The sequence below is a fragment of the Chlorogloeopsis sp. ULAP02 genome, from assembly GCF_038404745.2.
In the GTDB taxonomy this organism is placed as follows: Bacteria; Cyanobacteriota; Cyanobacteriia; order Cyanobacteriales; family Nostocaceae; genus Chlorogloeopsis.
Map to the genome: position 1 here is coordinate 1 of NZ_JAYKTT020000001.1, position 57,671 is coordinate 57,671.

Annotated in this window: 48 protein-coding genes and 1 pseudogene (1 of these 49 running past the window's edge); 23 read left to right on the plus strand and 26 right to left on the minus strand. The window is 40.2% G+C overall.

The genetic code is table 11. From position 1 onward, the window contains the following. Positions 1-286: 286 nt before the first annotated feature. Both argJ and gatB read right to left on the minus strand, forming a co-directional pair. Positions 287-1,600: a bifunctional ornithine acetyltransferase/N-acetylglutamate synthase gene (gene argJ, locus U2718_RS00005; protein ID WP_341999076.1), complete on the minus strand. Its 1,314-nt coding sequence runs from the start codon at positions 1,598-1,600 to the stop codon at positions 287-289. A gap of 711 nt (positions 1,601-2,311) precedes the next feature. Next, on the minus strand, positions 2,312-3,787 hold the full coding sequence (gatB, locus tag U2718_RS00010; RefSeq protein ID WP_341999077.1) for an Asp-tRNA(Asn)/Glu-tRNA(Gln) amidotransferase subunit GatB: 1,476 nt from the start codon (positions 3,785-3,787) through the stop codon (positions 2,312-2,314). A 217-nt stretch (positions 3,788-4,004) separates the two neighbouring features. Between gatB and U2718_RS00015 the strand changes: the two genes are divergently transcribed. The 5 genes from U2718_RS00015 (at position 4,005) to hpsO (ending at position 8,993) form a co-directional block, all read left to right on the plus strand. After that, on the plus strand, positions 4,005-4,160 hold the full coding sequence (locus tag U2718_RS00015; RefSeq protein WP_341999079.1) for a hypothetical protein: 156 nt from the start codon (positions 4,005-4,007) through the stop codon (positions 4,158-4,160). Positions 4,161-4,173: 13 nt separating this feature from the next. Further along, positions 4,174-4,491, plus strand: a complete 318-nt coding sequence (locus tag U2718_RS00020) for a hypothetical protein (protein WP_341999081.1) — start codon at positions 4,174-4,176, stop codon at positions 4,489-4,491. A gap of 199 nt (positions 4,492-4,690) precedes the next feature. Beyond that, positions 4,691-6,445: a hormogonium polysaccharide biosynthesis protein HpsL gene (gene hpsL / locus U2718_RS00025; RefSeq protein WP_341999083.1), complete on the plus strand. Its 1,755-nt coding sequence runs from the start codon at positions 4,691-4,693 to the stop codon at positions 6,443-6,445. A 205-nt stretch (positions 6,446-6,650) separates the two neighbouring features. Further along, a complete protein-coding gene (hpsN, locus tag U2718_RS00030; protein WP_341999085.1) occupies positions 6,651-7,661 on the plus strand; it encodes a hormogonium polysaccharide biosynthesis glycosyltransferase HpsN in 1,011 nt (336 codons plus the stop codon). 159 nt (positions 7,662-7,820) lie between these two features. After that, positions 7,821-8,993 carry a hormogonium polysaccharide biosynthesis glycosyltransferase HpsO gene (hpsO, locus tag U2718_RS00035; RefSeq protein ID WP_341999087.1) on the plus strand — a complete coding sequence of 391 codons (1,173 nt, stop codon included), beginning with the start codon at positions 7,821-7,823 and terminating at the stop codon, positions 8,991-8,993. A gap of 300 nt (positions 8,994-9,293) precedes the next feature. Here the strand turns inward: hpsO and U2718_RS00040 are convergent, their stop codons facing one another. Continuing rightward, positions 9,294-9,485: a DUF3368 domain-containing protein gene (locus tag U2718_RS00040; protein ID WP_411813199.1), complete on the minus strand. Its 192-nt coding sequence runs from the start codon at positions 9,483-9,485 to the stop codon at positions 9,294-9,296. After that, complete coding sequence (locus tag U2718_RS00045) at positions 9,415-9,645, minus strand: hypothetical protein (protein ID WP_341999089.1); 231 nt, start codon at positions 9,643-9,645, stop codon at positions 9,415-9,417. The genes U2718_RS00040 and U2718_RS00045 overlap by 71 nt, the downstream gene beginning before the upstream one ends. Before the next feature lie 165 nt (positions 9,646-9,810). Here U2718_RS00045 and U2718_RS00050 point away from each other — a divergent pair, with 165 nt between their 5' ends. Both U2718_RS00050 and U2718_RS00055 read left to right on the plus strand, forming a co-directional pair. Then, positions 9,811-10,050: a UPF0175 family protein gene (locus tag U2718_RS00050; RefSeq protein WP_009768092.1), complete on the plus strand. Its 240-nt coding sequence runs from the start codon at positions 9,811-9,813 to the stop codon at positions 10,048-10,050. Between the two features lie 2 nt (positions 10,051-10,052). Beyond that, positions 10,053-10,544 carry a DUF3368 domain-containing protein gene (locus tag U2718_RS00055; protein WP_411813200.1) on the plus strand — a complete coding sequence of 164 codons (492 nt, stop codon included), beginning with the start codon at positions 10,053-10,055 and terminating at the stop codon, positions 10,542-10,544. 36 nt (positions 10,545-10,580) lie between these two features. Here the strand turns inward: U2718_RS00055 and U2718_RS00060 are convergent, their stop codons facing one another. From U2718_RS00060 to U2718_RS00070, 3 genes are all read right to left on the minus strand, one after another. Next, entirely contained in the window at positions 10,581-11,510 is a 930-nt protein-coding gene (locus tag U2718_RS00060) for a hypothetical protein (RefSeq protein ID WP_341999097.1), read from the minus strand. Between the two features lie 109 nt (positions 11,511-11,619). Beyond that, entirely contained in the window at positions 11,620-13,233 is a 1,614-nt protein-coding gene (locus tag U2718_RS00065) for a hypothetical protein (RefSeq protein WP_341999100.1), read from the minus strand. A gap of 80 nt (positions 13,234-13,313) precedes the next feature. Further along, the gene (locus tag U2718_RS00070; RefSeq protein WP_341999817.1) at positions 13,314-14,474 is read right to left on the minus strand and encodes a group II intron reverse transcriptase; all 1,161 of its coding nucleotides are present in this window, start codon (positions 14,472-14,474) and stop codon (positions 13,314-13,316) included. A 392-nt stretch (positions 14,475-14,866) separates the two neighbouring features. Between U2718_RS00070 and U2718_RS00075 the strand changes: the two genes are divergently transcribed. After that, complete coding sequence (locus U2718_RS00075) at positions 14,867-16,912, plus strand: recombinase family protein (RefSeq protein ID WP_341999102.1); 2,046 nt, start codon at positions 14,867-14,869, stop codon at positions 16,910-16,912. Between the two features lie 17 nt (positions 16,913-16,929). On the opposite strand, the gene U2718_RS00080 is transcribed toward U2718_RS00075, so the two are convergent. Together U2718_RS00080 and U2718_RS00085 are read right to left on the minus strand one after the other, a co-directional pair. Continuing rightward, positions 16,930-17,451: a reverse transcriptase domain-containing protein gene (locus U2718_RS00080; protein ID WP_341999104.1), complete on the minus strand. Its 522-nt coding sequence runs from the start codon at positions 17,449-17,451 to the stop codon at positions 16,930-16,932. A 986-nt stretch (positions 17,452-18,437) separates the two neighbouring features. Beyond that, positions 18,438-19,073 carry a Vat family streptogramin A O-acetyltransferase gene (locus tag U2718_RS00085; protein WP_411813211.1) on the minus strand — a complete coding sequence of 212 codons (636 nt, stop codon included), beginning with the start codon at positions 19,071-19,073 and terminating at the stop codon, positions 18,438-18,440. A 352-nt stretch (positions 19,074-19,425) separates the two neighbouring features. Between U2718_RS00085 and U2718_RS00090 the strand changes: the two are divergent. Then, positions 19,426-20,418, plus strand: a pseudogene (locus tag U2718_RS00090) (integron integrase). Between the two features lie 150 nt (positions 20,419-20,568). Continuing rightward, entirely contained in the window at positions 20,569-21,750 is a 1,182-nt protein-coding gene (gene hpsP, locus U2718_RS00095; RefSeq protein WP_341999108.1) for a hormogonium polysaccharide biosynthesis glycosyltransferase HpsP, read from the plus strand. A 12-nt stretch (positions 21,751-21,762) separates the two neighbouring features. Here hpsP and U2718_RS00100 read toward each other — a convergent pair whose 3' ends face one another. Continuing rightward, a complete protein-coding gene (locus tag U2718_RS00100) occupies positions 21,763-22,101 on the minus strand; it encodes a hypothetical protein (protein WP_341999110.1) in 339 nt (112 codons plus the stop codon). A gap of 10 nt (positions 22,102-22,111) precedes the next feature. Beyond that, positions 22,112-22,354: a hypothetical protein gene (locus tag U2718_RS00105; RefSeq protein WP_341999112.1), complete on the minus strand. Its 243-nt coding sequence runs from the start codon at positions 22,352-22,354 to the stop codon at positions 22,112-22,114. Between the two features lie 41 nt (positions 22,355-22,395). Between U2718_RS00105 and U2718_RS00110 the strand changes: the two genes are divergently transcribed. Together U2718_RS00110 and U2718_RS00115 are read left to right on the plus strand one after the other, a co-directional pair. Then, a complete protein-coding gene (locus U2718_RS00110; RefSeq protein WP_341999114.1) occupies positions 22,396-23,034 on the plus strand; it encodes a peroxiredoxin in 639 nt (212 codons plus the stop codon). Positions 23,035-23,131: 97 nt separating this feature from the next. After that, positions 23,132-23,716: a Uma2 family endonuclease gene (locus U2718_RS00115; RefSeq protein ID WP_341999116.1), complete on the plus strand. Its 585-nt coding sequence runs from the start codon at positions 23,132-23,134 to the stop codon at positions 23,714-23,716. A gap of 122 nt (positions 23,717-23,838) precedes the next feature. On the opposite strand, the gene U2718_RS00120 is transcribed toward U2718_RS00115, so the two are convergent. From U2718_RS00120 to U2718_RS00130, 3 genes are all read right to left on the minus strand, one after another. Continuing rightward, on the minus strand, positions 23,839-26,106 hold the full coding sequence (locus U2718_RS00120) for a dynamin family protein (RefSeq protein ID WP_341999118.1): 2,268 nt from the start codon (positions 26,104-26,106) through the stop codon (positions 23,839-23,841). A 155-nt stretch (positions 26,107-26,261) separates the two neighbouring features. Next, positions 26,262-28,343 carry a dynamin family protein gene (locus U2718_RS00125; protein ID WP_341999120.1) on the minus strand — a complete coding sequence of 694 codons (2,082 nt, stop codon included), beginning with the start codon at positions 28,341-28,343 and terminating at the stop codon, positions 26,262-26,264. Positions 28,344-28,368: 25 nt separating this feature from the next. After that, entirely contained in the window at positions 28,369-28,686 is a 318-nt protein-coding gene (locus tag U2718_RS00130) for a DUF3040 domain-containing protein (RefSeq protein ID WP_341999122.1), read from the minus strand. 890 nt (positions 28,687-29,576) lie between these two features. Here U2718_RS00130 and U2718_RS00135 point away from each other — a divergent pair. From U2718_RS00135 to U2718_RS00145, 3 genes are all read left to right on the plus strand, one after another. Beyond that, positions 29,577-30,551 (plus strand): cysteine synthase A, encoded by a 975-nt coding sequence (locus tag U2718_RS00135; RefSeq protein ID WP_341999124.1) that lies wholly within the window; start codon positions 29,577-29,579, stop codon positions 30,549-30,551. A gap of 118 nt (positions 30,552-30,669) precedes the next feature. After that, a complete protein-coding gene (locus U2718_RS00140) occupies positions 30,670-30,996 on the plus strand; it encodes a (2Fe-2S) ferredoxin domain-containing protein (protein WP_341999126.1) in 327 nt (108 codons plus the stop codon). 56 nt (positions 30,997-31,052) lie between these two features. Then, positions 31,053-31,814 (plus strand): DUF5331 domain-containing protein, encoded by a 762-nt coding sequence (locus U2718_RS00145; RefSeq protein WP_341999128.1) that lies wholly within the window; start codon positions 31,053-31,055, stop codon positions 31,812-31,814. 92 nt (positions 31,815-31,906) lie between these two features. Here U2718_RS00145 and U2718_RS00150 read toward each other — a convergent pair whose 3' ends face one another. Then, entirely contained in the window at positions 31,907-32,890 is a 984-nt protein-coding gene (locus U2718_RS00150) for a folate-binding protein (RefSeq protein ID WP_341999130.1), read from the minus strand. Between the two features lie 121 nt (positions 32,891-33,011). Next, positions 33,012-35,372 carry a hypothetical protein gene (locus U2718_RS00155; protein ID WP_341999132.1) on the minus strand — a complete coding sequence of 787 codons (2,361 nt, stop codon included), beginning with the start codon at positions 35,370-35,372 and terminating at the stop codon, positions 33,012-33,014. 1,005 nt (positions 35,373-36,377) lie between these two features. Here U2718_RS00155 and U2718_RS00160 point away from each other — a divergent pair. Both U2718_RS00160 and U2718_RS00165 read left to right on the plus strand, forming a co-directional pair. Continuing rightward, positions 36,378-37,556 carry a glycosyltransferase family 4 protein gene (locus tag U2718_RS00160; RefSeq protein ID WP_341999819.1) on the plus strand — a complete coding sequence of 393 codons (1,179 nt, stop codon included), beginning with the start codon at positions 36,378-36,380 and terminating at the stop codon, positions 37,554-37,556. Between the two features lie 555 nt (positions 37,557-38,111). Continuing rightward, the gene (locus tag U2718_RS00165) at positions 38,112-39,260 is read left to right on the plus strand and encodes a glycosyltransferase family 4 protein (RefSeq protein WP_341999134.1); all 1,149 of its coding nucleotides are present in this window, start codon (positions 38,112-38,114) and stop codon (positions 39,258-39,260) included. 67 nt (positions 39,261-39,327) lie between these two features. Here the strand turns inward: U2718_RS00165 and U2718_RS00170 are convergent, their stop codons facing one another. Beyond that, positions 39,328-40,185 (minus strand): cyanophycinase, encoded by an 858-nt coding sequence (locus tag U2718_RS00170; protein ID WP_341999136.1) that lies wholly within the window; start codon positions 40,183-40,185, stop codon positions 39,328-39,330. Between the two features lie 718 nt (positions 40,186-40,903). Beyond that, positions 40,904-41,107, minus strand: coding sequence for a hypothetical protein (locus U2718_RS00175; protein WP_289787665.1), 204 nt, complete (start codon positions 41,105-41,107; stop codon positions 40,904-40,906). 434 nt (positions 41,108-41,541) lie between these two features. On the opposite strand from U2718_RS00175, the gene U2718_RS00180 reads away from it, so the two are divergent. The 4 genes from U2718_RS00180 (at position 41,542) to U2718_RS00195 (ending at position 46,879) form a co-directional block, all read left to right on the plus strand. Next, the gene (locus tag U2718_RS00180; RefSeq protein WP_341999140.1) at positions 41,542-43,452 is read left to right on the plus strand and encodes an acetate--CoA ligase family protein; all 1,911 of its coding nucleotides are present in this window, start codon (positions 41,542-41,544) and stop codon (positions 43,450-43,452) included. 259 nt (positions 43,453-43,711) lie between these two features. Next, positions 43,712-44,881: a homospermidine biosynthesis protein gene (locus tag U2718_RS00185; protein WP_341999142.1), complete on the plus strand. Its 1,170-nt coding sequence runs from the start codon at positions 43,712-43,714 to the stop codon at positions 44,879-44,881. A 586-nt stretch (positions 44,882-45,467) separates the two neighbouring features. Further along, on the plus strand, positions 45,468-46,133 hold the full coding sequence (locus U2718_RS00190) for a phosphoribosyltransferase (protein ID WP_341999144.1): 666 nt from the start codon (positions 45,468-45,470) through the stop codon (positions 46,131-46,133). A 158-nt stretch (positions 46,134-46,291) separates the two neighbouring features. After that, positions 46,292-46,879: a Crp/Fnr family transcriptional regulator gene (locus tag U2718_RS00195; protein WP_341999146.1), complete on the plus strand. Its 588-nt coding sequence runs from the start codon at positions 46,292-46,294 to the stop codon at positions 46,877-46,879. Between the two features lie 392 nt (positions 46,880-47,271). On the opposite strand, the gene U2718_RS00200 is transcribed toward U2718_RS00195, so the two are convergent. The 3 genes from U2718_RS00200 to U2718_RS00210 all read right to left on the minus strand — a co-directional run bounded on the left by U2718_RS00200 (position 47,272) and on the right by U2718_RS00210 (position 49,460). After that, positions 47,272-47,874: an NIL domain-containing protein gene (locus tag U2718_RS00200; protein ID WP_341999148.1), complete on the minus strand. Its 603-nt coding sequence runs from the start codon at positions 47,872-47,874 to the stop codon at positions 47,272-47,274. A gap of 94 nt (positions 47,875-47,968) precedes the next feature. After that, positions 47,969-48,235 (minus strand): NIL domain-containing protein, encoded by a 267-nt coding sequence (locus U2718_RS00205; RefSeq protein WP_341999150.1) that lies wholly within the window; start codon positions 48,233-48,235, stop codon positions 47,969-47,971. A 964-nt stretch (positions 48,236-49,199) separates the two neighbouring features. Beyond that, the gene (locus U2718_RS00210; RefSeq protein WP_341999151.1) at positions 49,200-49,460 is read right to left on the minus strand and encodes a MoaD/ThiS family protein; all 261 of its coding nucleotides are present in this window, start codon (positions 49,458-49,460) and stop codon (positions 49,200-49,202) included. Between the two features lie 546 nt (positions 49,461-50,006). Between U2718_RS00210 and U2718_RS00215 the strand changes: the two genes are divergently transcribed. Beyond that, a complete protein-coding gene (locus tag U2718_RS00215; RefSeq protein ID WP_341999152.1) occupies positions 50,007-50,279 on the plus strand; it encodes a ferredoxin-thioredoxin reductase variable chain in 273 nt (90 codons plus the stop codon). Positions 50,280-50,284: 5 nt separating this feature from the next. Here U2718_RS00215 and U2718_RS00220 read toward each other — a convergent pair whose 3' ends face one another. The 5 genes from U2718_RS00220 to U2718_RS00240 all read right to left on the minus strand — a co-directional run bounded on the left by U2718_RS00220 (position 50,285) and on the right by U2718_RS00240 (position 57,224). After that, complete coding sequence (locus U2718_RS00220) at positions 50,285-50,509, minus strand: hypothetical protein (RefSeq protein ID WP_341999153.1); 225 nt, start codon at positions 50,507-50,509, stop codon at positions 50,285-50,287. A gap of 75 nt (positions 50,510-50,584) precedes the next feature. After that, on the minus strand, positions 50,585-51,379 hold the full coding sequence (locus tag U2718_RS00225) for a YdcF family protein (protein WP_341999154.1): 795 nt from the start codon (positions 51,377-51,379) through the stop codon (positions 50,585-50,587). A gap of 336 nt (positions 51,380-51,715) precedes the next feature. Next, entirely contained in the window at positions 51,716-53,356 is a 1,641-nt protein-coding gene (locus tag U2718_RS00230; RefSeq protein ID WP_341999155.1) for an SWIM zinc finger family protein, read from the minus strand. 50 nt (positions 53,357-53,406) lie between these two features. Next, complete coding sequence (locus U2718_RS00235; RefSeq protein ID WP_341999157.1) at positions 53,407-53,625, minus strand: type II toxin-antitoxin system HicB family antitoxin; 219 nt, start codon at positions 53,623-53,625, stop codon at positions 53,407-53,409. A 410-nt stretch (positions 53,626-54,035) separates the two neighbouring features. Then, on the minus strand, positions 54,036-57,224 hold the full coding sequence (locus U2718_RS00240; RefSeq protein WP_341999159.1) for a WGR domain-containing protein: 3,189 nt from the start codon (positions 57,222-57,224) through the stop codon (positions 54,036-54,038). A gap of 396 nt (positions 57,225-57,620) precedes the next feature. Between U2718_RS00240 and U2718_RS00245 the strand changes: the two genes are divergently transcribed. Next, positions 57,621-57,671 carry the start of a ParA family protein gene (locus U2718_RS00245; RefSeq protein WP_341999161.1) on the plus strand. 540 nt of this gene lie beyond the right edge of the window, so 51 of the gene's 591 nt are visible here — the first part of the coding sequence; it begins with the start codon at positions 57,621-57,623; the stop codon falls past the right edge of the window.

Genomic DNA, 57,671 nt, shown 5'->3' on the forward strand with positions numbered 1-57,671 from the left:
AAATAATTTACATTAGATTCTTACTTGTAGATTAAGACAAGGAAAATCAAAAAATAGTATGTTCTCAATAGAATAACATTAACATCCTGATAGAGTCTCTAGACTGCAAATTGGCTAGAGACTTTTCTAAATTTAGACTCTCACGGGCAAATAGCCCACAACGCTCTTGATGAAAATTTGGTTCTTCCTACACCCTTACACCCATTTTCAAGACAGAGGAATCCAAGTCTCATAAGTAGATTGGCATGACGCAAATTTATTTCACACATGAAATCAGCAATGCCAATCAAGTAGTGTACTCAGCGTTAATCTTCACGTAGTCATAACTCAAGTCACAACCCCAAGCTTTGCCTGAACCATGACCATTACCAATATTAACGGAGATGATGACTGGATTGTCTACGCGTTGAGTTCTAACTGTGCTGCGATCCACCGATAAATCATTGCTCATATTTGTTGCGATCGCGTCTTTTGGCAAAGAAGAATCTGCTGCTGCTTGTTTTAAATATTCATTTGCTGCCTTGCGATCAAAAGACAAGGGTTGCCCATTCTCCATCATCAAGATATTGCCTAATTGAATTCTCAAATTTTCTTGCTCAAATGGCACACCTGCACGTCCAGCAGCAGCAGCGATACGTCCCCAGTTAGGATCGCGTCCAAAGATTGCAGATTTCACTAAGGAAGAACCTGCAATGGTTTTGGCAATTTGACGTGCTGCTTGTTCATCGTGAGCACCTGTAACTTGCACTTCAATCAGGCAGGTTGCACCTTCGCCATCACGAGCGATCGCTTTTGCTAAATGCTGGCAAACTGCTGTCAACATCGCTTCCAATTTTTCGGCTTCGTGTCCCATTTCTATAATTGCAGGAGTGCGAGATTGTCCGTTAGCAAGGGCAATTAAGCTATCGTTGGTACTTGTATCGCCATCAACGGTAATCGAGTTGAAGCTTCGATCGGCAGCCCGACTTAACATTTCTTGCCAAAGGTGGGGTGAAACCGCAGCATCACAGGTGACAAAAGCCAGCATCGTTGCCATATTCGGATGAATCATCCCCGAACCCTTGGCGATACCTCCCATCCGCACTGGGCGATCGCCTATTGTTGTCTCTAAGGCAATAGATTTTGTGACTAAATCTGTAGTGATAATTGCGCTTGCGGCGGCATCGGAACCAGTTTCTGAGAGTGATGCTACTAGTTGGGGAATTCCTGCTTTGAGCTTATCCATTGGCATTCGCTGCCCAATTACTCCTGTCGAAGCAAGTAGCACAGATTCACTAGGAATGTTTAATGCTTGGGCTACTGCCATAGCTGATTCTAAGGCATCTAACCAGCCTTGGCTGCCTGTTGCCGCGTTTGCTTGTCCGGCATTGCAAAGGATGGCACGAGCACCATGTTTAGCTTGCAAGCGTTGGCGACAATAATCTACACACGCTGCTCTCACGTGACTGGTGGTGAATACTCCGGCTGCGATCGCTTCTACATCGGATAGTATGAGTGCTAAATCTGGTAGCCCTGAAGGCTTCAATCCAGCTTTAATTCCACTTGCCCGATAACCTCTAGGCGCTGTTACACCACCAGTAATTTCCTGCCAATCTGCCATTACTCTAACCCCACAGCTATTGCTCGGCTGACTGGCGATTATATCAAGTATTAGTGCTGACTCTAAAATTGCTGAATTAAAAATCTATACTTTCGCTTACTTGCCCATATATAAAGGTAATGAATTACGTGCTAAAGAAGACAAAAAGACACGGGGATAAGGAGAGCAATAGACAACCAACCCCTAACTACTAACCACTAACTACTAACTACCTTAAATAGTTCACTTTAATTTGCACCGATCTACTTATGTTATGACTCTATTACTAAAAAGAAAAAAGAGAGCCACTTGGGCAGCTCTCCAGATCATCAGGGTGCATCTACGTAGCACATTATATCATTTTAGGGATGTGGGGCAATACCCCTTGCTTGGTTTTTTCTAAAAGTATTATTAAAGAATATCCGTAAAATCACGATGAGGAGTAATCGCAATTTGATTGTAACTTTAATTTCTAAAATATACCTAATTAATAATACTAGTAGCAATTAATTACGGAAAAAACAGAGTTTTGAAAAAGACTCTCAATTATTAAGGTGTGGTCAATTACCAAATTATACTCATTTATGAGTAATGGGCAAGACTCTCTATGAATTAAGTATTCACAACATCACAATCAAAACGCAGAATAGTTTATTCTGCGTTCTGTCTTCTTCTAGCTTTTCACTTGGGTTTAGATAGATTTTTCTCAAGCGCTTCTGCACATTAGCAGTACTAGCTATTGAGCTTTTGATCTACGAGTTCATTCGTCAGCTTCGGATCGGCACGTCCACCTGTCTTTTTCAAAACCTGTCCGACAAAAAAGCCTTTGACATTGGTTTTGCCACTGCGATACTTTTCTACTTCTTTGGGATTTGCGGCTATAACTTCATCAACAATAGGTTCAAGTACGCTCGGATCGGAAATTGGTTCTTCGCCTTTAAATAATTCGTCAGGAGAAGTTCCTGCCAATAAATCCGCCAACTTCTGTTTCGCTTTAGCGTTAGTAATTTTACCCTTTTCAATTCGCACTATTACATCAGCGAGATTAGCAGGAATCAAAGCAAGCTCGGTGATGTTGAGTTTATTTTTGTTGAGGTAGGCAGCAATATCCTGAGTAATCCAGTTAGCAGCGGCTTTGGGGTTAGCGCCCTTGGCAATTGTAGCTTCAAAATATTCGGCAGTAGCTCGTTCCTCTGTCAACACTCGCGCATCATAGGCAGAAAGCCCTAGTTCGCTTTCATAGCGATGGCGCTTGGAGGCTGGCAGTTCTGGTAATTGAGCGCGCCACTCTTCTAGCTGTACATCTGACACCTCAATTGGTGCTAAATCTGGCTCTGGGAAGTAGCGGTAATCGCTAGAACCTTCCTTGCTGCGCATACTAATTGTGCGTTGTGAACCTTCTTCCCACAGACGAGTCTCTTGAACAATGCGTTCACCAGCTTCTACGGCTGCAATTTGACGCTCTATTTCGTATTCAATCGCCTTTTGAATGGCGTTGAAAGAGTTCATATTTTTAATTTCTACCTTCGTGCCGAACTCCTTTTGTCCAACAGGGCGCACAGAAATATTGACATCACAACGCAGGGAACCCTCTTGCATATTCCCATCACTGACACCGAGATAACGCATGATCCGGCGTAATTCTTGAACGTATTCAGCTGCTTCTTGCCCAGAGCGTAAATCTGGTTCCGAAACAATTTCCACTAACGGCACACCAGCTCGATTGTAGTCTACCAAAGAATAGGCAGAACCTGAGAGGCGATCGCTACCTGCGTGTACCAGCTTGCCTGCATCTTCCTCCATGTGCAGACGAGTGATGCCAATTTTTTTGCGAATCGGATTACCATCTTTATCGACTAACTCAATTTCCAAGAAGCCATGTTCGGCTATGGGCAAATCGTACTGAGAAATTTGGTAATTTTTAGGAAGATCGGGATAAAAATACTGCTTGCGATCAAACTTGCTATATTTGGCGATTTGACAATTCAGGGCTAAACCTGCTTTCACGGCATATTCTAAAACCTTTTCGTTCAGTACAGGCAACACCCCAGGCAAACCCATACACACTGGATCGATGTTAGTATTGGGTTCAGCCCCGAACTCTGTAGAGCTAGTAGAGAAAATTTTAGTTTTAGTACTCAGCTGACAATGGGTTTCTAAACCAATAATCGCTTCGTACTCAGTTTTTACGGTCGTAGCAGAAGTCATAAAATCACAAGTTTTAACTAATCCTCGATTAGGCTACTATTGTAGACTGCGATGGACTTTGGCTGAATACGGTTATTTGGGTGCTTATATAAAAGGTAGTAGAAGAGCTAGTGCTAGTGCATCCTTAAGACAATATCATCCCTGAGGAAGTTGCGTACAAAAGCAGTATCTAATATTATTCGTGATAATTATTTGCTGAGTCTTTGCCTATAAGAATTTGATACCGTCCACTCTAGGAACAGTAACTGTTTCCCTGCTCTCAACTTCTTTGATGTTGCCAATTTCAGTTCAAGCCCAAATGAACGAACAAGAGTTTTTAGCAGGGCGTGCTAGAGAAGCTTGTCAAAATCAAGCGAAAAAGCAAGGATTATGAGGTAATCAAACTATTGTCTACTCAACCAACAGGAGCAGGCTTTCAGGTGACAATGGCAGTTCGTCGAAAAGACAAATTTTACAATGTCAATTGCGCCTATAATAGCTCTTCACAAATTGCTCAAATTTATAATGCTCCAAGTAATAATGAAGGTATAAAGAAGGCTTGCCACAAAAAAGGAAACGAACAAGGACTTAGTGTTTATGGAATCAATGAACCGAGACAAACCGCAGACGGTTATAGTTTACGCATGACCGTCGGACGACAAGGAAAGACTTACGCTGTAAGTTGCTTGTATAATAATTCTGGATTGGTTACGATTCGCCGTTAAACTAAAATTTTTCCGACATTAGTGTTAGCCCTCACTTCACACATTTAACCTCTCATGTCTCTTCACTTTAATTTGTTATGATACATATTTTTACTTAATTTTTAAATATTTTTGTTACACAATCAAGCTATATATTGCAACGAAATTTACAGGCATGAAGTATAATTAGCTACTCAAATAGCTGATTAGCAGCATTGTCATGCCGAAAACCAAATCAAAATCGAAATCTCAAAAAAGTAAAAAAACAAAAAAGCAGCAGAGTCAGGAAACTCCTACCCTTAGCCTGAAAGAACGTTTAGCCCAGAAACGTAAATCTGCACAGGCACGTAAAGAATTTACCAGTCTCCTCACTACTGCCGTTGGTGGCAGTTTATTTCTTGGCTTTCTGATTTTTTTAGTAGCTGGAATTAAGGCAGCAATGCCAGTAGTGATGGGAATTATCGTGATGTCTTTTTCTTACAAATATCCCCGGCAAGCTCTGTTTGCTTTCATCATTTATGTACCGATAGGGGGAACAATCACTTACTACATCGGCAATAGTCCAATATTACAATTAGCTAAAGACTCCTTCTACATTCCCGCGCTAGTAAGTATTTGGCAGAGTTGCCGCAAAAAGGGACAGCCATTATTGATTCCCCAAAATATTCAAACTCCCCTATATATTTTATTAGGCTTATGTATGCTTACACTGCTGTTTGTAAATGGATCGCAGCAGTTCAATCCGCCTCCTCCTGGGCTATTTAAAAATGCGCCTAAAGAGTTTCCGATTGGGATGGGAATTCTGGGTTTAAAAGTATTTTTAGGTTATTTACCTTTAATTAGTTGTACTTACTATTTAATTCGTAATAAGCATGATTTTTTATTAATTTCACGCTTGCAGATAGTGCTGATACTTGTTTGCTGTATTCTAGGATTTATTCAATATCTGCTATTGCTAACTGGGATTTGTCAAGGTACTAGAGATGCTGTTGGAGCAGATTTATTTAGAGCCTCAATCGAAGCGCGGTGTTTTTTTGGTGGTTCACTCGTTTATAGCCCCAGCCAGGGAATGATTCGGTTACCAGGAACTTTTGTCGCTCCTTGGCAATGGGCGTGGTTCCTCATTTCTAGCACCTTTTTTACTTTTGCTACAGCCTTTAGTGATCCATCTATAATTTGGCGGATTGTTAGTTTAGGTTCAACAGTATTAGTATTTGTTAATGCGGTTATTTCCGGACAGAGAATAGCATTAGCTTTAGTACCTACTTGCTTTGTGCTATTGCTATTATTGACAGGGCAAATTCGGAATTTCAAACGATTTATTCCAATATTTGTAGGACTTGCCCTAATTTTGGGCATTGCGATTATCACTAATCCCACTGTTGTTCAAGAAAGAACTGATAGTTTTATTGCCCGCTGGAATGCTTCACCTCCTTACGACTTTATCCTCCAGCAATTTGAGGAAAATTGGAAAAATGTAGATGGAATTTTAGGAAGTGGTTTAGGACGTGCGACAAATTCTGCTCGTTCTATGGGTCAAACTAAATTAGTGGAAACTTACTATCCCAAGGTTCTTTATGAAGTCGGAATATTTGGCTTACTGGGATTTCTAGGTTTGGTAACTACCTTAACAGCCATTTGCTACCGCACATATCGTCCCATAAAAAACCGTAATTTCCGCAGTTACGGCTCTGCTATGTGGGTGTTTATACTTTTTATTAGTTACAACACTTACTACTACCCTCTCGATGTCGATCCGGTGGCTGTCTATTATTGGTTTGCTGCTGGAGTGCTTTTAAAGTTACCAGCCATAGACAAAATGGAAAGATTGCAAGAGAAGGAGGAGGCGGAGAAGGAGACACCCAGACACAAAGACACGGAGACGCGCAGAGTGGGGGAGGGGGAGACAAGGGGAGGACACTTCCGTGCGGGGGTTCTCCCCGTTGAGGAAAGTGTCCGTCGACAAGGGGAGTAATAAATCACTAACTACTGTACGGGCGGATTTTAATAGTAATCTCTCAAACAAAGATATATCTGCAAATAAAGCCGCCCGGAGGGCGTCTACGCCAGTCACCTGCACTCGTGTTACCCTCCCCGAAGTTCAGATCGGCAGAAGCCGCCGCTCCGACTTCTCTCCGCAGTGCTGGCTCACCACTAACTACTAACCACTAACTATTAATATGAATTTTCCTTTATTGTCGGTAATTATTCCGACTTATGGTCGTGAAGAAGCATTGCGAGATAGTCTTATAGATGTGTTGAAACAAGACTACCCAAATTTTGAAGTTTTAGTAGTAGATCAAACTCCAAAACATCAGCTAGAAATTGAAGTTTTTCTGCAAGAACAAACAACAGCAGGCAAAATAAAATGGTTCCGCCTCAATTGGGCAAGCTTGCCAGGAGCGCGTAATTATGCAGTGCGACGGGCAAAGGGTGAGATAATTTTATTTATTGACGATGATATTAAGTTAAATCAGGGATTTTTAGCAGCTCATGCCAAGAATTATTTAGACAAACCAGAGATAGGAGCGATCGCCGGACGAGTTTTTGACAGAATGAAGATGGCTGATGCTGCTCAGGGTAAAACGCAGTCAGATGTAATCTCTAATACTATAGAATATTTGCCTCCCCAGGCTATGGATCCTGGAATTGCTTGGTACTACATTGATTTTGTACATACTGTAAAACCCCAAGAAGTATTGACAGCAAGGGGTTGCAATATGTCGTTTCGCTGTGAAGTTTTTACTAAGTACGGGCTACGGTTTGATGAAAGATTTCGTGGCAGTGCAGTACGAGAAGAATCTGATTTTTGTTTGCGGCTGCGGCAAACCGGATATAAGATTTGGTACGAGCCACAGGCTTATTTGGTGCATTTAGGAGAAGAAACGGGGGGTTGCCATGATATTGATATGCGATCGCTCCAATATCAACTTACCTTCTACCACAATCATTTTTTAATGGGGTTGAAAAACCTTACTACTACCCAAGCCTTACGCCTCTATGCTCGTTTATTTGACTGTCATGTTCTCGGACGCCCCCCTTGCCACAAAAGCGGTTCTCCAATCAAAATCTTTATGCGCGCTATTTTCTACATTTTGGGCTTTCTCAAAGCTTTAAGTACTGTCATCCAGTCACCCTGGAATGATGGACAAATATATACTCGCATTGATAAACAAATTGAATCAGTTTAAACCAAACAGAAACAGATAAGATTCATATTTGATTTTTGAAAAACTCTTTACATCTCAAAGAGCCTTCTTTTCTGTCTTTGTGTACTTTGAGTCCTACCCTGCGGGAAGCCGCTTGCGCGTCTATGTGGTTCGTTTCAAAAAAAATTACAATCAATACTGATGAAAATATTAGTAGCAAGTCATACCTATATTGTAGATTTAAACTGTGAAAAATTACGCGCTTTATCTCAATTAGAACCTGACATTGAAATAACGGTTGTAGTCCCAAAACGCTGGCAACCAGGAGGCGTACAAAATAAAACTATTGAAACACAGTATAGAGATGAAGGAAAATTTCGGATTGTACCCATTTCTAATTTCAGCCAAAATCATCAGGGATTATTATCGTTCGGTTTTGAATTGATATCTTTAATGCGCCAGTTTCGCCCCCAAATTATTCAAGTCGAACAAGGTTCTAGAAGCCTTTCTTATGCTCAAATGATTACTCTGAACAAATTACTAGGGCTAAAAGCTAAAAATATATTTTTTACTTGGTGGAATCTTCCATACAAACTAAATTTTCCTATTGATTTACTAGAAAAATATAATCTACAAAATAGCCACGGTATTATTTCGGGTAACCAAGATGGCGCGGAAATATTAAGGCAAAGAGGTTTTCAAGGTTCAATCAAGATAATGCCACAATTGGGCGTTGATGAAAGTGTATTTAAACCTCAATTCCAACCAGAGTTAGCGAAAGACTTAGACATTCAAGTAGATGATTTTGTTGTAGGTTTTGTCGGACGATTTGTACAAGAAAAGGGATTATTAACACTTTTAGATGCTTTAGCACTTTTACCAGATAAACCTTGGAAATTACTACTGTTGGGGCGTGGCGCGTTGAAATCAGAATTAATCAACAAGGCTACGGAAAAAAAGATTAAAGACAAAATAGTTTTTAGAGAAAGTGTTCCCCACGATCAAGTTGCTCAATATCTCAATGTTATGAACACCTTGATATTACCATCAGAAACAACATACCAGTTTAAGACTATAAGTTCCGTTGGTTGGAAAGAACAATTTGGCCATGTTCTAATTGAGGCAATGGCTTGTCAAGTGCCTGTAATTGGATCTAATTCTGGTGAAATTCCCCATGTAATTGAGAATGCTGGTTTGGTATTTCCAGAAGGAGATGCTAAAGCGCTTGCAGATTGTATTGTTCAATTAATAGAAAAGCCTGATTTAGCCCAAAATTTAGGTGAAATGGGTTATCAAAAAGTCATGGCAGAATACACAAATAAAGCGTTGGCGAAACAGCAATTAGAGTTTTATCAAGAATTGGTTAATGGTTAGTAATTAAAAGGCAGCTATGCTGTAGACGCCTGTAAAGAGCTAATTTGTAATCCTAAATTTCGCGTCTCTATACCTAAATATTTTGAAAATTAGGGCTGAGGCGATCGCTGCTGTAGTTATAGGTTCCATAAATCACCTGAGTAAATAGCCAAACTTCATTTCGCCCTCGCGCAAGCGACCTAGCAACGAAGCCTGTGCTAATATGCTGAAAAAGGGTGTTGCTGAACGACCAAGGTAGCTGGCTTTTCCTCGCCGATCACCCCAGTTTACCTTCAAGTCCTATTGTTCGAGGAATGTAGTTTATTTGCTAATTGGGTGTTTTTTTCGCAACTCCTGAATTATCCGACGGGAAACCCGGAAGTTCGTTTGTTGCAATTGTGCGATGGTTTCAGCAAGGTTGATCAAACCTTGACTTGCGGCATCATCCAAAATTCCAAGAGTGCCGATTATAGCAATACCACGCTCTTGTGCAATTCGTCGTCCAAAGTTCATCGATAATCAGCAGATCCGCTGGTAGGGTTTGAGCCAGGGTAATAGCTGCCTGTTCTCCAGGATCAAGAGTGTTGAGGGTTGTGCGATCGCGCTCCAAATCAATCTCATCGTAGTTCGATTGCCGAGTCACCTCATAATGCGGCCCAACGTTGCCCATCACCCGCCGCAGACAGCCTTAAACTCAAACAGATAACCTCTCGACGGTCGGGTGCATGGGCGTTGTTATGCAGCGCCGCTACAAGAGCTAGATCTGTCAAAAGCCTAACTTATTCTTACTTTGGCTGCTACGATCTAGGCAGAAGATTTAAGAGTTGGAGGGAGAAGCATGAGTTTGGTGATTTCAGACGACTTAGTAAGAGCTAGTGGCTTTTCAGAGAACGAGCTATTTCTAGAAATTGTGCTTATGCTGTTTCGCCAAGACAAAATTAGCTTGGGGAAAGCTAGTGAATTGATGGGGATGCATCGGATGCAGTTTCAGAAACTGCTGGCTGATCGAGGTATTTGCGTTCACTATGATGTTGCTGAGTTTCAGGAAGATCTCAAGACTCTACAGGAAACGGACTAGCAGTGATCATCGTAAGTAACACCTCACCAATTTCAAATTTGGCAAAGGTTGGGCAACTAAGCCTAATGCAACAAATCTATGGAAGGGTTTTGATTCCATGTGCAGTACATGAGGAATTATTGGACGAAAGGGCTGGTGAAACTGTGATTACAGTAGTTCAATCAGCAACTTGGATGGAAATTCAGTCAGTACAGAATCGAAAATTGGTTGATGAGTTAAGAACTCGCGTTAATATTGGAGAGGCTGAGGCGATCGCACTTGCTGTCGAAGTAGAAGCAAACCGATTGCTAATTGATGAGCGGCTAGGAAGACAAGCCGCGACAGATTTGGGTTTAAAAATCACTGGAGTACTAGGAATTCTTTTATTAGCAAAACACCACAAACTAATTACAGAAATTAAACCTATAATGAGTAGCTTAGTAACTCAAGCAAATTTCCGAATTAGTAGCCAATTATATGCAGATGTCTTAGGTGCGGCGGGCGAAAAAGTTTGATATGCAAGACTTTTATCTGACAAGTTGAAGAACAAATTATCTTGCAAGAGCAAGTCTTCTACCGATTAAAGCAATTAGTGATGAGGCTGACCCTGAACCTGCCAGTATCGCAAGTTCAACTTCTGGAAATCCAAATATCAAGAATGCAATAACAATGATTGCGACAGTTACTATTCCTAGGGTTTCTAACGGATTTTCTTTAATTGCGTTTTTAATCTTATCTGCAAATTCGTTAATGCTAGAAATAATAGATCTCATTAAGTCAATTATTGCTTTTAAGAGTGCATATACTAACTCTAACGCTAAAATCAATCTCCACTTAGTTTTGATGCACAATTTATATAGTATTAATCCATTATCTAAACGCAAATCAAATGAAACCTCGACTGGGATTTTAGTTCCACCAGCACTTACTTCAGTTCTTCCGATTAATATATTGCTTGGAGGATTAAAAAGCTGTCCTCTTTTGTAAGGCAATGAATAATTGTTGTAATAGGATTCAATATTAGTAAGTTTTGAACGTCCTGCTGAACGACCGCTTGGCGAATCAGGTTTAATTTCATAATACTCTTTTAGGTTACTATTATCGATAACAATATCGGGTCTCTTGAGTGGAGTAGTCAACAGTTTATTGATAATAGCAGGTGATAAGCTGGGGTTCTTAATATGCAGAAAACCCACATAAGTTTTGTCAATGCTTCCCTCAAAAGAGTAGTCTTGATATAGATCGAAGGGTGCAACACCATACCTTTCTAAAAAAGGAGTTAGTTTATATGAAATAAAAGGTTCTGCTATTATTCCAAAACCTTTAGCTATATCTTCTCCAAAAAGTTCGAAAGGTGCAAAACATAACTTTGCTTCTTCTTGTAAATTGGGAGTATTTGAGAGCGAGAAGCTTGAAATAGCTTTATTGCTAAGAACAGCATCACTATTTTTCAATGCGTTAACGTTTAGCACATCACCCATAGCTGTCCTTTTGATTTAAAACTTATAGTTTTACAAGTTTAAGAGGGAACAGGATAAAACACTAAAAATTAGGCTTTTCAGCGTTTTTATCTAATTTCCAGTGTTGAAATTAATCATTTGCTCCATCATTTATAATGACAGGAGGTGGAAAAACCTGACTAAAAATTTCTGCTGCTTCTGCATCCTTTTCCTTAACAATTTTTTGTGCAAGTTTTTCGCGCTCTAGTTGAGCAACAGCCAGCCGATTAGCTATTTGTTTAGCTTCTACAGCTTCTTCTTGTAAACCCTTTGAATAGTTATCAAGTGCTTCAGCTTGCCCAAGCAACGCCTCAACAATTACGCCATCCGTTCGCATCGTATATTTATTGGCAGCAAGAATAATTCCAGGTACTTTAATTTCAATGCCTTCATCATCAGTATCACCTCTGTATGTAGAGACTATCTTTTTCAATCTTAAATATGAGAGTGGAGGCTGACCAGGTGGTGCTATCAATTGCTGCTCTTCAACAAGATTTTGAGGTTTATCTTCGTAATCAAAGACATTTTGTAGCTCACCAATGATGAGTTGGCGTATATTCTGACGCTTCTCATTGTCATCTACCATCACCTCATTAAGCAAAGAGTCTAATTCATATAAAGGAACTTCTCGTTTTGACTCGCCAAATCCATTGGAAAAGCCAATCCTTACATCAACGAGATGGAAGAGTGAAATGAATTCTTGATTCATTTGACGAAAAACGAAATTCAGAGTCCGGCTAACGTTAATATTCTCAATTTGTCGTTCAGTAGAAAGTTCTTCACCTGATACAGACTGAACTTCATAACTCGTGTTGACTTGAACGTCTCTTTTAGCTGACGCTCTTGATGAATTCTTCTGGGTAGCATTTGTCACTTTCTTGGTCAATTGCTCACGAGCGGAGTTTGAACTTCCTTTATAGCCTCCTCTTACTTTGAAATCACCTTTAGCAAGCAACACATTAAATCCGCCACTAGCCTCCGCATCTACATAGTACTCATCGCTTTCTGCTTCATTCCGTTTATCAGATTCTTCATTACGGATATCTTCTTCAAATGATTGGGCACTTTCCTCTGTAAATGAATCGAGAATGCTCGATGCATTTTTGAAGTCAGTAGTTGTTTTGGTGTATGTTTTGATGCTTATCTTTGTTTTTTCACCAGGAAGCAATGAAAAGGTTTTTAGTGTTCTCCCGGCTCCATAATCACCTAAGAACGAGGATAGTCTATAGATTTCAACCAAATACAATCTAGGACGAGCTTGTTCAGGTTCAGGAATGAAATTATAGTTGAAGTCACCATACATATTGCGGTATATGTTTAACCTTTCGCCTGATCTGATGCGTTGTGTAACTACCTCCGGATCAATTTTAGCGAGAATATTCCTTACAGGTGCTGCTAATCCAACCGATGTCAAAGTGGCATTAGATGAAGGTACAGGCGAATCAGAAGTTGCCAAAGCAGTAGCTGCAAAATTTTCAGAAACCCTACTGCTAGAGCTATCAGTCGCTTTAATAGCAAGCAGGTTAGTTCTAGTTATTACGTTAGGGAAAATTTTTGGTTGAAAGAAACCTGTCTCGAAGGCTTTGGATACCGCTGTTCCTAAAGCTTCATCACTAGGTAGTGTTCTTTTTTTCTTCCATTCCTCAATGTTGTAGTAAATGGACTTAAAGTACCCACTGCCATATAGAGTAGGGACGGAGCGCACCTTCAAACCTCACAATTTGCGTGTTTCTCTATCCCTCTCTCCAAACGAAGCGTGACGGTTTCCCGTCACTTCGCTTTCCGTCATTGCAACCTCCGGTGGTCGCCAAACGAAGACGTTTGAGCATGGCAGGTTCTACAGAGAAGTTGTAGGTTATCTTTTACATCAGTACCGCCAATTCGATGTGCTTTCATATGGTGCAAGTCGAGATTTTTAGTACATCCGCAAACACTACATTTGGCTCCTCGTTCTGCTTTTATCTCCTCTTTCAATTCGCGCCATTCATGATTATCTGCATTACCGAGCCAGACTGTATCAGGTATTGCTACTTCAGGATTAATGAATGTTGCCGATTCAAAACCTTCCAAATATGGATTAGGTAGGGAGCGCGACCGATACTTAGTTATCGGTTTATCACTCATACAATAGAGGTATAAGTAATCTTGCTCGTTCTTGATTCCCCAATTCTCCCTTTGTCCGTTTTGATGAATTTGACGCATTTTATACATCTTCATAATCCGGCGAGGTTTTAGGCGGTGTCGTTTCTGCAACCAAAGAAATAGGCGTTCATTGACCCAGAAATCCAGGTCTTTGGCTGTTTTCTTTGCATTACAGTGACAGTAGTAACCAATCCACCCTCTTAATACTGCGTTTAGAGCAGTAAACTTAAGCAGAGGGGAATCTCTAAACCGTTTTCGGTTGGTCATCTCCTTAACTTTCGCTTTCAGGCGCTTCTTGGCTTCTTGGGTAGGTGTAACCAGTACTTTTGGTTTATCATGAGCGCTGACGTAGCGTCGGACGTGGAAGCCTAAGAAATCAAACCCATTATTTACGTGGGTAACTCGTGTTTTCTCAAGGTTTAGTTCTAACTTTAATTCTTCTTTGAGAAAAGTTTGAAATTCTTGGCGTAAACGAAATGCTCTTGTTTTGTCACCGTTTGTTAACAGCAGCCAATCATCGGCATATCGTATCAAAGCACAGTTTCCCAAGCGTTGCGTTCGGCGTTTCTCTTTTTGTTTGCGGTTAAGGCTTCCGTATTTATTCCACCAATATATATCTAATTGATGTAAGTAAATATTCGCCAAAAGTGGAGAGCAAATTGCACCTTGAGGTGTACCAGAATCGGTACGATGAAACAACTCTCCTTGCATCATCCCCGCTTTCAGAAAACTTCCGATTAATTTAAGGAGACGCTTATCTGCAACTCTTTTCGCCACGAGTTTCAATAAAATATCGTGGTGAATGCTGTCAAACGAAACCGTTACTTAATACCCACCTCAAGGACCCATCAGAAGATTTAACTCAAATCGAAGTGACTGATGTGATGCACCCATTATTTGGAAGAAGGTTTGCAGTGATATCTATCTCAAACCCGCCCAGTGGTGATGGTCATGTGGTAGTAGCCTATCAAGGTCATATGCACTTACGCATTCCAATATCTGCAACCCAATTAGCTCTCCCAAAACAGTATTTATGTACTAAGCTCACATTAGAGAGTGTGACCGAGTTGGTCACGTTAGTTAAACAATGTGAGGATTTATGTCAATCCCACCCCGTGAAATCTGGGAACGCCTCACCCCAGCACTCCAAGAAGTAATCACAGACGAGCTGCAAACCGTCTTTCAGGAGGTAATTTATGAGTACCTCAGAACTAGTAACACTCCAACACCTGAACCGCAAAGCGATAATCTACATTCGTCAGTCTACCCCACATCAATTAATCACCAACCAGGAGAGTCTGCGTCTGCAATACGCTCTGCGTCAGCGAGCTATAGAACTGGGCTGGTCGGATAATAACATTGAAGTAATTGACAGTGATTTAGGAATTACCGCCGCAAGTGCGGAGCAGCGACCAGGCTTTAAAGAACTGTTAGCCCAAGTAACCCTGGGATTAGTAGGAATTATCCTCTCTTATGATGTTACTCGCCTGTCACGTAATTGCTCAGACTGGTATCCCCTGCTGGACTTGTGTGGTTACAGAAGTTGTTTGATTGCTGACAGAGATGGGGTTTATGATCCAAGTAGTGCCAATGGTCGATTGTTGCTGGGACTTAAAGGACAAATCTCAGAGGTGGAGTTGCACACGATTCGTTCCCGCTTAAATGCCGGGATTCTGAGCAAAGCCAGACGTGGTGAACTCGCACTTACTTTACCCGTGGGTTTGGTTCGGGATGAACTAGGAGTGGTACACAAACACCCAAATCGTGAAGTAATTGACCGAATTAACCTAGTATTTGAGATTTTTGGGCAACGCAAGTCAGCTTCCAAAGTGTTGGAGATGTTCAACCGTGAAGGGCTGTTACTCCCACGAAGAAATCGATTTGGCGATATTGTCTGGCGTAAGCCGAGCGTGGCAAGTATCATCTCAATCCTGAAAAACCCTGCCTACGCTGGTACGTTTGTCTATGGGCGTACACGTACTCTTAAACATGGTTTGGTGTCAAATCAACCACAACAAAAGCAATTACCGATAGCAGAATGGAAAATCCGAGTCAATGACGTATATCCAGCTTACATCAGTTGGCAAACTTACCAGTATAATCAGGCACAGCTTATGGATAACTATGCTGAGTATGACCGTAATAAAACCCGTGGTATTCCTCGCTCTGGTGCGGCATTATTGCATGGGATAGTTTACTGTGGTGAATGTGGACACAAGATGGTTGTCCAGTACAAAGGCGCAACCCGCTATATTTGTAACTCCTTAAGGCAGCAGTATCGTGTGCCTGTTTGTCAGTATATTCCTGCTGATGCAATTGATGAGTACGTAGTCAATGCCTTTTTAGAAGCAATGTCTGCTGTCGAGCTAGATGCTTATCACAAAGCTATCAAAACCCAACAGCAGTCACAAGAGACAGTGGAACGGGCGCATTCTCAACAAATACAGCGTTTGCAGTATCAAGTAGCACTAGCCTCTAGACAGTTTAATCGAGTTGACCCAGATAACCGATTAGTAGCTGCGGAGCTAGAACAGCGTTGGGAGAACGCTTTACGCGAACTCAAGTTGACCCAAGAAAACTATGCTCAACGCCAGCGACCTCAAATAATAGATCAAATCCCAAAAGAACTCAAAGCGGCTTTCATTACCATTGGGCAAAAGCTCCCTGAACTTTGGCACAGTGGTAGCTTGACACAAGTCCAAAAGAAATCTTTGTTACGCTGCCTCATTGATAAGGTTGTCATTCATCGTGTTGTCCGTGATACAGTCCGGACTCGGATTATTTGGAAAGGTGGTGATTCTACTACTGTTGATCTTCCTATTCCGGTTGGTTCGTTTTTAGAAATGACTAACGCCCAGGAATTAGAAAATCGCATCATCGCTATGAGCCAACAAGGTATTGACGACCAGACTATTGCTCTTACACTGACGGAGCTTGGTTATCGCTCACCACTTTGCAAAACTCTGTTGCCCAGTACGGTTAAAACTTTGCGGCTCAAACATCATATTTTCCACTCACTGAGCCAGTCTCATCCCCGACAAATTTCTGGTTATCTCACAGTTCCTCAAGTTGCACAGCTTTTAGAACTTTCACCGCACTGGATCTATGATCACATTCATAAGGGAACGATCGCTGTCACCAAGGATGAATCAACTGGTCTTTATCTTTTCCCTGATGTGCCTGGTACACTAGAGCAATTTCAAAAATTAAAAGCTGGACTCGTCTATAACTTGTGTTTTTGATAGGAGTATCAAGATGTCTAATCAAAAGCTCCCTTGATATCTCCCTCTATAACCCAGAAATATTTGCTGCGTTTGTTGATGTAGCTGTCCAAAAGGGCTATGCAATCTTGTGTTCTGCGTCCTGATCTAAAACCGTTGGAGCAGTTAAGAAAGTCACTTTCCCATATTGGTTCGAGTACCATCTTCAAAAGCATTTGTACTACTCGGTCTTTGAGAGTTGCAATACCTAATGGACGACGCTTACCGTTGGCTTTGGGAATATAAACACGACGTACTGGTTTTGGTTTAAACTGCGAAGAGCGCAGTTCGGACTGTAACTCGCTTACAAACTCGGCTTTTGCCGTTTCTGAATTGAGTTCCTTTTTAGTTACGCCATCGATTCCCGCAGTTTTTGCCCCTTTATTTGAAAGGGCAGATTTTAGGGCAGCCCCTATCCAATCTTCTCGGCAGATTACCCGATACAAATGGTCGAACTGGTGTTGAGGATTATGCTTCGCCTTCGTGGCTAGGCTACGTTGGGTTTTGATAATATCGGACATACATCTTAGTCCTCTCTATTTCCCTTGACGTTCCTCTTGCAATAACTGCCGTCCTTCGCCATGTGCCGAACTATTTTCCGGCTCGGACTACTATGACGGCTCTGCCACATGATGGTTACATCAGCCGCAGTTAGCCCAGTCTCTGTGAGACCAACCATCATGCTTCCTACGTTCACATAGTGGTATGTATTACATTTGACTTTATACTCCTTCTTTACGCCCATAAGACACAGACCCAGTGTCCCCGATATCAGCCGATAATTTATACCCCTATAATTAGAGCGGTTCAGTCCGAGTAGAAAGACCTTTTCATCAACCGCATAAAAAGTTGATTTACCTGATACCTCGTACCATCCCCGTTGTTTAGCAGTACGTCCAAGGTGTGGGCGCTTCAAACAAAGGTTTCTTGCGTAGCCATAGTCAAATTTAGGCTCGGAGCCTTGTGCTGTAACGGAGTGTCAGCATGTTGCCCCTTGTTCATCGGGCTTCAAACGGGTTCTTACTCATTGTCCCCCGCCTGCCGATTCAGCCTTGGCGCTCTGGGGTGAGCAACCAGCTTTTATTGGTCTAATAAATTACCTCCTTTTACAGTATACCTAAGCAATACCACCATGCGCTTCGCAGCGCACTTATACCCTCTTGAGGTGTCTTAACTTCGTCATCTAATCGAAGCTCAATAAGACCACGTCCTGTATACGAGGTTGGTTCAGGCACATCGTAGCTCAGGATAGATGCCTTTCCACCTGGTTGCAGCTTAACGATTGGTTCATTCTCTGTTGCCATAACCTCACCTTCCTCTTTGGTCATCTGCTTTGTCTCTAATAATGTGTATGACGATTTCTAGCCTTGGCAATAACCCTTAAGGGTACTCTTGCCCCAATCGATAACCCAGCGGCATAACGGGTCTGTTGAGCAGCGACCAACAACACTGCAACGAAGCGCAAAGACTTTGCTCGCTGCTCCAACAGATTTGTTCTACTGCGCTGCTACTCACAATTAATCAACGCCTCAACGTCCGACGCTACAATCTTCTCTAGATTGCGCGTAATTTTCTCAATGTCCCAATTCCACCATGCAAGTTCGAGTAATGCTTGGATCACCTCATCTTCAAATCGTTGACGGATACATTTAGCTGGATTACCTCCGACGATCGTATAAGGCAAAACATTTCCCACGACCACCGCCTTGGCTGCAACGATCGCTCCATCTCCTACCTGCACCCCTGGCATGATGACCGCTTCATAGCCAATCCAGACATCATTGCTAATCACCGTATCACCTTTGTATGGTAGTTCTTCGGTTTGAGGAGTCACCTTCTCCCAGCCATTGCCAAAAATTTCAAATGGATAGGTCGAAAATCCACTTAGCTTGTGATTTGCACCATTCATAATGAACTTGATGCCTCTTGCCAAGGCACAAAACTTCCCGATGATTAAGCGATCGCCGATGAACGGGAAGTGATACAAAACGTTGCGCTCAAAATTTTCTGAATCTTCCGGGTCGTCGTAATAGGTGTAATCTCCAATGATGATATTGGGATTCGACACTGTGTTCTGAATGAAGCAGATTTGCGGAAACCCCTTCATCGGATGCTTATCTTTGGGATCTGCTCCGTACAAAATTGATCGCTCCCAACTTTCAAAAACGCATTACCTGTGCATCTTATCGAAAAATTCAAAGCTACTGCCTCAACCTGTAACCGAAGCAGTAGAACTATTTATTAAACGGAAACTTTCCATGTAATCTTTCTCATGATCGCAATATATTAAGTGTTACAGCTACCTCTTGTCTGAATATATGGAAAACTTCTTTTTTACATCCCTGTTCGGGTATTATACCGAATTTTTCCGTATAACTACCCTTCACGGGAGGATTATATGGAATTTTTCCGTATATCTCTTGGTGTTATCAAGAATTTTTCCGTATAACATCCTTATTTAGAGTATTAAACGAAATTTTTCTGTATAACACCCGATGGAACAACGTCCCAAGAAACTGCTAGAACAAGTACAAGACGTTATCCGTCTTAAGCATTATTCTTACCAAACAGAGAAGACTTATATTTACTGGATTAGACATTATATTCTTTTTCATGATAAGCGCCATCCTAAAGACATGGGAAGTGCAGAAATCGAAGCATTTTTAACACATCTTGCTGTTAATGAAAATGTAGCTGCATCAACGCAAAATCAAGCACTTCATGCTGTTCTATTTTTATATCGAGAAGTATTAAAACAAGATTTAGATTTAAAAGTAGATGCGCTACGTGCAAAGAAATCTAAATATTTACCAACAGTTTTAACAAAAGATGAAGTTTTTTTAATTATCAAGCAGTTATCGGGTGTACATCAACTTTTAATTAAGTTACTTTACGGTACAGGTTTACGCTTAAGTGAAAGTTTAAACTTGCGTGTTAAAGATGTTGATTTTACCCAGCGACAAATTCTCGTCCGCGATACGAAAGGCAATGAAAGTCGGATGACAATGCTACCTGAAAGTATCGCTGAAGAATTAAAAATTCATTTACAAAGTGTCAAAATTCTACATCAACAAGATTTACAAAAAAGCTATGGTTCAGTTTATTTGCCATTTGCATTAGAGAGAAAGTATCCGAGAGCCAAGTATGATTGGATTTGGCAATTTGTTTTCCCTTCTGGTAGTATCTCAAAAGATCCGCGTAGTGGAGAAGTACTCTTCGAGAAGCCGTGCTACGCACGTCTACGTTGCCATAACCTTCATGAGAGCAGTTTACAAAAAGCGTTAAAATAGGCGGTTCGTCAAGCTGGTATTCAAAAAAAGGTGGGTTGTCATACGTTTCGCCACAGTTTTGCTACCCATTTATTACAAAACGGCTACGACATCGGCACCGTGCAGGAATTACTGGGACACAAGGATGTAAAAACGACGATGATTTATACCCATGTTCTTAACCGGGGTGGTAAGGCTGTTCGTAGTCCGCTTGATTAATCAAGGTTTTGTATTTAATGGATGTATGAAGAAGCAAGTTGTTTTTTACACCATTTTTCACGATCATTTTATTTGGTATGTCAAGTTAGCTGTATACCAAATTAGATGAGCTTACCCTGACACCTAACTATCCACTTCATATTAAAAAATATGCGAATTTTACAAATAGTTCCTTCTATTTCTTTAATCTATGGCGGCCCTAGTCAAATGATACTAGGATTAGCTCCTGCTTTAGCACGAGAGGGTGTAGAAGTTACTATTCTTACAACTAATAGTAATGGCGATCGCGGTCAAAAATCCCTGGATGTTCCTTTAAATACTCCTATCAAACAAGATGGCTATGAAATAATATATTTTCGTTCCGCTCCATTTCGTCGTTATAAATTTTCTCTGGATTTACTTAAGTGGTTAAACTTTCATGCTCACAAGTTTGATTTAGCTCATATTCATGCTTTATTTTCCCCTGTCAGTAGTGTTGCTGCCGCGATTTGTCGTCACCGAAAGCTTCCTTACATTTTGCGTCCTTTGGGTACTCTAGATCCGGCAGATTTACGCAAGAAAAGACAATTAAAAAAATTTTATGCCTTGATATTAGAAGGTAAAAATATAGCTGGTGCAGCGGCTATGCACTTTACCAGTATTCAGGAAGCGAAAATATCAGAAAGATTTGGTGTCGCCACACATGATTTGGTAATTCCCTTGGGCGTGATTCCGCCAAATGAAGAGGGAGAGAGGGTAAATATGGTACGTAGCCAGTTTGCTATTCCTGCTAATGTACCATTGGTGTTGTTTATGTCACGGATCGATCCAAAAAAGGGGTTAAATCTACTAATCCCAGCTTTGGAGAAGCTTTTAGCGGCAGGATTAAATTTTCACTTTGTCTTAGCTGGCACGAATCCCCAAGATCCAGATTATGAAGAGAAAATCAAATCACAGATATACAATTCTTGTTTGCGATCGCACACTACCATAACTGGCTTTGTCACGGGAGAATTAAAATCTGCTCTCCTGCAAGCTGCCGATATTTTCGTCTTACCTTCGTACTATGAGAACTTTGGTATTGCTGTAGCTGAAGCAATGGCAGCAGGAACACCTGTGATAATTTCCGATCAAGTGCATATTTGTCAAGAAGTGCATGAAAGTGAGTCGGGGTGGGTGAGTAAACTAGAAGTGTCGGCACTGACTGAGTTACTTCGCATTGCTTTGCAAAATCCTTGCGAACGACAAAGACGGGGTTTACGCGCTAAAGAGTATGCATTACAGCATTACAGTTGGGATGCGATCGCCCGTCAAATGATTGAAGCCTATAAAAATATTCTTGTACAAAGGTGATACTTATGAATTTTAATCGTGAAATTTTTGACGTTCTGTTTTAGTTACAATTCCTTCGCGATCAAAATATATTACAAATCTAAACCAAGCAAAATCTCCGAAAGGAGCTGCACCATCGTTTCCATAAGCCCAAGAATCATCATTCGATAAATATTCAGGTGGCGGCAAAATTTTTAAAACTTCAGCTTGTTTCATTCCCGGTTTAATGCTCTCAAATTTAGCTTGAGTAAATCCCAAAGGTAACTGAGTATCTACTAAAGGGTTAAGAAGAAACTCACTTTCAGTAAAACACTGCAAGTATACAGCAATTGCAACCATACAAACAAAAGCAAGCCATCCACCTGTATTCATGTTTTCGCATCTATGAAGTAATTTGTTTACATAGACGTTGAACTTTACCTACAGTTTCGGTATTCGGAAGTGGTAAAGTGTGTAATGGCTGCACTGCAACACCAAACATAATTCTTCCTGTAAGGACTACAAAAGCTGACAAACCCAATCGCTGTGAATTGGTTTTGGGCTGAATTTGAATTTCAGAACCTAAAATTTTGTTGCAAACTACAATAGTCCTATCGGAGAATCGGTGTTTTGTGTCATCATGCAAATTAGAACACCCATATCTTGACTTATTTACAGGGAAGTAACATGGCTCTCCATCTCGGTGATACAGTACCGAATTTTACTCAAGCCTCCACAGATGGCGATATCAATTTTTACGATTGGGCAGGTGACAGCTGGGTAGTGCTGTTCTCCCACCCCGCAGACTACACCCCAGTTTGCACCACTGAATTAGGCACCGTTGCCAAACTCAAACCAGAATTTGAGAAGCGTAATGTGAAAGTAATTGCCCTCAGCGTTGATGACGTTGAATCCCATACAGGATGGGTTGGCGATATCGAAGAAACCCAGAGTACCAAACTTAACTACCCTATTTTGGCAGATCCGGATCGTAAGGTTTCGGATCTTTACGACATGATTCACCCCAATGCCAACGCTAGTGTCACAGTGCGGACTGTGTTTGTTATCGATCCCAACAAGAAACTGCGTCTTACCTTAACTTATCCTCCCAGCACTGGACGCAACTTTGATGAAATTTTGCGCGTAATCGATTCGCTGCAACTAACTGATAACTACAGCGTTGCAACACCAGCAGACTGGAAAGATGGTGATGATTGCGTAATTGTTCCTTCACTCAAAGATCCAGAAGTTTTGAAGGAGAAGTTCCCCAAAGGTTATCAGGAAGTCAAGCCTTACTTGCGGATGACTCCTCAACCCAACAAATAAAACTTGAAAATATTTCACGCCAAGCAGTAGGGTGGGCATTGCCCACCTTTTCGCATCTGTAGGTAAGAATAGAAAGAAAAGCAGTCGTGTGAATATTATGCTTTCGTCTCCTATTGTTTTGCGAATTCCGCCATCAATGCAAATGACAGACGAAGAATTTTTTGAGTTCTGTCAGATTAACCGCGACTTGCGCATTGAGAGGAATAAATATGGAGAAATATCAATTATGCCACCCACTGGTTCAGAAACAGGCAATCGTAATTTTAACTTAGGTGGGCAGTTATATATTTGGGCAGAACAAGATGGTACAGGTATCTGTTTTGACTCCAGCACGGGATTTACACTATCAACGGGTGCAGAACGTTCTCCTGATGCTTCCTGGATTAAATTAGAACGCTGGAATGCTCTTTCACGAGAACAGCAGGAAAAATTTGCCCCCATCTGTCCAGATTTTGTGATAGAACTGCGATCGCCTACTGACAACCTCAAGCCTTTACAAGAAAAAATGGACGAATACATGAGGGAACCAGGAATCCAGTTAGGATGGTTGATTGATCGGAAAAATTGCCAAGTTTATATTTATCGTCCGGGAATGTCAGAGGAATGTTTAGAGAATCCTGATAGTGTCAGCGGCGATCCAGTTTTGCCTGGTTTTGTTCTTAATATGAGTAAGATTTGGTAGTTTAGTGAATGTTTTTAAATATGCGATCGCAATTTTATAGTAATGTTTATCTTTCGCTTTGTAAGAGCCCCGACCTTTAAGAAAAGTCGGGGATCTATATTTTATATATATTTTTTATCTATTTATATTGATTTATTTAGTATTGTGTAAGCTTCGTTAATTAGTCGCATTTTTTCTTGTGCTTGTTTTAGTAGTTGAGGTTTATCCATAAATAAATCTGGATGCCATTTTTTCACCAAATTTTTATAAGCTTGCTTAATCTCAGCTAATGAAGCACCCGATTGCAATCCTAAGATAGTGTACGCGCGAGCAATTTTGTCTTTTTCTGCCTGGGTTTTAGCTTGATTAGGTGCTTGCTGGCTTTGATTCGTATTTTGCTGCTTACCAGTTTGAAACCCAGGTGAACGCATTTGTGCTTTCATTTGCGCTATTTCTTCATCAAGTTCCCAAGCACGAAATTTTGCCTCTAAATCTTCGGCTTTAGGAGCAGGGGGAGGAGGTGAAGAGGCGGAGACGCGGGGAGGTTGAGACGCGGAGAAATCATTTTTATCTGTTCTTACCCCTGTCTGCTTGTTATCTTTTTCTGTGTCTTGTGTTGCCTTATCTCCATGCCCTTGTGTCCCCGTATCCTCTTTCACCCCTGTCCCTGAAAAACTATATACAGACTGCCTTTCTCTGGATTTTGGTATCTCTGTTTCTACTTCAAATTCATGAGGAATAGAAATTCCTAAAGTTTTTTTTAATTCTCGGTTTAATTGATTGAAGATACTCTGCCACTGTTGTAAATCTTCACGTTTTTTAGTAACTTCTAGTGGTTCATTACTCACTGTAAATCTAATTATTTGTTCAGCTTTTTTCTCATAATCAGCTAAGATTGATAATCCCTGATTACTAAAAATTTTTAAATAATCATCAATAGCATTTACACAAATTTTTGCTACTTGTTGATGATACGAATCTTGAGTAGTTTTTTCATCTTCTTTTTGTAAATTCTTGTTGACTAAATAAGCAATACTTCCGACAACAGCAGCTCCAACCGGGCCACCTAATAACCAGCCAATACCACCACCAACAGCGATAGAACCAGGATCGCTTAAATCGTCAGAATCACTTGGTTTGGGGGGTAAGTTAACTTGTGGCTTTTTGGGAAAGGGAATTAATAAATCTTTTGGTCTTTCTTCTTGGAAAAAAGTATATGCTTGTTCTAACCATTTTAAAATAGCAGATTTTAATTCTAGAAAATCTTTTTTAAAAGTATTTATCTCCCAATTTTTAAAATTATTTGTTGCCAAGGCAACGGCAGCATCAGCTTGATATTTATCTCGTAAATTTGTGATATTCAACCAATCGCGCAACTTGACAACACTATTGTTAAATCCTTGTTTGATTAGCTCTTCAGCACGTTGCTTAATTTCATTTTTGGCATTATTCTTTTCTACAAATGCTTTAATTTCACTTTGCAAAGGAGCAATTTTTGCTTGTAATGATGTTTGAATTTGGGATGCGATCGCTTGCACTCTCGGCAAACGCAAATCTTGACGATTTTGTTGGAGAATTTCGACAATATTTTGCAAGGCTGTTTCAAAAGCCACTAAACCGCTAGTATTCGCTGCTGCCACATCACCTTTGAGTCTAGCTCTTAGAGCAGGTAAGGCATCTACACGATATAAGTTACTAAAACCTGGTGGTAAGCCTGCTCTAAAACTTTCAGCAACAAACCGCAGACGATTTTGAACTTCTTTTTGCTCTTCTGGTTCAAGTAAATTCAAGAAATTAACAACAAAAATAACCGTTTTAATACCACGATCCAAAAGCCAATCTCGTAAATTTTCTCTTTCCGCCAAAGTCATTAATTTACGTGCATCTAGCAACTGTAATACTAAGTCAGCACCTAACAGTTGTTCTCTGACTAAATTATCTTGTTCTTCTCTATCATTAGTTCCAGGTAAATCGAGAAATTCTACACCCCTATCTAAAAAAGGGTGGGGACAGAAAACTTCTACAGAAGCAACATCACTTCGCATTCGCCTGTCGCCGTCTAAAATTGCAAATTGCTTTAAAATTTCTGTGCCACTGCGGTAAATTTCTGTGTTATCTATTAAAGTAATTCGCGTGCGTAAATCAGTACCATACTTAACAGTAATAGCTGCGCCTGTAGTAGGAATTAAATCAATAGGTAAAGCGCGATTTCCCAACATGGCGTTAAGTAGAGTTGACTTGCCATGATTAAAGGGGCCAAATACTGCAATCCGAAAGCAGGGATTAGTGAGATAATTACAGATGGTAATAATGTCTCTGTACAGCGCTGATTTTGAATCTATATTAAGTAATGCAGATGCAGATTTAAGAGTATCTGCAAGCTGCTTGTAATTTTGATTATCCTGCTGCATATTTCTTATTTTTATTTTTTCTCAGATTGAATCTGAGAATTATTTATAGGGCTTTGCGTAAAGTTGTAATTTTATTATTTAAACGCAAAGTGACGCGGAGTAGACGCAAAGGAACGCAGAGTAATGATTATAATTATCTTCTCTCCTTTTTACCTTCATGAGCTGTAGTAAGCTAATAAATTACTATATGCAGATTCGACTTTTTGTAATTTTGTTACAACATCTTCTTCAAGAATTTCCAATCGCTTTAATTCAGTATCGCGATTAATCTCGCGAGTTTCTTTTTGCTGGAGCAAATTATTTAATTCAGATTTACGGGTATTAATATCTTCGTGAATTCTTCTGCTAACTTCTCTTTCGTAAGAGTCAAAGCATTCTTTAACTGCATTATATACAGTATGCCATTGCTCGTTTGCTACTTGAGGTAAATATTGTACTAACTCTTTTTTTGCCCTTTTTACTAACTCTTTTCGTGCTTGATCTGCTTGTAAAAATCCTACACCTAAACCTAGTAGAGCAAATCCAATTGGCCCCAGAAAAATACCTGTAACTGCTGTAATTATCCCACCAATACCAATTACAGTGAAGTAATTTAATAGAATATTCTTCCAATCGAATCCTATCCCAGCCATTGCAAAACCAGCCAAATTTCCTCCTGTGAATGATAACAATCCCATTGCCCATTTTGCCCACCCTGGAGAGTTATCTTCTTCAGTAGTAGCGGGATTGACTTTGATTTTTTCTCCTGTTAGTTTTTCTGTAATGCGGTCTGTTACTTGACTGTAAGAAGCACCATATTGTGCAGCACTTCTTGATAGTTGGAGAAATGCTGCACTAATTTCTTTTTCAGCAGTTAAAGTCCAAGTACCTAATTTATCAGCGATATATTGTTCAAAAGCTTTTTGCAGGGCGGCGTTAAATACTTCTCGTTTACCACTGCTGAGAAAATCAAATAAATTTAATTCTGGTTGATAGCGGAGAAAATCAGTTTCAAAGGTATTGCCCAAGTTTAAAATATAAGTTTTGAATGAGTCAGCGATCGCTTTTGCTTGAGTATCTCTAGTGTTTCTGATTTCTTGCTGGAATTGCTCCTGGATACCTCTAAGTTTGGTAAATTCTGGCTCTACAGAATTAATACGTTCTCGCAATTGGTTAACATCTTGTTCAAGTAATGGCACTCTTCTTTGAATTGCTTCACGAGTACGATCGCACGCTTGTCTTGCTAGTGTTCGCACTTGTCGCAGTTCGGCGATCGCTCTTTCTCTGGTAAGAAAGGTATTGAGTGCTTTCATAAATTCAGGAAAGCCAGTTCCCTCTAAGGAAGCTTGAGTATCTTTCAATCGTCGCCGTAATGCTTGAATAGAAGAGATTTCAAACACGCGCTCATCGTAAATGTCTTGTCCGTCTACAACACAGTATTCAGCCACATTCGCTCGAAAAACTTGCCGTAATCTTTCCTCAGCTTCTTTTAGCTCTTCTTCATCATCCGGATCGATTAAGGCTTCGCGTACCTGATCCCAAGCATTGATTAAGAAGAAAATCGACAACCCCCTACCTCTAATATAATTTTCCAGATAGCGCCGCTCACCCAAAGTGCAAGGTTGAGAGGCTCTCAGCACAAATAGAATTGCGTGACAATTATTGATATAACCCAAGGATAATTCGTTACGCGCCTCTGTATCATTTAACCCCGGACTATCGACAATTTCAATTCCTTTTTCCAGCAATGGTAAAGGATACTCAACTACAGCATGACTGACATCAGGAAATGCCTGCTTATTGTGTTGCTCTAGTTTCTTCGCCTCTGCTGGATCAATTGTATATTTATGTTTAAATTCATCAAAATCTAAATTTTGCGGACTTTTGCCATCATTAAAATGTACTGTAACTTTTTTCTCAGCACCGTAGCGTAAAACTGTTAATACTGCCGTACAAGGATTAACATCACTAGGTAATATTTTTTCACCGATTAAAGCATTGAGAAATGTACTTTTACCCCGTTTCATATCTCCTAAAACTAGTAGACGAAAAACGCCTTGACGGAGATTTTTGCTGACTACCTTAATATCTTCAATATCACGCTCTAAACTTAATTTCCCCGAAGCAGCCTCTCCAACTAATTCTGCTTTATCAATCGTTTCTGCAATTTCTTCTAGTGCGATCGCGACATCTTGTCTAACTTTAACAACTCGTTCTAAGTCATTGATAAAAATATCTGTTTTTGCTTGATAATTCATGTTAGTTGCGTTTTTTCAAAAATTATTATTTTTTCTCAGCAAAAAAGAGTTTATAGGCAACAAAACCAATCGTGCCTACGATGATTACTCCTGCCAAAACTGACGCTATTTTCACCGCTGCTATTGTTACAGCTGCAAATGCAAATAACTTAAGCCCTAGAATTACCTTCCTCTGTCTAAGTTTTCCTGAAGCTTCAGGTTTATCCTTAATAGGTTTATAGATATTTGTATCTTTAGCATGAATTTCTGCTTCTAATTCCTGAAGTCGCTGTTCTGTATCTTTTTGTCGCAGTTGATGCTCTATACGTTCGAGGTGTTTATATTTATCTTCTCCAGATTCCACCTTAGTTCATCCCATCTAAGACAATGAAATAATAGAAGGCAGAGGGCAGTAGGCACAGAGAAGTTGGAGCGCCGTTGCACAGCGCTCCAAACTTCAAAGAGGCAGAAGCTAAAAGATTGTTCCGCCTGCTGTCTAGAAATTGACATTTTTTAATTATGTCCACCTACTTAAACACTGCCTTTATATGTAAATTAAATTACAAATGTCTATCCTGGCATCAGTGCAATCATCGTATCCGCGTAATATAATTTTGAAACAATGTATTTAAGTATATTCACAATAATAATACTATTTTATAAAAAATATGATATGAGTACAAACCGTGTCTAGACGCGATATATCGCGTCTGGGCAAAATTCATTTGTATCGTAATTGACGTAACGTGGTATGAACTAGATTTTGAGAAGCGCTCGACGGGTAGCATACTCAAGATCTTACTGGCTCGCTATTCTCAATTAGTACCCTAGCCCGCCAAGAAATTTATTTCTTGGCTTATAGCCCAAGTCCACTTAAGTGGACTGTAACCACTAATAATACTAAATTTGCACGTGGCGTCTTGTTTCAAAATTCAGCAGTAGCCTATTAATCAATGGTTTTCATCCAAAATCTAAAATCCAAAACTTGTACTGAGCTTATCGAAGTATCCAAAATTGGTATAAGTGGTTAGGCAAAATTAAAGTTACGGGTTGAGGCAAGGAAACAGGGAATAGGGGGATCAGATATATTAAACTTGAAAGGTAGAATGCTTTCTCATTGCAACAGCAGCAAAGATTTGACCTATTTGTCTCGATTTTTTAGTGGAAATGCGATCGCCTAGTGAAAATATCAACCTTCAATCTCAGTGCCACTATAAGTAAGAATTTTTATAGTAAAACATAGGTTAATTCAAAATGGATATTAAGAAAGGCTTTGTAGGCACCGTTGGCAACACACCCCTGGTTCGCTTAAATAGTTTCAGTGAAGAGACTGGCTGCGAAATTCTTGCTAAGGCAGAATTTCTCAATCCAGGAGGTTCTGTTAAAGACCGTGCTGCACTTTATATCATTGAAGATGCGGAAAAAAAAGGCTTAATCAAACCCGGTGGTACAGTAGTAGAAGGAACTGCGGGAAATACTGGTATTGGACTAGCTCATATCTGCAATGCCAAAGGCTATAAATGCTTGATTATTATTCCTAATACCCAGTCGCAAGAAAAGATGGATGCTTTAAGGGCATTAGGTGCAGAAGTCCGTCCAGTTCCTGCTGTGCCTTACAAAGATCCTAATAACTACGTTAAGCTATCTGGCAGAATTGCCGCTGAGATGGAAAACGCTATTTGGGCAAATCAGTTTGATAATTTAGCCAACCGTCACGCTCACTACGAAACTACAGGCCCCGAAATTTGGAAGCAAACTGATGGTACAGTAGACGCTTGGGTTGCATCAACCGGAACTGGTGGCACATATGCGGGTGTGTCTATGTTCTTGAAAGAAAAAAATCCAGAGATTAAATGCGTGGTTGCCGATCCAATGGGTAGCGGTCTTTACAGCTATATCAAAACTGGCGACATCCAAATAGAAGGCAATTCAATTACTGAAGGCATCGGCAATAGCCGTATCACTGCGAACATGGAAGGCGCACCAGCAGATGATGCTATTCAGATTGATGACAAGGAAGCGATACAGGTAGTTTACCAACTGTTGCGGAAAGATGGCTTATTTATGGGTGGTTCTACTGGTATTAATGTTGCTGCGGCTGTTGCCCTTGCCAAGCAAATGGGGCCAGGACATACTATTGTTACTATTTTGTGTGATAGTGGTTCCCGTTACCAGTCACGCATATTTAATCGTGAATGGCTACAATCAAAAGGGTTATTGCCAGAATAGTCATTAGTCATTGATCATTAGTTTTTGGTCAATAGCAAGGAAATCTAGACTTTTGACTTTTGCACAGACGCGATTAATCGCGTCTTTAGTATTGACATCTACTCTTGCTTTTTGACAAATGACTAGTACTCAACCATCAAACTCTCCCGCAACTCCTCCCATTTCTAATCGATGTGTACGTATCTGCCAAAATCGCACCTGCCGCAAACAAGGTGCTGCTAAAGTATTAGCAGCTTTTGAGGCTATGTCCATCCCTGAGGTAACGGTAATGGGTAGCAGCTGTTTAGGACAATGTGGTAATGGGCCTATGGTGCTGGTGTTGCCAGATATGATCTGGTACAGTGGTGTCCGTCCAGATGAAGTGCCTTTGGTAGTTGAACAGCATTTGTTAGGCAATCAAAAAGTGACAAAGATGCTTTATTATCGGTTTCATTCCCAGGGATAAGGTTTATTAATAGCTGATAGAAGTCTGCACTTTTGTTGACTGAATCGAGACATCCCATGAATATTGAACAGTTACGTGAATCTTTAAAAATAAAATGGGTAAAGTACTATTATAAAAATCGTCCCTGGTTGATAAAAATGCGTATCTGGGGAACTTATGATGGTCAGCGTCGTCCTTGTTCTAGTTTTATTTTGGCGACTCTGGCGATTTTGGAACCGCAGTTGGATGAAGTTCTGCCTTTTTTGTTGGAGTTAAATAGGAATCCTGATCGCATTGTTGCAGCTTTAAATCTCAATTTTAATCCGGAAGAGCATTTGCATTTAATTGAGGAAGAAAATGCAGATGAACACCAAGATGCTGATAATGCTCCTGTGGTTAGGATACTTCCCCAAAAGTATAACCATAGAAATTTAGGCGATCGCAAACTATATCCTCTGCCTTCATTAAAAGCGATCGCCAAAGCTGAAAACAACAGCAAGCCTGCACCATTACTGACGTTAATTCGCAGGAGGGAAAATCACACTGAAGCTGTATCATCGATGGTACTTGCCAGCTACTTTGAGGAAAGCAACAGCACAGCCTTGCCATCAGTCACCGTTGCTAACGAGATAGAGAGTGAATCTGAACTCTTACCATCTCCAATCATTGCCAGGGAGGTGGAAAGTAGAGACAAGCTTGTGAAAATGCCACTGAAAGAATTTCAGGATCATGTTAACTCATTTTCTATTAAGAAAATTTTTAATCTTGCTGCTTGGATAGATGACTTTTGTCAGGGTGTGGGATGGGATAGAGAAGAAGCTATTTTTATCCCATTTTAGGAAATTAGGGACACTTGAAGAGGACGGGGGGGAGACAAGGGGAAAATCTTTCTCCGTGTCACCGTGTCCCCTTGTCTTCTTCCCAATCCCCATCATTCTGGATACTCATGAGAAACGAAGGGAATTTCTACTATTTCACCCGTAACTTCTCCAACTTGCACTTGCAAACCTGCACCACCTGCTTTACTGCGAATGTATCCTAAACCACGATAACCTTCCGCAGTTTCCGTAATACTAGTCAGCTTACCTACTTTTTCATCTCCAACTGTAATTAATGTTCCTAGTTCAACACCAGTATTTAAGTGTATACCCCAAAGATGTTGTTTTACACCTTTATAAGTATTTAAACGCGCGATAGTTTCTTGTCCGATGTAGCAACCTTTATTAAACGAAATTGTCTGCCATAAACCCGCTTCCAACGGATTATAATCATCTGTTAGTTCGTGTTCTGGCGCAGGGCGTCCTTGAATTATTCGCAATATTTCCCAAGCGCGATCGCTCATCGGTACTGCACCCAATTCTACAATTTTGTTCCAAACTGTTTCTTTTAAAGCAACTGGCAAAATCAAAGTATACCCAAAAGAAGCCAAGCCACTACCAACAGCTATACGTATCCCATCAAAACTTAAGTGATTTCCATAAGTTTGACCGATAATAGCTCCAGCACCCAGCTTTTCTACAATTTCATCACTTTTCGGCCCCAGTAAGCTAAAAGTAGCGGTTTCATCAGTAACATCGGTTAGCTGTACTTTGTCAGCGAAGAAAATGTAACGATCTAGCCATTGCATCAAAAAATCACGCCGATTAGGCGAAACCAACAGTAGCACAGCATCTTCCATCACATAGGCTGTTACCAAGTCAATTGTGCGGGCGGTAGATGTCACAAAAACTGTATCGCAACCTTGATTTGGTTTTAGTGTTTGAAAATCATTAGTGCTTTGGTTGTGTAAAAAGCGGAGGCGATCGCCATCAGAAACTTGAATACGTCCCCAATTAGAGCGATCGCATACAGCAACTCCTTGTTGTACTGCTTGAATAGCCGCTGCGTCTTTACTGTTAGTGGTAGATGTGGACATGGTGATTAGGATATAGGTTACAGGTTACAGGTTACAGGTTACAGGAATATTTTACTTATCTATCACCTATCCCCTTCCCCTATCCCCTATCCCCTATCCCCTGTTCTCTGTTCCCTGTTCCCTATGCTGGTATCCGATACATTAGTATCTTCGCTTTGGAATTTTCTTCCACAAACACTAAGTACTCACCGTTGGAGCGACGAAAAGCGCGGATGCCATAAGGTATATCAATCCAGCCACTTTCGCCAAAAACTTCGGGGCCGGGTTTTAATTGTATTACTGGCGCTCCTGTCTTCGCATCGTAAACAAAAACTTCTGCGGTTTTACTACTAACAGCAAAAACTCTGTCTCCAGCTATATCAATCGCTTTCATGTGCAATTTTGGATCGCGATTGGGTTCATAAGGCAAAGGTATTCGCCAGCGTACATTTCTGTTTTTGCTCCAGTTGTCATAGCGGACTATTTCTGTACCTGCCAATCCCCAATCTCCATCGATGTTGGGGCGATCGCCTGTATAGCCCGACAAGTACATCACATCTTGTTCGGGAATATACTTGATCCTAGTTGGGGTTTTAAAAGGTGCTGGCATAGTTATTTTTTCTACAGCAGTACGGCTATAAACAGGACATCCATGAGAATTCAATCCTTGCGAACGATAGTGTTTGATGTAGCCAGCTTCTGCTGCTTGCCAAACATCTCCTTTGCTATCAATTTCCCAACCCCAAACAGAACTATCGTCTTCACCCAGGCTTTGATATTCATTAGCCTGCATCGAACCATCACCGTTCATATCCTGCCATAGCCAACTACCTTTAATAGACTGATTAGTTGGCCAATCACTGCTAATTTTAGAAAAAATGCCGCATGGAACAGCTATCTCTCCATCAAAACGATAGACTAACAACCGTTCTGCCATCATATCCGCAGACATATACAGCAGACGTTTTCCTTGAAGGCGGCGAACAAAAGCAGCTGAAGGCGTCATGTGTAGTCGTGGATCGTTAGGATAGCGGAATTTATCTAAGGTGTATCCTTTGTAACGCCAATCTTTACCGCTACCTTGACGGTAGTCCATCGTGAAATGTTCTTCTTTGGTATATACATCTACCGCATCAGTACCAGGATCGGCATCAGCATTATCTACAAATTGCAAACCAAGTAATTGCCACTTTAATTTTCCTGCTGGAGTAAATGCCCGCAAATCTGTACCTGAGCCATTGTAACCAAAAGCAGCATTACTAATGTAGATATTTCCTGCTGCATCTGTACCGACTCCGCTAATACCGTAAAGTTTCAAATCCCCAATTTCACCGCGATTACCTGCATAGATACCACCTTTGATACCAAAAGTGCCAACTTGTTTTGGCTGATTCGTAATGTCATAAAACAGGATTTGCTGACGTGGCCCGTTGTCTGCTATTAGTAGTCTACCTTGATTATCAATCGCGATCGTTGATGGTTCAACGATATCTGCTATTCCAACAGGTAACTGCTTGCCTGTTGGAGAATAGTGCAGAAGTTTGACGGGGGTTTTGTCGTTTTTGTGTTGAAGTTTGTGTTGAAGAATCCACAAATTTCCTTTTTTATCAATCGCTATCTTGCCAGGATTGGGGACTGTAAAGTTGCGTATTTCCTTCATCGTAGCTTTATTGTAAACGCGGACTCGATTGGCTAATTTGTCGCTTGCGTACAACAGTTCATTTGCAATTGCCAACCCAGTTACTTCGCCTTTCTTTGCAGTACTGACGATTAACATACTTTTATCCCAGCCACGCCCACCCGGAAAAGGCGCTGGCTCTCCCAATAAGTTATAGCGTCGAATACAATGCCACTCCGTTCCTTTGGGAGGATAATCTTCTCCTGGTTTACCCTCAGGATACTGGTGCATCGCCACATACATATATTTTGTATCTACAGCGATCGCAACTCCGCCTATTCTTCCCCATCCATGAGTTTGATCGGCTTTGCCTATAACATCTCCATTTTTATAAATTCCAACTTCTCTTCCTGCTTCATCCCACGTCGTATTAGTATAGACAGTACCATCGGGAGTAACATATATATCATGGACGTTAATTTGTACCCACTTTTTACCACCGCTAAAAGAATTACCAATCCAAGAAGTTTTATAAGTGTTAGTGGCAGCTGCAATCTGTGTGGTTAAATTTTCAGCCAAAACTTCCGCAGTTATACTTTCCGGTGTAGCTTCAGTAGTCATGCTTTCCGGTGTAGCTTCGACAGTCACCTTTGCAGGCGTGGTTGTTGCAGTCACATTTTTAGGTGTCACATCCGCAGTTACGTACATTGCGACTACAATTGCAGTTGTGATTCCAAGAATTAGACTAAGTAAAAACTTGAAATATTGATGAGATTGAAAATTCCTAATCCAAAACAAATTCTTGATTTGCCGAAAGATATATTGCATTCTGCTGAGTTGCTTCCGGCTAAGTTTGGTGAGAAAACGTAACAATTTATTGTTCATATCTAGTTCATTACAAATAGATGATTATGTGATAGATCAGACAACGAGGGCATGGAAATTTGGCTTTTTCTACACACACCAGGTGACGCCACTTGACGCCAGTCGCTTCAACGGGGGGAACCCCCGCACGGCGCTTCTCTCCCCAACGCGCTGGCTCCTTTATGCCGGGAAACCCGTCCATTGCACTGGCTCCCTTACACCCCCATACCCATTTTCAAGACAGCATCTGTAAATAAAAAGCCATTACAACTAGAATTCAAGAACTTTTCAATAGTATTTATTGATTTTTATCTAACTATTCTTAGTTGCTAATTATACCCAAGAAATATATACTAAAATTACATTCTTTTTATTACTAACAATATTGATAATCAGATCTTGAATTATATTCTTATACAAAATATCGAATATTCTGGAGTTCAAATGTTAGTTTACACAAACTTTATAAAAAATACACTAATTTTTTATTTCAAATTTATCTTATTTCCAAAAAACAATACTGAAATCTTTGATTTTGTCAGTATATTTATATAAGTATTTTGATGATCACATTCTCTTCATAATTAAGTTTTAAAGTATGGATGACATAATCGTGGCAATTTTCAATTAGACACAATATGTATTCTTAAAGTAAATACAATTTATGGTTGGTTTTTCGAGTTTTTACTTTTATCCAGAGAGAATAGGTTCGCCTGTTGCTATAATTCAGAATAACGAAGAAAATATTCTGAAGACAAAATTCGGGATTTTTATTTACTTCACTATTGATAGCTGTAGTATATAAAAGATATAGATTCCATTAGGATTGTAGTAAAAAACGTCTGTAATTAGATAGAAATTATTCTAAAAATCTATCTATGGTTTTACTGTTTTAATTACTGAGAATATCTACAATCAGAGAATATCAGGAGAATCACCACCTCAGCCTTGCGATTTTTAATAAAGGTGGTAAAAATCAGTAAAAACAAATATAAAGGCAAGCAGTGGATCATTGGAGAACAAGAGGTGAAAAGTAACCAAGAAAAAGATGCTTCAGTCTCTGCATACATTCTTTGTGTGGGAACTGGTTGGTTCCCCAAAACACCCGGAGGGTTAGAAAGATATGTTTATGAACTAACTCAGAAATTAGCTGCAAATCAAGATCGCGTTGAAGTGTGTGGAGTTGGTTTACCAGAAGCTGAACCAAATTCGCAGATTAAATTAACTAATCTGGGTTCCCCTGATGCTCCTATTTTGCAACGGCTGTGGTCTATTCGCAATAACTTCAAAAAAACAAGAGTGGGCAAGCCAGATGCAATTAACTTACATTTTGCATTATATAGCTTTCCGATTTTAAATTTGTTGCCCCAAGGAGTACCAATTACCTATAATTTTCATGGGCCTTGGGCATACGAGAGCAAGCAAGAGGTTGTTCATCAACAAGCAAGTGTTTTGCTAAAACATTGGCTGATAGAAAAAAGAACTTATCATCGCTGCGATCGCTTTATCGTCCTTAGTAAAGCATTTGGCCAAATATTACACCAAAAATATCAAGTTCCCTGGCACAAAATCCACATCATTCCTGGTGGTGTTGATATCAATCGATTTCAGATGAATTTATCACGACAAGATGCCCGTGCCAAATTAAACTGGCCACAAGACCGTCCGATTATTTTTACAACCCGTCGTTTGGTGTGCCGAGTCGGAATTGATAAATTATTAGAAGCTCTGGCTAAAATTAAGCCAATAATTCCTGATTTCTGGTTGGCGATCGCCGGTCGCGGTCATATGCAACAATCACTACAAGAACTAGCAACAGAATTAGGACTGAACAACCATGTCAAATTTTTAGGGTTTTTACCCGATGAGCAGTTACCAATAGCTTATCAAGCAGCTGATATAACTGTAATGCCGAGTCAGTCTTTTGAGGGTTTTGGATTGGCGATAGTAGAATCCCTGGCATGTGGTACTCCTGTCTTGTGTACTCCTGTGGGTGGAATGCCAGAAATTTTAGAGCCATTTTCGCCTCAATTAATTACATCTTCTACTGAAGCCTCAGCTATTGCAGAAAGATTAAAACAGGTGTTATTGAGAACAGTACCCATGCCTTCAAGAGAAGATTGCTATCAATATGCAGTTGCTAATTTTGATTGGCATAAAATAGCTCAATCGGTCAGAAAAGTTTTGTTAGCATCACCATTTTGAGTTGAAAATTACCTTATGAGGCCAGGAAACAGAAATTGTTTGTGAACGATTTAGGATTCCTATAGGAATTTCTTAATTACTGAGTAATTCGTTGTTGCTTATACTTAAACATAGTCAAAAATGAGAATTAATTTCTAATCAATTTTATCCTGCCAAACAAAAATATTTTTGTATGTAAAAGTGAATCACAAAAAATATTTTGAAAGTGAGGGGATGCCTCAATTAATATTGTAAAAAAGTTTACTCAAAACAGCAGTAATATTACCGTTACGACTGCTGTGAAAATTTCGTGATAAAGTTAGCATGGTGGGGTAGGCAATTGCGGGGTTGTATTAAATATGGCTATCTACCGTTTTAAGTGATTAGGCATAAAACAATAAATAGGTAGGCAAGAATAGAAGCAATTAGGTTAAAGGATTGCCAAAAAATAAATTATTCAATAAATGTAGGGTGGGTTAGCGAAGCGTAACCCACCATTTTTGGGAGGTTTGATGGTGCGTTACGGACTATCGTCCTAACACACCCAGTTAACTTTATTTTTACCAACCTACATAAATGAAAATTCTTTTTTTAGATCAAAGCGGTAAACCAGGTGGTGCAGAACTTTGCCTCATAGACATTGCCAAACCTTATCAAGATACTTGTCTAGTTGGTTTATTTGCTGATGGTTCGTTTAGAAGTTTGCTAGAGGAAAATCATATCCCAGTTCAGATTTTAACAACTCAAGCTATCCAAGTTCGTAAGGAAAGCTCCCTGATCACCGGTTTAGGAAGTATCGGGCAACTTTTACCTTTAATTGTTAAAGTTGCACAATTAGCTCGTAAATATGATTGCATCTATGCTAATACACAAAAAGCATTAGTTGTTGGGGCTATAGCTAGTTTTTTAAGTCGTCGTCCTCTGGTTTATCATTTACATGATATTCTTTCATCAGAGCATTTTAGTCAAACTAATCGTCGCATTGCTGTCACGGCTGCAAATCGTTTTGCATCATTAGTCATTGCCAATTCCCAAGCTAGTAAAATAGCTTTTTTAGAAGCAGGAGGACGCGCAGATATCACCGAAATTGTTTATAACGGTTTTAACCCAAAAAATTATCAAACTGATAAGTTTGCAGTTAATCAAATCCGAGAAAAACTAGAACTCAATGGGAAATTTGTAGTAGGACATTTTAGCCGTCTTGCGCCTTGGAAGGGACAGCATATATTACTTGAAGCGCTTGCTCAATGTCCTGAACAAGTAACAGCAATTTTAGTTGGCGATGCTTTATTTGGGGAACAAGATTACGTCCAGCAGTTACACCGACTAGTTACCACCCTCAAACTAGAGAACCGAGTTAAATTTTTAGGATTTCGTTCAGATATTCCTCAATTAATGACAGCTTGTGACTTAGTGGCACATACTTCTACAGCGCCAGAACCTTTTGGTAGGGTAATTGTAGAAGCTATGCTCTGTGGCAAACCTGTAGTAGCGGCTGCATCAGGTGGTGCTATGGAACTAATAGAACACGGTATTAATGGTTTTTTAGCCACTCCAGGAAAACCCCAAGAACTTGCACAAGTAATTACTGCTTGTCTTAATAATTCTCATGAGACTGCGGCGATCGCCAACCGTGGACAAACAGTTGCCTCTCAACGTTTTGACGTGGACAACATTAATAAGCAAATTGCTCAACTACTGTCAAGATTGGGTACCAAGGCTTAGGTATCAGTTATCAGTTATCTTTCACTGTTTACTGATAACTGATAACTGTTAACTGATTAAGTTCCCTCTAAACATTTGCTGGTTGAGCAGGTACAGAAGCATTTACCGTAGACTGCTGACCATTTAGAATCGGTTTACGGGTTTTCAAGTCAAATTTATATCCATGAGGCAAAATATGAAGTCTAGCTCCGCATATTGCCAAAGCTTCATCTCTTAAAATCTCCTCAACATTGCTATGTATTGCCTCTGATTCATCGACGATAGTGACAGAGCCTTCGCCAATCACCTCAATCTGGTTATCAGTTACCACCATAGCGGTATTTTCATCAATACCAAATCCCAAAACGGCAGGCTGCTGTGCTAAAGCAGAAATCAGGCGTCCTAAGCGTCCACGTTGTGAAAAATGTTGGTCAATTACAACTCCAGGTAGAAAAGCCATACCTGGGCCCATGTCTACAATTTCAATTCGAGGGTTTGTTTCAGAATCGCCTTCTACAATCATCACGTCTGGCATCACCGCAGCTCCCGCGCTTGTGCCTCCGATTACTGCACCTTCCGAAAAGCGTTTGTGAATAGCCGCATCGAGATCAGTATCCTTAAGAATACTAGTAATGCGAGCTTGGTCACCACCAGTAAAAAATATTCCAGTTGCTTTACTTACTGCTTCTAAAGCAGTAGAAGAAGAAGCATCGTCACGGGTTTCTGTATCAACTATACGAGCATCCTCTGCTCCCAAGCGCTCGAAAACTCTAATATAATTTTCTCCCACATCCCTGGGTAGCTCTGTTGCTGCTGTCATAATTACAATTCGCGCCTTTGTACCCCCTGCTCGTCGCACAAATTCACGCAGAATCTGACAATCTCCTTCTTTGTCTTCTGCTCCCCCAATAATTACTAACTGCCGTTTGTTTCCATCCTCTGCCATAGCGCCTCCAATTGTGAATTAATATTAAGAAAACATGGCATTTAAATGATTAAAAACATCGACTTTGGTTGAAAACCAATTGTGATGATTTTTACAGTACTTAAAAAGAAAAACCAGGTTAATTACTTACCTAATCAGCACTTTGCTATTGATAGGTAAGAATTCAAGTAAATGGTATTCAATGATAATTATCAAAGTCTTTATAGACTTTGTAGTCATTCATTGTCAAAAATAAAGGAATATTAATTGACTACTAACATCAATATACCCCTAGATTTTTCAGCCAAATAATTGTCTTTTTTGTCTTTATTACGGCTGTTTTAATAAAGTTATTTACACTTTATAAAATTCTACCAACCGTAACTACAATTAATACTCCTAATTTTTAAATGACTGGATCGTCTATTCCTTATATTCTTAGAAGTATTGTCGTTTCTGCATCACTCCGATGATATATTTAATAGTATTACTTTTGATATTCTTAATAATTCAAAATCAAGTAAACAGACCTAGCTATTAAAATATATCTAATTTACTATAGATTTTTTTCTCAAATTATGTATATTTCCCGACTTCTTTACAAGTCTGGAACCTGAGTCTTTAATTTGTCACAAAAATACTCTCGCCTTAAAACCAAAATAAGCGAGAGTAAAATGGAATAAATTTTTATTCAACCGTGATTTTTAAATCATATTTCAAAGTGAAAAATAATTTTTTTCTAATTAGGTTGGTTATTGAAAAGCAAATTTACTAAAAAAGAATGTGCTTCTTCTAATGGAAAATGTCTGGGTTTACCTTGAAATACAATTTGAAACTCGTTTTTATCTGGGCCATCTCCATAACCAGAAATGAGTTTACGATGAAACGCTTCTTCAGCAAGGTGACGAACTTCATTTCTGAGAGCAGCCTGGGTAATATGCATACTTTGCTGTCTCCTAAAAATTTTGCGTATTTTTATTTATATAAACTTTGGCATCATATTGCACCATTCAAAAGTTATATATTCTAAGACTGATATTTAATTTTTATCAATAAATGTAAGTCAAGTGTCTCTTTAGCTAGGAGTCAGAATAATTCATCGATTCTGTCTTCTGAGTTCTTTTTTACTTAAGTACCAGTATTCAAGCTGATTGGTTGAGGAAGATTCTATACAGATTTAATATACCTTTAGATAGCTAAAAATTTCTATCGAGAGGATTAAACTGATACAGAGAAATAATGATGCAACGCCCAAGTAAACGGCAAACAATTACTTGTAGCCGGATACTCACTTTCAAAAATTTACATACAGTGAATTTGGAGAAACGTAAACCAGCGTACTGATACCAGGGTGTTTAGTTAAAGGTATATATTCTAATGGTTCAACAGAAAAGCACTGATGCAGTCCGGGTTAATGCTAGAAAAACTGATGCCTTTGATATCTTCAACTTTAAGTATTACATGGGGCCAAACCCCTACTTAGATACAGGAGCATTAGTATTTGATTTTAATTTGACTGAGAATTGGCGACCTCTGCCCATAGAAGATTATGTATCAATTATTAGCGATCGCTACCCACAACTCAGCCAGCAAACCTATGAGTCTTACGCCCAGCTATTTGCCCGCACGGTAGCGGAAGTGGGAAAGCTAGATATGGATTTGCATCTAGATCGCTGGAGCATTAAACCAAACCAGAAGTATGTAAAAATTGCTGTGCAATCGCTACACGAATCCACAACACGAGCAGTAGTTTACTTTGTTTGGGATTGGTTTGAAGCGATTACGCAACAAGAAGATGTTGTCTATGAACAACAGTTACGGGTGCTGCAAAGAAGATTCCGACAGTCTGTTTATGGTGGGCCGACAATTTACGCCTTATTGCGAACTGCTCACCAAAAAGGTATTCCCACCTTTTATCTGTGGGAAGAAGGATTAATGCAGTACGGTTATGGGAAAAAACAAGTTCGTGGTATAGCGACAACATTTGATAGCGATAGTCATTTAGATTCTGACTTTACTACCCGCAAAGATGACTGCAAAGCATTTTTGGGAACTTTGGGTTTTCCGGTACCCAAGGGTGATATTGTTGTTTCTGAAAAAGAAGCTTTCGCTGCCGCAAGAAAAATAGGCTATCCTGTTGCAGTTAAACCTGTCATCGGTCATAAGGGAATCGGTGTTACTGCCGATGTACAAGACGAAGATGAACTAGAATCTGCTTATAACAGAGCAGTTGAGGCAATTCCAGAGAACGAACGGATTCGGATTATTGTCGAAAAAAGTATTCGCGGTAAAGATTATCGTTTATTATGCGTCAATGGTAAATTTGTGGCGGCTACCGAACGCCGTCCCGCATCTATTGTCGGTGATGGATACTCAACAATTGACGAGCTAATCGAACGGGAAAATCGAAAACCTGCTCGCTTAGATACACCCACCTCGCCCATGAGTAGAATTCAGCGTGATGAGGCGATGGAACTTTACCTTGAAGAACAAGGTTTGTCATTAGACAGCGTGATTGAAAGAGATCGTACGGTTTATCTTCGCAAAGTTGCTAATCTCTCGGCAGGTGGTGTGAGCATTGACGCAACACGTACTCTTCACCCTGACAATATTGTCTTAGCGCAAGACGTTGCCCAACACTTCCGGTTAGTTTGCTTGGGAATTGATGTGATTGCTGAAAATCTTGCCCAATCCTGGAAAGAAAGCAGCTTTGCGATTTTGGAAATCAATGCGGCTCCTGGCGTTTTAATGCATCTTAATCCTGCTGTTGGTGAAAGCGTAGATGTACCTTCCCACATTTTGGAAACCTTTTTTGAAACAGGCAATGATGCCAGGATACCAGTTATTACCTTTAATCAAATCTCTGTTCACGAACTTCAAGAAACTATTGACCATATTTTGTCATTACATCCAGACTGGACAATAGGTGCTATTTGTCGTGATGGAGTTTTTATTAATCGGTCAAAAAAATTTTTGCATGAGAATTATAATAGCAACGTCCAAACTTTGCTACGTAATCCCAAGTTGGACTTGCTAATTGCTGAGTATGAGCAAGACACCTTGGAAGAGGAAGGTATGTTTTACTACGGTAGCAATATGGTGGTTCTGAATAATCCGACTGAAACCGAGATGATGCTGGTGCGGGATGTCATTGATGGCTCAACTGTAGTAATTAAAAAAGAAGATAATATTTTCATTCAGCGCCAAGGATTGATAGAAGAATATACACTCGGAGAAGATGAACCGTTTACAAGAGTTTATCTGAAAGAAGTTAGTACAGTTTTGTGAGCGAGAACGGGGTGTGGGGAACCTGCTAACAGGTGTTCCTGAAGTCCTGAGTTTAGGGTGTAGGGTTTAGAGATTAATGATTATTTGTTTTGCAGTTTCCACTCGCTCCAATCTTAAAATCCTCTACATCCTTCTTCTTGACGTGAAGGTGCTTGTCTTGCAAACTTGGTTTGCGGCTCTTGTGGGCTAAAGCGCTCCGAGGGTATCTGTTGCTTATCGGCAATTATGTAATTCACGATCATCTTGAGGACTATCAAAAATGTCAAAACAGCTGGGCAAGAAAATCATACCCACACCCATACCCAAAGAAATCGGGGTAGTTGATTTGATTGATAATTACTTCACTGCCTACAACTCGGCACGGTTACGGGAAGTATGCCAGCTACTGAGTCAAGACGTACTCAAAGAAGGCGTGACGGTAGGAGTTAGCCTTTCTGGCGCAATGACACCAGCAGGATTTGGGGTTTCGGCGATCGCACCATTGATTCGTAATGGTTTTATTGACTGGATGATTAGTACTGGTGCTAATCTTTACCATGATATGCACTATGGATTGGGTTTTGAAGTTTTTGCTGGCAATCCATTTTTGAATGATGTCAAGCTTCGTCAAGAAAGTACCATCCGTATTTATGATATTATTTTTGGCTACGATGTATTATTAGAAACTGATGCATTTATCCGGAAAATTTTACAAGCAGAACCTTTTCAGAAGCGAATGGGAACTGCTGAATTTCACTATCTGTTAGGTAAGTATGTCCGAGAGGTAGAAAAGCAACTAGGAATTGAGCATTCGTGCTTGTTGGCAACTGCTTATGAATATGGTGTGCCGATTTACACATCTTCACCTGGTGATAGCTCCATAGGTATGAACGTTGCTGCCCTGGCGCTAGAAGGTTCCCAGTTAATGTTAGATCCAGCCATTGACGTGAATGAAACCGCAGCGATCGCCTACCATGCCCGCGAAGCAGAAGGTAGGAGTGCAGCAGTAATTATTGGTGGTGGCAGCCCCAAAAACTTTCTGCTCCAAACTCAACCACAAATTCATGAAGTATTGGGGCTAGAAGAACGGGGACATGATTATTTTGTCCAATTTACTGATGCTCGTCCAGATACTGGCGGTTTATCGGGGGCTACACCTTCAGAAGCAGTCAGCTGGGGGAAAATTGATCCGGATGAATTGCCCAGCACAATTGTTTGTTATACCGATAGCACGATCGCATTGCCCCTAGTAACTGCATACGTAATTAATCAATGTCAACCTCGTTCTTTAAAGCGGCTGTATGACAAACGTCAACAAATGCTTGAAAAACTGCAAGCAGATTATTTAGCAGCGAAAACCCAAGCGACAGAGAAAGTTCCTGTTGTCGCGGACAGTGCAGAAGAAGTAGCCACCTACCCCTGTGGTAGATTGATTCACAATACTCTTTAGGAATTGTTAGTGTTTAGATAGAATAACCAAATTGCGCCTTGTAAGATCCTCAGCTTTCTTCGAGAAGTCGGGGATCTGTGCAGGACAGTCTATAATTTCAAATTGGTACAACTCTTTCATTCAGCAGATCCTGAAATTTAGAATCACCTGCCATTAGTCAGAGGCAAAAATTTTTTCAAGTTTATTAGGATTGGTTCAGAAGAAAATTTTTAAGTAGGGATTACAAGCAATTAGAAATCACGCACAAGTTACGGAAGAATTAAACCGCTCCAGAAATGGAGTATACCGAGGAATAAGATTTAGAGAGGTATTTTGTAAGTCCTGGCAATCACAAACATCCCAAGTCAAAAATTAAAAAATATGAGGAGGGAAAATATAACATGATGAAATTTGTAGACAAGTTCAAAATTTTGCTCGTTTGATTTTATGGGGCAATGTAGAAGTATTAACCTGTGCGAGCTTTTTACTATTAGTTGATTAGTGTCAATTTTTAATAGGAAGTTTAAATGACTGTATTCCACTGGCATATTTAGTGGTGAATAAATTTTTTAGATCTATAAGAAACATTTTTAGGAGCGTGGACACTGTGCTACATAAAGACAGAACAGCAGCAGGTCAATTTTTGGCTAAGGAGTTAGCTGCCTATGCTAACCGTTCAGATCTACTAGTGTTAGCGCTGCCAAGGGGAGGTGTACCTGTTGCCTTTGAAGTAGCCAAAGCGCTTAATGCTGCTTTGGATATTTTTGTGGTACGCAAATTAGGTGTACCCGATCAGCCAGAGTTAGCAATGGGAGCAATTGCCAGTGGTGGTGTAAGAGTTCTGAATCAAGATATAGTGCGATCGCTTCGTCTGACAGAGACAGAAATAAGTCGAGAAGAGGCAAAACAACGACAAGAACTGGAGCGACGAGAACACCTTTATCGAGGTAACCGCCCTTTGCCAGTGGTTCGTGGACGTACCGTCATAGTCGTAGATGACGGTTTAGCTACCGGTGCAACCATGCGGGCTGCGATTATGGCATTGGGAACACAACAACCAGCGCGACTTGTGATTGCCGTGCCTGTTGCCGCACCCCAAACGTGCCAGGAGTTTGAATCTGAAGTGGACGAAGTCGTTTGCACCGTCACACCTACGCCTTTCTACAGTGTTGGTTTATGGTACGAGAATTTTCCTCAAACCTCCGATGAAGAAGTCCGAAGTTTGTTAGTAAAAGCAGCAAAGCGAGATCGGGAATCAGCGATGCATGCTTAGGAAAGTAGCAATTAGAAAATAAGTTAGGGGAACTCTGCAAACTAGCAAGCATGATCACACTTTGGTATCTAGTGTCCCAAAGAGCTTATCCAAGAGCATGATTTATTGATATAGTTGAAAACTACGGTTACTTTATCGATAAATAGGTTTTAGTCATAATGTTTGCCTCTTCCCCTACAAAGAATCATGCGAATCAAAGTATTCGCCGACATTTTCAACCACGCTCGTTTATCCCGCTTCAGCCAAATATTCTCTGGAAGCTAGAAAAAGGAATAGTGCGAAATTTGACATGGCATGAAGATGGGACGCTTGTAACTTTGGGAGTGTGGGGGCCAGGAGATATTGTTGGTAAAGCTTTTTCAAAAATCGAGCCATATGAAATTGAATGTTTAACCAAGGTAGAAGTAACTATTGTTCCCACAAATGAATGGTATCCACTGACAGAAGTGCTGCTCGCACACGTTCAACAGGCGGAGGAATTGATGGTAATTCGCAGCTATAAAACTGTGGAAATAATGCTGATTAAACTACTAGGTTGGCTAGCTAAAAAGTTTGGTCGTGAAGTTGAAAATGGTCATTTAATTGATTTGCGGCTCACACATCAAGACATCGCAGAAATGCTGAATTCAACTCGCGTTACTATCACTCGTATTCTCTCAAATCTAGAAGAGCGAGGATTAATTGACCGTTTACCTTTGCACCGAATTGTCTTGAAAGAAGAACAGATTTGGCATTATGAAATTTAGTTAGTACGGGGGTTGAGCAGAAATTTTCTCAAATGATGCAATATCTTCTACATCAACCCACCTGTACATATAAAAACTAAACTCCTAACAATACCAGCTATCTCCGTCGACGTTAGGTTTTTCTTAGATAATGAGATTGAGAGATTCTAAATAAAGAAGAGCAAGAGAGATTTGCGATAATTTTCCCTTGATTTCAACGTCAAAACACCCCTCTCTGTTTGTATGTTTTCCCAGCTTTGCTCCAGTAATATTCACAATCAAAAGAGAACGCACAGAGCACGGAGTCAAGAGGATTTTAGAGAGATTTTGCGTAAGTCCTAAGATAAAGTTAATAAAAATAGTATTTTTAAATTCGTCAATCAAGTGTTGCTTTTACTTATCTATATCAAAACTTATACAAAACTTTGTAGGTAATTCCAGCTAGAAAAAAGTTGCTCCGATCTACCCCAAAGCTCTATGTCAAACCATCCGTCATCTTGGATATCTGGTTTTAATAGTGCGCCCGTAATATTAACTGTGACGCCATAGCTAGAAACTAACTCAGAAATTACAGGTTTTTGGTAGTGTTTTTTTGAAATGCACAATTGCACACGCAGTCGATTGGTTTGATTGTTAGAAATTTGAGGGTAGATTTCGGTTTTCCATCCGCTTATAACTGCTGTAGGTTCACCTGTAGCGAAACTGCTGCCTGAAATGGGAAAAGGATGTGAGTCTTGATCTGGCTCAATGTTACCTGCGATCGCTACTTGCATCAAATCCACACCTAATCCTTGCAGGTAAGAAAGACTATTTACCACTTGTTCTGGCTTTCCCTGAAGTTCTAAGTCAAACCAACCACAGTTGTTATCACCTGCTATGAGAGATGCTGCTTTGATATTGACAGTTAGGTTGTAGCGAGATATCAATCGAGAAATTACTGGTTGTCTGTGATAGTGCTGAGGCACTCGAATCCGGGTATGGATTGGGGCTATTTTCGTAAATTTAAAGTTAGTCATAGCACCGATTAACTTGTAGATGAAATAGAATATTTGCTTTTTAAATTCGCTTGTATAGTAGCTAGTAATTACTACTAGCTACTAATGACTAGCTTTACCAACTGCCGACGTTAGTTTCATCCCAAGTTTCTAATTTCAAGTCCTTAAAGTAAGTTAGTCCATTCTGAATTTGTTCTTCGGTTCCTTGTAAATCTAGGTCAAACCAACCATCACCAATAGCATTAGCACCGAGAATAGCCGCTGCGATGTTAACAGTCAAACCAAAGTCGGAAACTAGACGAGAAATCACAGGTTCTTGATGATAGTCTCTTGGAATTCTGATGCGAATTCGCTTGTGAGCGAGCTGATTATTAATAGCCATGTCCAAACCAACTCCTTAAATTATTATTGTGCTCTTGATTTTGCGACTGTTTGCTGTTTTACTACTTCAACATCAATTACTCTTTCCAAAGGCTGCCGAAACCGCACTAAATTTACTTATTACTCTGGCATTAACCCTAACGGATATTCGAGCACCCATCAAAATAAGCGATAGACAACCTTGGACTGAATTTATCCTCACTCTATTGGCGATTTGCAAAATACTGTGTTTCAATTCTGTTACAACACGCTGCCACAAATTCATTCAACTTGTTCCAGTATCTACAAAATGTCGGTCGATATTTAGTACTTTAATATTATTTAGATATTTTACATGGTAATTATTGAAAATGCAAGTTATTAACTCCCTTTACTCGGTCGATAATAAGGGTTTTTTTTGAAAATACTTGTAAAATTGAACTGAGTAAGTCGGTTTGTAGAGACAAAATTTCAAGATTTTTTGTTTTTTAATTGAAGAGTATTGTTTTGTACAGAGTACAGTACATTCCGGAGGGTGGCTTCCCCTTATCAAGGAGAGAGTTAAGGAGGGGTGTACTCCATTAACTTACAATCCGCTGTAAATTTTTAGGTGGCAAATATTTTCTACAGATATTTAAGACAAATTTAATGAAAATTTGTACTCAGTAGTTGTACAAGCTATTATTCTAAATTCAACAAATTCTGCATTGTCAAAAACAGTAAGTTAATTTGACACGAATGCTTTCGCTTACATCATATGTAATTTCATTACCAAACTAGATTAGTAAGAGTCTATATTACGTAGTGATTGATATGAGTAAATGTTTACTGTTGCTTTGTCATCAAAATATAGGTCATAACACCAACATACCAGTGACAAACTCTTGTCATAAAACTATAGTAAAAATTTATTAGTTACTACTACATGACGAATCTATATCCCGAATTGAAGCTCTCGGTCATGGGAGCTTTTTTTGTTTGAGTGACTAGCCACCACTAACCGGTGGAATTAACACTACTTCGTCACCGTCATGTAGAATTGTATCTCCTTCAACAAATGTCAAGTTAACTCCAAAACGGGTGAGTTCCCGCCATTGATGGAGTTCGGGGTGTTCGGCAATTAGGTGATCGCGTACTGCGGCAACTGGTGATTCTGGTGGAAATTCCAATACTAGCTCTGGCACTTGATAAGCCTCTTGATAGGCAGCGAACAATTTAACGGTAACTGTAATTGCAGATTGACACATAGAACGAAGTGAGAATGGCTTTAGGTTTGAAAGTAGATAGAGACAAGGCAACTAGTTATCATGTAGTGTCAATTTATAATAAATTCCATAAAATAATTTCATCCAAATTTCTTTGCTTAAACCTAATTTGACGTTTTTCTTAGTCAAATATCACCACTTAAGGACTAAACCACCTTAGCCTGACGGAAATTTTGACGCATCAGTGTACAACTTTTCTCTTGGCACTAGCTGGTTTGCTTGATTCTATATTGAGAGAGTTGGCCAAAGAGTTGACCAAGGGAACAACTAGAGTGAAGATAAGAAAGTTAGACATCTTGCCAAAGTACTGGGCTACTTTGAGATTACCTCGTCTGTTTCGTCTCTATTTTTGAGTTCAAAATAACAGATGAGGATTTGAGGAAGAAGGTATATGAAAGCCTGCACGGGCAGGCTTTATTTGTCTGGCAGGTGGGTGCAACAGGCATGAAACTATGCCCTGATACCACCTAGAAGCCAACAGCGACTTTTGCAAGCAGTCTATTTTTTATGAAGCAAGTTCAGTGAGGGATGGCTGTGGAGACACTTGTGGAAAAGCAGAAGCTAGGTGTAAATGTAGTTATGAAAAAAGGCGATCGCGTCCGCGTTAAAGAATCCGTAGTAGTTTACCATCATCCTGAGCATCGCGGTAATGCTTTTGACCTCAAAGGTACAGAGGGGGAAGTGGTAGATATTGTGACTCAATGGCATGATAGACCTGTCAGTGCCAACTTGCCAGTTCTAGTTCAGTTTAGTAAAAAATTTAAAGCTCACTTCCGTGAAAATGAGTTAGAAGTCATCTAAATCCCTCATTGGCGGCGAAGAAAAAACTGCATAATATTAAATTCGCCGCGCATCCTTTTTAGCTCTTGACGATGTCGTTCTGCTGTTGTGTGGTACCATTCACAAAATTGTTGATGCTCTGAGCGTACTTGAACTTCTTGATAAAATTGGTGAGTGGTTTGGTAGGCGGCAAAACTTTCTTCAACTTGGGGTTGAGGCGAAGGGATAATAAGTGGTAAGTCTTTTGACATAACCAAATTACAAGTTTAGGAATAAAAAATTTAGGAGTCACAGTCTAACTCCTCATCTATTATTACAACTATTCTTTATAGCCAGCCCCGCAAGCGATAAACAAAAATACCAACGTACTCTTTGAGAGCAGCAGTAAAATTTTGTAGGTTATTACTATCCGGGAACAAGTTCAGGAGTGCGGCTTTGGGAGTGCTGGCGAGTCCTGCAAATTCTTTATAGGTAATGGTATAGTCTGTGGGTGCAGGAATAGCGTCGATACCCTGACGCTTGAAGATAAGGATTGAGCGCGGCATATGCATTGCTGAAGTTACCAACAAGATGCGGCGAATACCACGGGCTTCAAGTATTTTTCTCACATTGACTGCATTTTGATAAGTGTTAAGAGATTCCGATTCTTCGATAATTGCTGCTGGGGGTATGCCAATTGATGTAAGGATTGCAGCCATATCCTGTGATTCTGATGCGTTGATACTGTCTTGCCAATCGATGCGACCACCACTGAGAATAATCACAGGTGCTTTCTGTTGTCGATAAAGTTGAGCGGCATAAATTACGCGATCGCCGCGATCATTTAAGTCTACACCTGGTCGTGGTGGCAGAGCCGATTTTGTCGCACCCCCCAAAACAACAATTGCTTCTGCATTTGGTATTTCCGTAAGTGGAAGGTTTTGCCACTCTAGTGATCGCACCAGTAAGCTCGCTATCCAGACATTACTGCTAAGTAATAAAACAGTTAGCGCCAACCCAATCGCAACCGCAGCTATGCGGGGACGTTTCCACAACATGAACAGTGCTACCAGCAAACACAAACAAGCTAGCCCTAATGGATAAAAAAATAGCGGCAGCAACTTAGAGAGATACAAAAACATGGGGGTTAGATCGAGTCCGGTTGAATACTCTTAGTTGAGGTTGACACGGAGAAAGGACTTGGTGAAATTACTTAAGTATAAAGAATAGATAATAAAAAATCACGCACTTTGAAATGTTGGTTACCCTTCGTAAATCCCTCAGGACTAGATCGCTCAACTCAAGCGGGCACGGGTACTGTAGGATCGTTCACTTCACGGAAGTTAAACCGGAACACCTACAGTACCCGTAAGACCGCACAGTCAAGAGCGGGCTAGTGATGCGCGGTGAGACTGAACGCAAGGACGGCGATCACACCGTCCGAATTGCAAGGTTATTTACCAACTCAAAGCACGTGATTATCTATACTGACGGGCGTGCTGCATTCGCAGTGCCAGAATATGCTCGCAAGGGCCTTTGTACAGCTTATTTTGCTGATGCCAATTGCAAGTACATTCTGCGTTGATTATACGCTCGTCTCTATCAATCGTCAAAGCAGGATTGTAGGTTTTTGATTTGTCCTGAATGCTACCTTGCACGGTTAAGGCATTATCTTTCTCGCTGACTGTTGTTAAGCGCACTGCATTTTGACTTAAAAACCTGGTTGCACTTTCTTCTCGTTCGTTGGCAAAGCGTAATCTCTCCATTGGTAACGGTTCGCGGCTGAGTTCTCGCACCCGATACACTTCTTTATTTAAGTCATAAATAACACGCCCTGCTTGTGTATAAGCACTTAAAGCTCCCAACACTGCCGTGCGACTCAAATTCAAGCGCTGTGACAAACTATCCGCCGTTTCTAACCAATTCTCCCGCAGCCCATCAAAAATAATTTTCTGCGTCCATTCATCGACATTGGCACGGGGTGCCATTAAGTCAAAATTACCAGCACCAGCCCAATCATTGGCAGTCCATCCCGATAAACCAAGGGTGAACGACATATCACCTAGATCGGCGACATAGAAGGAAGGCATACCCGTACCTAGCAGGTAAACGGTAAACTTTTTGGCAACGGCAATAAGACGTTCGAGAATGTGGAGGCGGCGACGCCCCCAAACGCGGATGGTTTGTTCTTGGGAACCAGTATAGGGCGATCGCGGGCAAACTACTTCAATATCCCATGGTTCAAACACCACCCGCACAGGTTCACCTGGTTTGAGATGATAGCGCATACTGCGCGGCCCTTTTTTCTCTTTGTGGCGACGCATTACAAAACAGATATTGTGAATATCCATCGGGTGTAAATCAAACCGGGTTGCGGGTAAACACATCGCCGAACTTACTTGTAAAAATCCCCTTACCCAGCTATCTGGTAAATCAATTTTTACTTCTTTATAAGCTTCTTCGTTAGTAGTTTTAACTTCAAAACCAGAAGGATCGACTTGCAATTGAGTAGTCTTATAACTGCGAATTTTTTGAAACTCATCATAAAGCGCTGCTGAGTAATCAACGTTTGTAGTACCGCAGGCAAATTCATTAATATTTTTGAATACTTCGTAACTTGCTCCCAGACGTCCGTAAGTTGATTCATCTACACTAAAGCACTCAAAAAAGACTTCATCAGGATGCACTGTAATAACTGGATCAAATACAAAGTAAAAGTCTAGTTGTTTTTGCCAAACAAAACGGCGAAATTCTTCTCTGGCTTGATAATAAGGACGCAAGCGTTCATAACTGCGCTGATTTAATTCATTTAATTCTACTTGTAGTGCCTTAATTTTAGTAGTGACATCCTGTCGCATTGCCATCACTAAATCCCAGTTAATTTCTTCTTGCTTGGCACGCCATTCTTTGTAAGCGGTTTTATCTTTAGGTTTAAATCGTAAGTCAGAAATAACAACATCATGTAAGGCGCTAATGGCTTCACGAAATGCCACGTTTTGTCGCAGTTCGCCAATAAAGTATGTAGGCGGGCGCTTTGTGTCTGGGGAGAATGACATCTGCGTGTTTCCGCTTTGTTCTACTACTGATGTGTTTCCTTTGTATGTGTAGTTAAATTCCATAATTTTGTTATTAATTATTGATTATTTTTGATAAGTATTTTTGCTTAAAATTAGCTAAATTGATAAATTATTGGTCGATATTTAGGCTGAGGGATAGGTTTACCTTCACTACTGGCGGCTTCCAACCAAGCAGCTTTAGCAATCATTGCCTCACGCAGTGCTTCCTCTGGTGTTTCACCCCAAGCAGAACAAAATTTCAAGTCAGGTATATCAGCAATGTAGCCTTCATCTTCTTCACTGTAGAAAATATTAATGTGATAATCTTTCATTCTTCATCTCCTAAAGTTAAATTTTACTATTGATACGTAGCAAACTAATATCAACTCTATATAAAATTGCACTTAATTAGACCAATTTATTCCTTTGTGTTCTTTGTGCTCTACCCTGCGGGAAGCCGCTCCGCGTCTATGTGGTTATTTTTTTAATATTAATTGCATCCTCAAAGGAGATTGGTATAAACTTAAAGGCTTCAATTAGCAGGGAGCATCCCGATTTTTTAAGATACTAAGCAAATAGCGCGACTTAAACCTCTGTGTTCCTCTGCGTGAACCTTTGCGCTCCTCTGCGTTTAAAAATAAAATCAAACATTTGGGATGCTCCCAATTAGCATGACCATAGTTCATCAAACTGAATATTTTTAGAGCTACACAGAGTTTTTTCATTTACCGTGATATGAACACTAATTTCTAACATCTACAACTGGCTTCACCTGAATCGGTAAATTCAATTGCGAATATTTTTTATGAATTTTCAACATAATTTGTATCGCCGCTGCTTTATCTCCAATAGCTATTGTTACCGACTGTCGAATTATAATTTCTGCCACAATTTTTGCCGCTGCTTCGCTTTTTTGTGCCTCCATTTCTAAAAAAGCAAAAATCCTCTTTTTGGCAACGCTACTACGATTGACGCGAGATAATACACTGATGAAAAATGGTGTTAGCTCCCGCAATCTTTCTGGATTACCTACAGCATATTTTTCTAAATAGTTAGTGGCAAATAACTGCATATCTGCTGATGGATGTTCGCTAAATTTCAACAGATATTCTTCTCCATCTGCTGCTTTGAAGTTACTAGTTAATAAATCACGCCCAAGTCTCCGTGCTTCTTCTCGAACGCTATCACAAATACTGACTAAAACTTCTGGTGTAAATTCGCGATCGCTGAACTCTGTTGTTAATATCTTAAAGGCAAATTCTCGTGAATCTTCCCACTTTGCTTCTAACATCCGTATTGCCACTAACATCTCTTGTGGATCTGTACGCAGGCGATTTAAGATTTGTCCAAACATCTGCCGTGCAGCTTCCCGCACTGACAAAATTTCATGGTTGGCAAGTTTAACGATTTCGTGAGTAGTAAATTCTGACAGCCAATCTTGGTAATTCGCACCCAGCAACAAACCACCTAATTCCTGTGGAACCGAGGATTGTACCTGGAGTAAGTTTAAAGTAGTTTCTTTGTTGATGCTTGGCATCCATCCCTGCAAGTCTTCTCGTAACAAACGCACCAAATAGCTGTGAACTCCTTCGTGTTTTTCTGGTGTGAGGAGAATTTCAATCAAATCAGATGCTATCTGGACGGTAAAAGCTGGGTAAAATGCTCCTAATCGATAAATAATTGGTTTGATGGCATTGCGGATATCTTCAACTGCATTCACCGCCATTGCCACAATCAAATCACTCTCTTCTCCTATAAGTTTCTCATCTGGCAGTTGACCAAAAAGCCTAATACCCAAAACTCGCAATGTTTCGTGAGGTGATGCCAGAAGTGATTCGATTATCTGTGGCGGCAAGTTTTCGGCAGTTGTTTCATGATTGAGGAGAATACGAGCACCTAATTCTTGAATTTCCAAGATGGGATGTGCTAAAAGGTCATTGACTACGCTCAAGCTTAAATTTCGTAACTGAAGTGGAAAGCATACCACTAGGGTTTCGGAAATTTCTTTTGCTAACTCAGGAGAAGCTTCTGGTGTAAATGCGATCAATTCGGCAATGATGCGTCCAATGAGTATTTTAGATGTACTATTGCTCAAAATTGAAGTTCCCAGCAATCTGCGTGCAAAGGTGCGAGTATCGCTTTGTTGGCTGACAACTAAAGCTGTGATGAAGTTGCTGTCTTCTAAAAAGAACTCGCGTTGTTGCTCTATCCATTGACAAGCTTGAGTACGAGCACGTTCAGATAGGCAATTAACTAAAGCAAGAATTAATTCTTTGTTTGGTGAGGCGGGATTGTAGTTAAGTAATGCTAGTTCAAAACCAAATTGCGCTGTAACTTCATAAGGTTTGTTAACTAGTTTGATTATTGTATCTATATTAATAGAAGCACAGAAGCGGTGACATGCTCGTAAGGCTTTGACAGCAAAACAATGAATGGGTTGACAATCCCTTTCTAATAGCAGTTGCAGCAGTGCTTGTGGATGTTGATCCCAAAGTTCGGGAAACGCCTCTTCTCGTGTTGGTGGTTCTGGATCGCCTGGTTTATAGCCTTCGCGACAGCGCCATGCTTTGGAATTGTGCTTTAACTCATAACGGGGACTGTTTTCGTAGAGGATATGGTTAAAAGTTAAATAACCAGCGTAGGCATCCCAATTTCGTTTAAACTCAATCCGAGTCCAGTTGGAACGTTCCCAGCGATAGAAAGTTGACTCCCAAACTTTTTCTGCATCCGCATCAGAATACTGAAGCAGAATGTCAACAGCCATTTTTACATAGTCAGGTTCACCCTCTTCACCTAATTGTTTCAAGGTGTGCCACACTCGCCGCAGTAAATATTCACGAGTGTTGCTACTGTATGCAATTTGTGATTCAGAACGTTTTAGTTCTTCTTTGATTTCATTTCTGTGAGTGTTGTTATATTGCCCTGTTTGAGAGTCGTACCAACCATACTTACCTAAGTATCCACCATCATTAGGAAGGCTCACATGATACTCTTTACTAGAAAAGCTTGCCCTTTCTATCTCCAAGCGATAGGCAAGAATACCAAATACTTCGGCATCATGGCGATATTCAGCCATCTTAAAAATGTGACGCAGGCGCTGAAAGTAGTTTGGTTTGAAAGGCGCTTTGCATAAAATATCAATTAATGCTGGACGCACATACTGATTATCAATTTGATAAATTTTATCCAAAACTGCAAAACCTTTGTAGTTGCTGCGTTCTAAATACGTGCGGAGTTCTGCTGCAAACCCTGCTGCTGAACCATTTCGCGCCAGTTTTTGCAATTCTGGTGGCAAAAACTCTATGATCTGGGCTTGCAAAGCAGCTTTTGTGTCTGCATCTGAAAGCTTGAGGAGTGCTTCAAAGGCAACACGACTCACAAATTCTGGACTGGAAGTATTTTGATATAGTTTGATGAGTGCGGGAATGGCACCTTTACCCCCACACCAACCTAATGCCCAGGCAATGCAGTAATCTCTCAAAGCTTCACCAGTGCCGATCAGTTTTAGTAGCAAAGGTGTGGCTTCAGTAATTTTAAGTTCTCCCGCCCGCCAAATTGCCCGTTCTAATTTCCATGTGCTGGGTTGATTGTTAGCAAGGCGCTTGAGTATTGCTTGTTTTCTTGGATTTTCATCTAAAACAGTTTTCTCCTCAACAGTTTTATCGACTGGCGTTACACTACTCTCCGTGTCGGCAACATCACGATATCCCTTTTTTGTTTTCTCCTCTACTAGCTTGTTAAAGACTCGCTGCGCTTCTTGTAAAGGTAGTGCCTGAGTAGTTTTTGTTCCTTCTTTTAAGTTACTCCCACGACGCCCATAGCGAAAATTTACTACATAACGCCCTTCACTTACCTGGCACAAATCTACTTCATAAACTTTGTCAGAACTTCCTTCCTGAAAATGCAGCGTAGTTCTTTTCTCTAGTTTCATGGCACCCATCCCACCACGCAGTCATGACTCTCTATTGTGGCTTGATTTATTGGGATCTGCCAGATGTGGTTAGGCAAAGGAACGGGGTTGGGGAAACAGCTTAATTTTGTTTTGGTACTTATCAAAAATTTCAAAAAATTTTAAGTCAAAAATGGTTATTAAAGCAAATAGATATATTTTTATTGTTTTATATATATATTTAGCTATATAGCTTTTTGCTCATAGAATAAAGTATCTGAACTTTTAAACGTTTAAAAATTTGAATGTTTAAGCATTGAATACTAACAATACCTTGATATTGAAACATTTAGATGTTTAAACATACAAAACACATCTAAGCATTTAAACATCTATACACTTGCAGTAGAATCTTGGCATTATTTGCTATTACGAAAAATGATTATCACAGTAGCGGCTTTTAAAGGCGGGGTAGGCAAGTCAACAACT

Coding starts and splice junctions, on each gene's coding strand:
- U2718_RS00210 (WP_341999151.1), bottom strand. CDS start 49,460: ATGTGTCAATCTGCAATTACAGTTACCGTTAAATTGTTCGCTGCCTAT.
- U2718_RS00140 (WP_341999126.1), top strand. CDS start 30,670: ATGACTAGTACTCAACCATCAAACTCTCCCGCAACTCCTCCCATTTCT.
- U2718_RS00205 (WP_341999150.1), bottom strand. CDS start 48,235: ATGGCTATTAATAATCAGCTCGCTCACAAGCGAATTCGCATCAGAATT.
- U2718_RS00170 (WP_341999136.1), bottom strand. CDS start 40,185: ATGGCAGAGGATGGAAACAAACGGCAGTTAGTAATTATTGGGGGAGCA.
- U2718_RS00175 (WP_289787665.1), bottom strand. CDS start 41,107: ATGCATATTACCCAGGCTGCTCTCAGAAATGAAGTTCGTCACCTTGCT.
- U2718_RS00050 (WP_009768092.1), top strand. CDS start 9,811: ATGAGTTTGGTGATTTCAGACGACTTAGTAAGAGCTAGTGGCTTTTCA.
- U2718_RS00060 (WP_341999097.1), bottom strand. CDS start 11,510: ATGGGTGATGTGCTAAACGTTAACGCATTGAAAAATAGTGATGCTGTT.
- U2718_RS00225 (WP_341999154.1), bottom strand. CDS start 51,379: ATGTTTTTGTATCTCTCTAAGTTGCTGCCGCTATTTTTTTATCCATTA.
- U2718_RS00135 (WP_341999124.1), top strand. CDS start 29,577: ATGGATATTAAGAAAGGCTTTGTAGGCACCGTTGGCAACACACCCCTG.
- U2718_RS00120 (WP_341999118.1), bottom strand. CDS start 26,106: ATGCAGCAGGATAATCAAAATTACAAGCAGCTTGCAGATACTCTTAAA.
- U2718_RS00195 (WP_341999146.1), top strand. CDS start 46,292: ATGTTTGCCTCTTCCCCTACAAAGAATCATGCGAATCAAAGTATTCGC.
- U2718_RS00125 (WP_341999120.1), bottom strand. CDS start 28,343: ATGAATTATCAAGCAAAAACAGATATTTTTATCAATGACTTAGAACGA.
- U2718_RS00220 (WP_341999153.1), bottom strand. CDS start 50,509: ATGTCAAAAGACTTACCACTTATTATCCCTTCGCCTCAACCCCAAGTT.
- U2718_RS00155 (WP_341999132.1), bottom strand. CDS start 35,372: ATGAACAATAAATTGTTACGTTTTCTCACCAAACTTAGCCGGAAGCAA.
- gatB (WP_341999077.1), bottom strand. CDS start 3,787: ATGACTTCTGCTACGACCGTAAAAACTGAGTACGAAGCGATTATTGGT.
- U2718_RS00100 (WP_341999110.1), bottom strand. CDS start 22,101: ATGAATACAGGTGGATGGCTTGCTTTTGTTTGTATGGTTGCAATTGCT.
- argJ (WP_341999076.1), bottom strand. CDS start 1,600: ATGGCAGATTGGCAGGAAATTACTGGTGGTGTAACAGCGCCTAGAGGT.
- U2718_RS00230 (WP_341999155.1), bottom strand. CDS start 53,356: ATGGAATTTAACTACACATACAAAGGAAACACATCAGTAGTAGAACAA.
- U2718_RS00240 (WP_341999159.1), bottom strand. CDS start 57,224: ATGAAACTAGAGAAAAGAACTACGCTGCATTTTCAGGAAGGAAGTTCT.
- U2718_RS00185 (WP_341999142.1), top strand. CDS start 43,712: ATGTCAAAACAGCTGGGCAAGAAAATCATACCCACACCCATACCCAAA.
- hpsL (WP_341999083.1), top strand. CDS start 4,691: ATGCCGAAAACCAAATCAAAATCGAAATCTCAAAAAAGTAAAAAAACA.
- U2718_RS00145 (WP_341999128.1), top strand. CDS start 31,053: ATGAATATTGAACAGTTACGTGAATCTTTAAAAATAAAATGGGTAAAG.
- U2718_RS00215 (WP_341999152.1), top strand. CDS start 50,007: ATGGCTGTGGAGACACTTGTGGAAAAGCAGAAGCTAGGTGTAAATGTA.
- U2718_RS00115 (WP_341999116.1), top strand. CDS start 23,132: ATGCTTTCGTCTCCTATTGTTTTGCGAATTCCGCCATCAATGCAAATG.
- U2718_RS00150 (WP_341999130.1), bottom strand. CDS start 32,890: ATGTCCACATCTACCACTAACAGTAAAGACGCAGCGGCTATTCAAGCA.
- hpsN (WP_341999085.1), top strand. CDS start 6,651: ATGAATTTTCCTTTATTGTCGGTAATTATTCCGACTTATGGTCGTGAA.
- U2718_RS00040 (WP_411813199.1), bottom strand. CDS start 9,485: ATGAACTTTGGACGACGAATTGCACAAGAGCGTGGTATTGCTATAATC.
- U2718_RS00200 (WP_341999148.1), bottom strand. CDS start 47,874: ATGACTAACTTTAAATTTACGAAAATAGCCCCAATCCATACCCGGATT.
- U2718_RS00075 (WP_341999102.1), top strand. CDS start 14,867: ATGAGTACCTCAGAACTAGTAACACTCCAACACCTGAACCGCAAAGCG.
- U2718_RS00165 (WP_341999134.1), top strand. CDS start 38,112: ATGAAAATTCTTTTTTTAGATCAAAGCGGTAAACCAGGTGGTGCAGAA.
- U2718_RS00235 (WP_341999157.1), bottom strand. CDS start 53,625: ATGAAAGATTATCACATTAATATTTTCTACAGTGAAGAAGATGAAGGC.
- U2718_RS00110 (WP_341999114.1), top strand. CDS start 22,396: ATGGCTCTCCATCTCGGTGATACAGTACCGAATTTTACTCAAGCCTCC.
- U2718_RS00180 (WP_341999140.1), top strand. CDS start 41,542: ATGGTTCAACAGAAAAGCACTGATGCAGTCCGGGTTAATGCTAGAAAA.
- U2718_RS00080 (WP_341999104.1), bottom strand. CDS start 17,451: ATGTCCGATATTATCAAAACCCAACGTAGCCTAGCCACGAAGGCGAAG.
- hpsP (WP_341999108.1), top strand. CDS start 20,569: ATGCGAATTTTACAAATAGTTCCTTCTATTTCTTTAATCTATGGCGGC.
- hpsO (WP_341999087.1), top strand. CDS start 7,821: ATGAAAATATTAGTAGCAAGTCATACCTATATTGTAGATTTAAACTGT.